We start from the raw sequence: 56,968 nt of genomic DNA on the forward strand, positions 1-56,968 counted from the left end.
GCCTGCGCACCCGACGGTAGGCGTCGAGCGTGCCGCGCCCCGCGGGGCTGTCCTCGAGCGTGGTGACGATCTTGCGCCTGACCCGGTGGGTCGGCGTGAGCCGCGCGCGGTCGCGCTCCTCGCGGGCCTCGCGCAGCTCCTCGTGGAGCCGCTCCTCCACCGCCCGCAGCCGCGCCGCCTCGACGAGCAGCGCGCTGATAACGTCGAGTGCCGGCGGCAGGAGCTGGTCGGCCGGCGCCGTGTCGGGGTCGGTGAACGTGCCGAGGTCGGGTCCGAGGAGGTCGTCGAGGGAGCCCTCGACGTCGTAGCCGCGCTCGGCGAGCACGTCGATCCAGTCCCGCGCGAGCTCGCGCGCCCAGGTGTGGTCGTCGGGCGACAGGCCGAGGCGGGCCGAGGCGACCCCCCGGGACAGGGTCTGGTGCGCCAGCGTCTCGCGCACCAGCGGGCGGTAGTCGGGCGGCGCGATGATGGAGGTCACCCGCTCGTTGATCGTGCGCAGGAGCGAGGTCTCCGGCACGCCGAGCGAGGGGTTCTCCCGCTCCGCGGTGAGGTCGAGCGGCAGGCCGTCGAGGCCGAAGGTCCGCGAGAAGCGGCGCCACAGCTCGCCGCGGTCCGAGCCCGGCGGTGGCAGCGTCACGAGGTGGACGCGCTCGGGCGGCAGCGACCCGCCCCACCGGTCGAGGATGTCCGGGACCTCCTGCACCGCCCAGAACCACGACCCGATCCGCGAGTCCCGCTCGGGATCGCGGATCGTGCGCAGGAACGCGGCGTATGTCACGTGGCTGCGGTGCTTGACGTTCTCCTGCCACTCGGCCGGGATCTGGCGCACCAGGTCACGGACCGACAGCACGAGGTGGACCTCGGCGTCGCCGAGGGAGGCGAGTGCGCGCTCGACCTGCGTCGGGGTCGCGCGGGCGAAGATCTCGTGGCTGATGATCGCGGTGCCGTGCCAGTCGCGGACCTGTGCGGCGAGGTGGTCCCACGCGCCGACGGCCTCGGTCTCGATGCCGCCCCACGGCAGCGTCATCAGGTCGAGCGCGGCGAGGAAGTGGGCGTCGAAGCGCTCGGCGGGGTAGAGGATGTCGTGCTCGCGCAGGACCTTCTGGTTGCGGAAGAGGACGTCCTGGAGGTAGGACGTGCCGGTCTTCGGGCAGCCCACGTGCAGCAGCACCCGCCTGCTCACCGCTCCACCTCGCTCTTCACCGTCCGGTCCGTGCGCCACGTCGGGTCGACCACCATGCTGATCGCCAGGTCGAGCACCCGGCGCTCGTCCGCGCCGGCGGCTGCGGCCGGCGCGGTGCGCGGCGCGAGGTCGGCGAGGTCGCCGACGACAGGGTAGCCAGCGCGGGTCAGGTCGCGGGCCATCCGGGCGGCCGAGGCGGCCACCCACCCGCGCTCGCGGACGGGCACGCCGACGGGGGCCGCGCCGGTGTCGGGAATCCGCCGTCGGAGCGTACGCATCAGCGCGGGCCGCTCGGCGGAGGGGACGCGGAGCCCGACGACGGCGGCGATCCGGCGGGCGAGCTCGGCCTGGTCGGCGCCCGGGACGCGGACGTCCGGCAGTCGGCGCACGCCGACCTGGTGCGGCAGGCGGGTGAGGTCGGTGACGACCCGGACGAACGGGCGGCGCCCGTGCCAGCGGTGCACCGAGTCGAGGAGGTCGACGCGTGCGGGCAGCTGGTCGCGCTCACGCCAGAACCGCAGCCAGTCCGCCCACGGCTTGCTGCCGTGCTCGAAGCAGCGCTGGGTCCACGTCCGGGCCAGGAGGTCGTCGAGCGGCGCGCCGACCGCGACGACGAACGGGCGGGGGCCGCCCTCGGGCCGGCCGAGGGCGAGCAGGTGCTCGCGCGCCGCGGTGGTGACGACGGGGTCGCCGACGAGACGGAAGCGACGCCGCCACGGCCGCGCCCAGGACGTACGCACGGGGTCGGGGCCCAGGGCGACGAGGTCGTCGGCGAGCAGCACGCTCGCCACCCGCAGCAGCTCGTGCGCACCCACCTCGGCGGGGTCGACCGGCCGCGGGCCGAACGGGGAGTACGGCAGCCCGACGAGCGGGAGGTCGGCCTTGCCGCGCCCGGCGGCGGATGCGGCCAGGACCCGGTCGGCGAGGCGGGTGCGCTCGCGGTCGCCTGCAGGGCCCGCACCCGACCGGGCGGCGAGGTTGACCCGGCGCAGCAGCTCGAGCTGCTGGGCTCCCGGCAGCGCGCGGCGAGCGGGGCGGTCCTTGCCCGACCCCGTGCCCGACCCCGTGCCCGACCCCGTCTCCGACCACGCGAGCCACGGGGTCGTGCCGCCCGCGCGCAGGTGGTCGACCCAGCCGTGGGCGAGCGCCGACGAACCGGTGGAGGAGCGGGCGGTCACCGGTCGCGCAGCCGGCGTGCGGCCGTCCGCAGGCGGTCGGCCACCGGTCCGCCCGATCCGTTGGCCTCGGCCGCCTCCCGGGTCATGACGGTCAGCGCGTCGAGCGCGGCGCTGAGCTCGAGCTTGGCCCGCACCCGGTCGGGGTTGCGCCACTCCTCACCCTCGGGCGGTCGCCGCGGCCGCAGGTCCTCGACGTCGCCGACGACGTCGACCCCACTGCCCTTGATCCACTCGATCCACCGCTCGCCCTGCTGCTCGGCGAAGTCGTAGCGCTCGGGGGGCAGGCGGACGGGCCATGCGTCGCGCGCCACCAGCACCTCCTGCGCGAGCTGCTCGCGGATGAGGTTGTCGTAGGCGGGCTCGCGGTGCGTGCCGAGCTCGAGGCGGCGGTTGAGCTTGCGCAGCAGGGAGGTCTCCGCGATCCCGAGCGAGCGGTTGTCGCGCTCGGAGTCGAGGGGCGCCCACAGCGGATCGATGCCGAACGCCCGGCAGAAGCGCAGCCACAGCTCGTCGCCGTCAGGGCCGCGGTCGTGGGGGACCGTGACCACGTGGATCCGCTCCGGCGGCAGCTTGGCCCCCCACGCGGAGAGCACCTCGGGCAGGTCGAGCGCCTGCCGGAAGAAGAACGACTTGCCGCCCTCGTAGCGGTTGATGAAGCGGTTGAAGCTCCACTTGCGGCCCTGCTTGATCGACTCCTGCCACGCGGCGGGCAGCTGGCGCGCGAGGTCGCGCGCGGAGTAGACGACGTGCACCTCGCTGCCGGCGAGGTCGTTCATCGCCTTGGCGATCTTGTCGGGCTTGGCCCCGGCGAGGATCTCGTGGCTGATCACGACGTTGCCGTCGGCGCGCCGCACCCTCCGGACCATCGCGTCCCAGGCGCCCCTGGCGTGCCCGGGGGCGCCGCCCCAGTCCTGGTCGAGCAGGTCGAGCGCAGCCCGGAAGTGGAACATGTCGGTCCGGCCGGGCCGGGTCGACGGGATGGTCACGCCGTGGCGAGCCAGCGCGGCCGTGTTGAGCCTCAGGCGGTCCTGGAGGTAGGTCGTCCCGGTCTTGGGCGCACCGATGTGCAGGTGGACGACACGGCTCATGGCGCTGATTGTGCCAGTCACCCGGCCAGGGCTCGTACGACGGCGCTCGGGCTCGGCCGACCCAGGTGGCCGGCCATCCACGTGCTCGTCGCGACGACCGCGCCGAGGTCGACGCCGTGCTCGATCCCGAGGCCGTCGAGCATCCAGACGAGGTCCTCGGTGGCGAGGTTGCCGGTGGCGGACTTCGCGTAGGGGCATCCGCCCAGGCCGCCGGCGCTCGCGTCGAACGTGGTGATCCCGGCCTGCAGCGCGGAGAACGTGTTGGCGAGGGCCTGGCCGTAGGTGTCGTGGAAGTGCATCGCGAGCCGGTCGGTGCCGACGCCCGCGTCGCCGAACGCGGCGACCAGCGCCCGTACGTGCCCCGCGGTGGCGACGCCGATCGTGTCGCCGAGGCTGAGCTGGCCCGCGCCGAGGTCGAGCAGCCGGGTGCCGGCGGTGACGACCTGGTCGACCGGCACCGCACCCTCCCACGGGTCCCCGAAGCACATGGAGACGTAGGCCCGCACGTCCATCCCCGCCTCGCGGGCGCGGGCGACGGTGGGCTCGAACATCGCGAACTGCTCGTCGAAGGTGCGGTTGAGGTTCTTCGTCGCGAATGTCTCCGTGGCGCTGCCGAAGATCGCGACGTGCTCGAGGCCGAGCTCGAGCGCGCGGTCGAGGCCGCGCTCGTTGGGCACCAGCACCGGGAGGTGCCGGCCCTCCTCACCGAGCGCGGTCATGAGCTCGGCGGCGTCCGCGAGCTGCGGCACCCAGCGGGGGTGCACGAAGCTGGTCGCCTCCACGACCGGCAGGCCGGCGGCGACGAGGCGGCGCACGAACTCGGCCTTCACCTCGACGGGCACGACCGTCTTCTCGTTCTGCAGGCCGTCGCGCGGACCGACCTCGTAGATCGTGACGCGGTCGGGCAGCCCGTCGACGCGCACGGTCATCGGGAGCTCACTCACCGGTGCCCTCCACCGTGAACAGGACCGCACCGAGCGTGACGAGGTCGCCGGTGGCGGCACCGACCGAGGTGACCGTGCCGGCGAACGGCGCCTTGAGCGCGAGCTCCATCTTCATCGCCTCCATCACGCCCAGCGTCTCACCCTCGGCCACGGCCTGGCCCTCGGTGACGTTCACCGCGAGGACCGTGCCGGGCATCGGCGCGACGAGGGTGCCGTCACCGGCGGCGGCCGCCGAGTCGGCGAAGGGATCGCGACGTTCGAGGACGAAGCGCTGGCCGCGGACGACGACCTCCGTGCCGCCCGGGCCCCGGCGCACGTACCCGTCGCCATGACCCAGCGACCCGACACGCTGCACGCCCTCGGTCGACCTCGGCGCGGCGAACCACCCCGCCGCGGAGAGATCGCGACCGAACTCCACGAGGGGGCCGGGCGCCCCACCGAGCCGGAAGCCGTCCGGCTGCCACGGCCCGGGCGGTGCGTCCCGGAGCACGGTCCGCAGCATGATGCCGGCCAGCGCACGGGCGTCGGCGTCGTCGGGGGCCGGCACCTCGTGCCGGTCGAGCCACGCCGTGTCGATCGTCGCGTCGCGGAACTCGTCGGACGCGACCAAGGTGCGGAGGAACCCCGTGTTGGTGGTGAGGCCGAGGATCGCCGTCCGGTCGAGCGCCTCGACCAGGCCCTCGCGGGCCGCGTCACGGTCGGTCCCCCAGACGATCACCTTGCCGAGCATCGGGTCGTAGGAGGCGGACACCTCCTGACCGGACTCCAGGGCGTGGTCGACGCGCACGAGCTCATCGTCGCCGACCGATGCGTCCGGCCAGACGACGTGCGACGCCACCCCGGCCTGCGGAAGGAAGCCGTGGAAGGAGTCCTCGGCGTAGACCCGCGCCTCGATGGCGTGGCCGTCGAGGGTGATGTCGGACTGGTCGACGCCGATCGGCTCGCCCGCCGCGACGCGCAGCTGCAGCTCGACGAGGTCGACGCGCTCGCCCCGCACCCGCACGACCTCCTCCGTGACCGGGTGCTCGACCTGGAGGCGGGTGTTCATCTCGAGGAAGTAGAACTCGCCGGTCGCGTTGTCGAGCAGGAACTCGACCGTGCCGGCGTTGGTGTAGCCGCACTGCTCCGCGAGGGCGACCGCCGCACCGGTGATCGCCGCACGCTGGTCGTCGCTGATCGTCGGTGCGGGCGCCTCCTCCAGGACCTTCTGGTGACGGCGCTGCGTGGAGCAGTCGCGCTCGAAGAAGTGCCGCACGGCGCCGTGGGCGTCGCCCATCACCTGCACCTCGATGTGGCGGCCGGACTCGACGTACTTCTCGATGAGCAGGGTGTCGTCGCCGAAGGAGCTGGCCGCCTCGCGCGCCGCGGCGGCCCTGGCCTCCGGGAGCTCGGCTGCCGAGCGGACGACCCGCATGCCCTTGCCGCCGCCGCCGGCCGCGGCCTTGACGAGCACGGGGTAGGCGAAGGACGCCGGGTCGTCGTCGAGGCCGTAGGAGGGCACGACCGGCACTCCGGCAGCGACCGCGACCTCGCGCGCCGCGTCCTTGCGGCCCATCGCGTCCATCACCTCGGCGGACGGGCCGACCAGGACGAGGCCGGCGTCGGCGAGCGCGCGGGCGAAGGGGGCGCGCTCGGAGAGGAAGCCGTACCCGGGGTGGACGCCCCAGCAGCCGTGCCGCACGGCCTCGCGGACCACCTCGTCGATGTCGAGGTAGGACGAGACCCGACCGGCCTCGTCGCAGGCGCGCACGTGCGGCGCGTCGGCGTCGGCGTCGGTGTGGATCGCCACCGTGGGGATGCCGAGGCGACGGCAGGTCCGCGCGACGCGGACCGCGATCTCGCCGCGGTTGGCGATGAGCAGTCTGTTCACGATGTCAGTCCGATCAGTCGGTTCCACCACTGCGTGCCTCACATCCGGAAGATGCCGTAGGACGGCTCGGGGATCGGGGTGTACGAGGTCGCCTCGAGCGCCATGCCGAGCACGCGACGGGTGTCGGCGGGGTCGATGATGCCGTCGTCCCACAGCCGCGCGGAGGCGTAGTAGGGCGACCCCTGGGTCTCGTACTGCTCGCGGATCGGCGCCTTGAACGCCTCGACCTGCTCGTCGGTCTCGAGGTCGTTGCGGACCGTGGCGAGCACCGAGGCCGCCTGCTCACCACCCATCACCGAGATCCGCGCGTTGGGCCACATCCAGAGGAACCGCGGGTCGTACGCCCGCCCGCACATACCGTAGTTGCCGGCGCCGAAGGAGCCGCCGATCACGACGGTGAACTTCGGGACGACGCTGCACGCGACGGCGGTGACGAGCTTGGCGCCGTCACGGGCGATGCCCCTGTTCTCGTACTCGCGCCCGACCATGAAGCCGGTGATGTTCTGCAGGAACACCAGTGGGATCTTGCGCTGGTTGCACAGCTCGATGAAGTGCGCGCCCTTGAGCGCCGACTCGCTGAACAGGATGCCGTTGTTGGCGACGATGCCGACCTCGCGGCCGAAGATCCGCGCGAACCCGCAGACCAGGGTGTCGCCGTAGAGCTTCTTGAACTCGTGGAACCGGCTGCCGTCGACCACGCGACGGATGACCTCGCGCACGTCGTAGGGCGTACGGGTGTCGGTGGGCACGACGTCGTAGATCGTCTCGGGTGCCTCGTGCGGCTCCTCGACCTCGGCGGACGGCGTACGCGCGGGGGTGGCGGCGGGCAGGGTGTCGACGATGGAGCGGACGATGGCCAGCGCGTGCGCGTCGTCCTCGGCGAGGTGGTCGACCACGCCGGACGTGCGGGCGTGGACGTCGCCGCCGCCGAGGTCCTCGGCACTGACGACCTCGCCGGTCGCCGCCTTCACCAGCGGCGGGCCACCGAGGAAGATCGTGCCCTGGTTGCGCACGATGACCGTCTCGTCCGACATCGCGGGCACGTAGGCCCCGCCGGCGGTGCACGAGCCCATCACGCTGGCGATCTGCGGGATGCCCCGGGCCGAGAGGTTCGCCTGGTTGAAGAAGATCCGGCCGAAGTGCTCGCGGTCGGGGAACACCTCGTCCTGCATCGGCAGGAACGCGCCGCCGGAGTCGACGAGGTAGATGCACGGCAGGTGGTTCTCCGCCGCAATCGTCTGCGCGCGCAGGTGCTTCTTGACCGTCATCGGGTAGTAGGTGCCGCCCTTGACGGTCGCGTCGTTGGCGACGACGACGCACGGACGCCCGGACACCATCCCGATCCCCGCCACGACCCCCGCCGACGGCACGGCGTGCTCGTCGGCGTCCCCGCCCGTGCCGGGTCCGTACATGCCGTGTGCCGCCAGCGGCGCCAGCTCGAGGAAGGGGCTGCCCGGGTCGAGGAGGCGGTCGATGCGGTCGCGGACCAGCAGCTTGCCGCGACCGGTGTGCTTCGCGCGCGCGGACTCCGACCCGCCCTGGCGCACCCGGGCCAGCCGGGCGCGCAGGTCGTCGACGAGCTCGCGCATGGTCGGGGAGGAACTCAGGGAGTCGGCCACCGGCTCAGGTTAGCGATCGTTAACCTCCGGTGTCCATCAGGCCGGGCTCGCGGGCGGAAACTCCGCGTGCAGCGTGGTCCCGCGACCGGGCTCGGACTGGAGCGTGAGCAAGCCGCCCGCTGCCGCCACCCGCGCCTCCATGCCGAGCAGGCCGCCGATCGCGACCTGCCGACGGTCGAAGCCGCTCCCGTCGTCGCTGACGGTGAAGGACAGGTGCGGGTGCCCCCGCAGCGTCACCAGCACCTCCGTGGCGCCGGAGTGCTTGGCCGCGTTGGTCAGGGCCTCGAGGATGCAGAAGTAGGCCGCCGTCTCGACCTGCCGGCTCGGCCGGTCGAACTCCGCGATGTCGAGCGTCACCGGCACCGTCGAGCGACGGGCGGTGGACTGCAGGGCGGCGACCAGCCCGCGCTCGGTGAGCAGCGGCGGGTAGATGCCGCGGGCGAGCTCACGGAGCTCGGTGACGACCTCACGGTTGTCGGAGGCGAGCTGGTCGAGCAGCTCCGCCGCACCGTCCTGGCGACCGGCGACCAGCTCCTTGCGAGCCCGCTCGATCGTCACGCTCATCGCGAGCAGGCGCTGCTGGGCGCCGTCGTGGAGGTCGCGCTCGATGCTGCGGCGGGCTGCGTCGGCGACCTCGACGATCCGCATCCGCGACTCGACGAGCTGGCTCGACTGCTCCTGCAGGCGGGTGTACGCCCCGCGCACGAGGAAGACGACGACGGCGACGCCCGGCGGCAGCGAGGCCGCGATGACGATGGCATTGATCCACCAGACGTCGTTGAGCGCCTCCGTACGACGCCACTCGCCGAGGGCGGCCACGCTCGCGCTGCCCGCGACGGCCACGATGCTCAGCGCGGTGATCCAGCGACGACCGAGGTAGGGGAAGCCGACGAGCAGCGGGACCATCGCCAGCAGGGCGGTCAGCGGAGTGAGGTTGGGCGTGGCCCACGTGCCGCCGACGGCGAAGAGCAGCGCGGAGAAGGTGAGCCCGATGATCGCCGCCGTGGCGCCGTACCTCCGGCACAGTGGCGGGGTGACCAGCATGATGACGATCGAGACGACCATGACGCCGAGGTCGATCTCGACCGCGGTGTGCTTGAAGCCGAGGAGGTAGACCGCGGCGAGCGCCAGGGTGGCGGTGGTGAGGGCGATGAGGTTGATGCGCATCAGCCAGCGCAGGGCCGGGTCGAGGGCGTCCCAGCCCGCCAGGGCGTTCCTCATCGTCGGGGCGACACCCCGCCGCCGACCCCCGCTTCGCTGAGGAACACCAGCGTCGCCGCCACCCGGCGGTGCACGGGGGCGTCGGAGGGCAGGTCGAGCTTGGTCAGGATCGAGTTGATGTGCTTCTCCACGGCCCGGTCGGTGATCACCAGCTCGCCCGCGATCGCGGAGTTGGTCATGCCGCGGGCGACCATCCCGAGGACCTCGAGCTCGCGCGGCGTGAGCCGGTCGAGCAGCGAGTCGTGGCGCCGGGTGCCCGTCGCGACCAGCGCGTCGACGACGATCTGGTCGATCACCGAGCCGCCGCCGGCGACCGTGCGCAGGGCCGCGACGAGCTCGTCGACGTCGGCCACCCGCTCCTTGAGCAGGTAGCCGCGACCGTCGCTCCCCTCGCGGACGAGGTCGAGGGCGTACTCGACGTCGGAGTACTGCGTGAGCGCGACCACGCCGAGGTCCGGGTGGGTGTGGCGCAGCTCGCCGGCCGCGCGGATGCCCTCGTCGGTGAAGTCGGGGGGCATCCGGATGTCGGTGAGCAGCACGTCGGGACGGTGCTCCTCGACCGCGGCGAGCAGCTCGGGCAGGCTCGTCGCGGTCGCGACCACCTCGATGTCGTCGTACCCCTCGAGCAGGGCGAGGACGCCGGCGCGGAGCAGGTCTCCGTCCTCGGCCAGGACTACTCGGATCGGCGGCATGCGCGCACTGTAGCCACGGATCCCGCGGCGCGTCGGTAGAGCAGGCACCACTCCCGTACGCCCAGCTCGGCCTCGGTTCACCGTCGATTCCGCAGCCACCGACCGCGTGCGCCGCGAGTCTTTGACCGATGGTGGTGCTACCACCACTGAATCCGCACGCCGCGTCGTCCAGACTCGACGTCGGAAATCGCTGCACTGGTCGTGGGGATCAGGTGGGCCGCCGCGGGGGTGCGGCCCACGTGCAGCACCACGAGGACCGGGGAGGCGCACGTGATTCCGCTGGCCGTCTGGGAGGCGCCGGAGCGTGAGATCTCGCTCCCGGCACCTCGAACGCCGCGGGGAGGGTTAGCAGGCACTAACCTCGAGCTCGTGACTCCCCGCCGTCAGCAGATCCTCGACATCGCGGCCGAGATGTTCGCCGCGCGGGGGTTCCACGGCGTGTCCGTCGCCGAGCTCGGCGCGGCGTGCGGCGTCTCCGGCCCGGCGCTCTACAAGCACTTCCAGTCCAAGGACGCGATGCTGGCCGAGATGCTGGTGTCGATCAGCGAGACCCTGCTGGCCGAGGGACGCAGCCGGGTCGCGAGCGCCGCCGGACCGCGCGAGGCCCTCGAGGCCCTGGTCGAGTGGCACATCCAGTTCGCCATCGAGCACCGCGCGCTGATCGTGGTCCAGGACCGTGACTGGAGCAGCCTCCCCGACGAGGCCCGCGAGCGCGTCCGCGCGCTGCAGCGCGCCTACGTCGACGTGTGGGCGACCCAGGTCCGCCTGCAGGACCCGACCCTGAGCCCGGAGGCCTCGCGCACCCGCGCCCACGTCCTGTTCGGGCTGCTCAACTCCACCCCGCACAGCGGTCGGCTGCCCGACCCGCAGATGCACGACGTGCTCCGCGACATGGCCCACGGCGCCCTCGGTCTCGCCTGAGATCCGGTCCCGCCGGCTCGCCCTCCTCACCCCGTCCCGCCCGATAGGGTGAGGCCATGAAGCTGAGCGCCACCCTCGAGAACGCCTTCAACGCCCAGATCACGCTGGAGTTCCAGGCATCGCTGGTCTACCGCCAGCTCGCCATCGAGCTCGAGATCATGGACCTCCCGGGCATGGCCGCCTGGCTGCGACACCAGGCGGACGAGGAGATCGTCCACGCCAACAAGTTCATCGACCACGTGGCCGACCGCGACAACCATCCCCGGATCGGTGCGACGTCCGCGCCGAGTCCGGCGATCACCTCCGTGCTGGACGCGTTCGAGGCAGCCCTCGCGCACGAGCAGAAGGTCTCCGCGTCGATCCGCGACCTCTACCGCCTCGCCGAGTCCGAGGGCGACCTGGACTCGCGTCCGCTCCTCAACTGGTTCCTCGAGGAGCAGATCGAGGAGGAGGCGACCGTCAGCGAGATCGTCGGGCGCGTGAAGCTCATCGACGACGACGGCCCCGGCCTGCTCCGCCTCGACGAGGAGCTCGGGATGCGTCCCGTCGCGACCACCGAGGCGCGCTGAGTCCCCTCTCGACCCACGCCGCCGGGGGTGCTCACCAGTCGCTGAACGGGTCCTCGCGACCGAGCAGCCGCGCCGCGCGCACGGCGGCGTCCTCGGCGACAGCGAGGTCGTCGAGGGTCTCCTCGTCCTGCCCGTCGTCGTCGGGACGTAGGTCGGGTGCGGGGCGGGTCAGTGCGTGCAGGTCGCGCAGCACCCGGTCGCGGGACAGGCCGCGCAGGTGGGTGAGCACGAACGGGTCGACCTGGATCAGCCACGCCAGCTGGGTCAGCACGGCGAGCGCGTGCGGGCACGGGTCGAGCCATGCCTCGCACGTGCAGGCCGAGCCCAGCTCGCCGCCGTACGGCAGCAGCTCGACGCCTGCCTCCTCCACCGCCTCGACGAAGGAGTGCGGGAGCTGCCCGGCGAGCAGCGCGCCGATGCGTCCGGACTCCGCCGCGACCAGCTCGGTGACCGCGGCGGCGTCGCCGTCGTCGAGGACCGGCACGCTGACCTCGACGGTGTAGGCGTCCTGGCCGTCGGTGACGGCTGCGACCGCCCCGCCCGCGGTGACGGTGATGGAGCCGACGGCGCCGGAGCGCGCGAGCGTACGCCCGGCGCGGAGGTCCTTCTCGCCGAACGCCGCCTCCTCCACCGCGCGCACCACGGCCTTGCTCCACCACGTGCCGGCACCACCGCCGCGCCGGGGCGGGAGGCGGGGGTGGGTGACGCTGCCCGTGCTCATCGCCGTGGCACGGGTCGGAGCGCGACGAGGTCGCGCAGCTCGTCGTCGGAGAGCTCGGTGAGGGCGGTCTCGCCGCGCGACAGGACCGAGTCGGCCAGCGAGCGCTTGCGGGTGAGCAGCTCGGCGATCTTCTCCTCGATGGTGCCCTGCGTGACGAAGCGGTGGACCTGCACCGGCCGGGTCTGGCCGATCCGGTAGGCGCGGTCGGTGGCCTGGTCCTCGACGGCAGGGTTCCACCAGCGGTCGAAGTGGATGACGTGGTCGGCGCGGGTCAGGTTGAGGCCGGTCCCGCCGGCCTTGAGGGAGAGCAGGAAGACCGGCGTCTCGCCGGCCTGGAAGCGGGCGACCATCTGCTCGCGCTGCCGCACGGGGGTGCCGCCGTGGAGGAGCTGGTGGGGCACGCCGGCGGCGCCGAGGTGGCGGACGAGCAGGTCGGCCATCGCGACGTACTGGGTGAAGACGAGTACCGCTCCGTCCTCGGCCATGACGGTGCCGACGAGCTCGTCGAGCAGCTCGAGCTTCTCCGACCGGCCCCGCAGCTTGGGGTTGGGCTGGCGCAGGAAGTGGGCCGGGTGGTTGCAGATCTGCTTGAGCCCGGTCAGCAGCTTGAGCACCAGGCCCCGGCGGGTGTCCTCGTCCGCCTCCTCGATGCGGCGCATCGACTCGCGCACCAGCGTCTCGTAGAGGACGGCCTGCTCACGGCTCAGGCCGAGGAGGTGGTCGGTCTCGGTCTTGGCCGGCAGCTCGGGCGCGATGCCGGGGTCGGACTTGCGGCGCCGCAGGAGGAAGGGGCCGATCAGGTCGGCGAACTGCCGGGCCTTGGTGGGCTCGAGGCCCGACTCGATCGGACCGGCCCAGACCTTGCGGAAGGCGTTGCGGCTGCCGAGCAGGCCCGGGATCGCCCAGTCGAGGATCGACCAGAGCTCGGTGAGGTCGTTCTCGACGGGGGTGCCGGTGAGGGCGATGCGGGCCGTGCTCGGGATCGTGCGGAGCGCGCGGGCCGCGGCGGAGCGGGAGTTCTTGATGTGCTGCGCCTCGTCGGCGACGACGACGTCCCACGGGACCTCGGCGAGGAGCGCGGCGTCGTTGCGCATCGTGCCGTAGGTCGTCAGCACGAAGCCGTCCTCCACGCCGTCGAGGTCGCGCGCGCTGCCGTGGTGGCGGCGCACGGCGACTCCCGGCGCGAAGCGGCGGATCTCGGCCTCCCAGTTGCCCAGCAACGAGGTCGGGCACACGACCAGGGTCGGGCCGCTCCCGCGGTGGAGGTGCAGCGCGATGACGGTGATCGTCTTGCCGAGCCCCATGTCGTCGGCCAGGCAGGCGCCGAGCCCGAGCGAGGTGAGCTCGGCCAGCCAGGTCAGTCCGCGCCGCTGGTAGTCGCGCAGCTCGGCCCGCAACGCGCCCGGCACCTCGACCAGGTCGCCGGTCACCGCGCCGCGGACCCGGTCGCGGACCGTGAGCAGGCTGGCCCCGACGACCGCCTCGTAGGGGGCGTCCTCGATGTCGACGACGCCGGTGAGCGTCGCCGCCAGCGCCTGCACCGGCGTCACCGTGCGGATGAGCCGCTTGCGGGCGCGCTTGATGACGGCCGAGTCGACCGCCACCCAGTTGTCGCGGAGCTTGATGATCGGGCTGGTCGTGCGGGCCAGCTCGTCCATCTCGTCCTCGGTCAGCTCCTCCCCGTGCAGGGAGAGTTGCCACTCGAAGCCGAAGAGCGCCTGCGGTCCGAAGAGCCCGTCCTTGAGCGCCTCCTCGCGCGGCGCCGTGGAGGCCCGCTGCCCGAGCTGGACGCGCTGGGTGACCTCGCGGTCGAGGTACTTCGGCCACATCACGGGATGGCCGGCCTCGGTGAGCGCGGCGGCGCCACCGTCGAGGAGCGAGAGGATCTCGTCGGAGTCGAGGGCGATCTCGTCGGGCACCCGGAGGTCGAGGAGCCGGTCGAGCACCGGCCACGCGTCCGCGGCCGAGCGCAGCGCGATCGCCGCGTGCGTACGGGCGCGCTCGCCGAACCCGTGCGCGGCGTCGGGACCGGACTCGGCCCACAGCTCGGAGGCGTCGGCGAGGTGGGCGGCGTTGTCGGCGGCGTGCACCTGGAGCACGAGGCGCACGCCCCCGGCGACGAGCTCCTCCTCGTCGGCCTCGACGCGGAAGGAGATCGAGACGAGGTGCGGGCGGTCGTCCTTGCCGCGCGCGCGGATCCGCGCGATCCGCTGCTGCAGCTGGTCGCTGAAGTCGTCGGGGGCGGCCGCGCGGGGTGCAGGCGTACGGCCGGCGTCGACCCGCTGCCGGGTGCGGCCGGGCGTGGTGCGCGGCATCGTGTCGACGACGGCGTCCAGGAGCCCGCGGACCATGCCCTCGGCCGTGGCCTCGTCGAAGCCCTCCCACGCCCGCGACCTGGCGAGCTCGCCGATCCGTCGCTCGTCGTCGACGTCGAGGCCGGCGACCTGCCAGTGCCGGCCCTCGGGGTCGGGGGCGAACCGGCCCGAGGCCACGAGCTGCAGCCCGAGCAGCGCCGCGCCGGCGAGCATCGCGACGGACGGGTGCACGTCGGGCTGGTCGCGGACCTTGCCGAGCACCGGCAGGGCGCCGCGGATCGGCATCACGATGGTGCGACGGTCGTCGGTGAACTCGATGGAGCCCTCCCGCGGCGGCTCGCCGACCAGCAGCCGGGCGGGACCGGTGACCGGGACAAGGCTCATGCAGGACCTCTCGGCAGGACGGGCAACAGGGACGCTAACGCCTCGGACCGACAACGAGTTCCCGCGTTGCTAGCGTCGTCGGCATGGAGACACGGAGCGACACACGGAGCGACATCGCCGCGCTGCTGGCCGCCCACCCCGTGATCGACGGTCACAACGACCTGTTGTGGGAGGCGCGCGAGCAGGTGGCGTACGACTTCTCCCGCCTCGACGTGGGTGCGGGCGGCACGCCGACGCACACCGACCTGCCGCGGATGCGCGCGGGCGGGATGGGGGCGCAGTTCTGGTCGGTCTACGTCCCGACCCGGATGACCGGTGACACCGCGGTGAGCGCGACGCTCGAGCAGGTCGACGCCGCGCGGATGCTCACCCGTCGCCACCCCGACGAGCTGGCGTGGGCCACGACGGCCGACGAGGTCGAGGAGGCCTGGGCGAGCGACCGCATCGCATCGCTGGCAGGTGCCGAGGGCGGGCACTCGATCGGCAGCTCGCTGGGCACGCTCCGCCAGCTGTACGCCCTGGGCGTGCGCTACCTGACCCTCACCCACAACGCGAACACCCCGTGGGCCGACTCCGCCACCGACACCCCTGCGGCGGGCGGGCTGACGGAGTTCGGGCGCGAGGTCGTCCGGGAGATGAACCGCACCGGGATGATGGTCGACCTCTCCCACGTCTCCCCCGCCACGATGCGCGCGGCCCTCGACGTCAGCGAGGCGCCGGTGATCTTCAGCCACAGCTCGGCGCGGGCGGTGACCGACAGCCCGCGCAACGTCCCCGACGACGTGCTCGCTTCGATGGCACGCGGCGGTGGCGTGTGCATGGTCACGTTCGTGCCGAAGTTCGTGAACGCCGCCTGCGCCGACGCGCACCGCACCCTGGTCGAGGCCGCGGCTGCCGACGGCGTGCGCGAGGCGGACGGGCCGGCGTTCGCGGCGCACGAGGCGCGCTGGGTCCAGGACCACCCCCACCCGACCGCGACCCTCGACGACGTCGTCGCCCACTGCGAGCACGTGCGCGAGGTCGCCGGCATCGACCACGTCGGGCTCGGCGGCGACTACGACGGCGTGGAGGCCCTGCCGACCGGTCTCGAGGACGTCTCGGCCTACCCGGCCCTGCTGTCCGCGCTCGCCGACCGCGGCTGGTCGACCGACGACCTGGCGCGGCTCACCTGCCGCAACACGCTGCGGGTGATGCGCGAGGTGGAGGCGGTCGCGCTCGACCTGCAGGCCGAGCGCGAGCCCAGCACCGCCCGGATCGAGGACCTCGACGGCACCCCCCGACCCGGGGCATGACGTGACCCAGGACACCGCAAAAACGATTGGGTCGTTGTCGGTGGCAACCAATAACCTCTTCGGGTGACCGACACCCAGATCCAGCCCGGCGACACCCAGCCGGAGTCTTCCGACAAGCTCGACAAGAGCGTCCTCATGGTGGCCGGCGTGGTCGTCCTCGGCGCCATCATGTCGATCCTCGACATCACCGTCGTCTCCGTCGCGCTCAACACCTTCCAGCAGGAGTTCGACGCGACCGCGGCCGAGGTCGCGTGGACCATGACGGGCTACACGCTCGCCCTCGCCAGCGTCATCCCGCTCACCGGGTGGGCCGCCGACCGCTTCGGCACCAAGCGCCTCTACCTGATCGCCGTCGCCCTCTTCACCGCCGGCTCCGTGCTGTGCGCGTCGGCGACCTCGCTCGAGCTGCTCGTGGTCTTCCGGGTGCTGCAGGGCCTCGGCGGCGGCATGCTGATGCCGCTGGGCATGACGATCCTGACCCGCGCGGCCGGGCCCGAGCGCATCGGTCGCGTGATGGCCGTCCTCGGCATCCCGATGCTGCTGGGCCCGATCTTCGGTCCGATCATCGGCGGCGCGCTCATCGAGAGCGCCTCGTGGCACTGGATCTTCCTGATCAACCTGCCGATCGGCATCGCGGCCATCGCCTACGCCTGGGTCGTGCTGCCCTCTGACGAGGTCGAGCCGTCCGAGAGCTTCGACTGGCTGGGCATGGTGCTCCTGTCCCCGGGTCTCGCCGCCTTCCTCTACGGCGTCAGCTCCATCCCGGAGGAGGGCACCGCGATGGCGGCCCGCGTCCTCGTCCCGGCGATCCTCGGTCTCGCCCTCATCGTGGCCTTCGTGCCGTGGGCCCTCGCGAAGCGCAACATCCACCCGCTGGTCGAGCTGCGCCTGTTCAAGAACCGCAACATGACGGTGGCCATCATCGCGATGAGCCTGTTCGCGATCGCGTTCTTCGGCGCCTCGCTGCTCTTCCCGCTGTACTTCATCCAGGTCCGCGGCGAGGGCACCCTCTTCACCGGCTGGCTGCTCGCCCCGCAGGGCGTCGGCGCGATGATCACCATGCCGATCGCCGGCATCCTGGCCGACAAGATCGGCCCCGGGAAGATCGTCCTCACCGGCGTCACCGTGATCACGGTGGGCATGGCGATGTTCACCCAGATCGGCGCCGACACCTCCTACGTCTACATCCTCGGTGCGCTCTTCATCATGGGCCTCGGCATGGGCGGCACGATGATGCCGATCATGACCGCGGCGCTCGCCACGCTCACCGCGCACAACGTGGCCCGGGGCTCGACCCTGCTCAACATCACCCAGCAGGTGGCGGCGTCCATCGGCACGGCGCTCTTCTCGGTGATCCTCACCAACGAGATCAAGGACTCGAAGTTCGTCGCCGCCGGTCAGGCGATCGAGGCCGCGGGCGACGACCAGACCGCGGTCGCTGCGGTTCTCGAGAGGTTCGGCATCTCGCCCGACCAGCTCGGCAACCTCGGCCAGCTCGTCGTCAACGACATGGCCGACGCCTTCGCGACGGTCTTCATCGTGGCGACGGTCCTGGTGGCCTGCTGCCTCATCCCGGCCGCGTTCCTGCCCCGCAGGAAGGTCGCGCAGGTCGACCCGACCGCGATGATGGGTCACTGAGCCACACCCGACCACGACGCCGACGACGGCCCGTCCTCCTCCGGGAGGGCGGGCCGTCGCCGTCACTGCGGGGCTGCAGGGCGCTACGGGTTGTTGGCCGAGGTGGCGCCCTTGCCGAGGTTGATGACCAGGTCGGTCGGCATGTCGATGCCGCTGCGGAAGACCTGCGCCAGGCCCTTGGTGCTCGCCTCGAGCGCCGGGGAGATGTCCTTGAGCAGGGCGGCCATCTTGTCGAGCGACTCCGAGAGCGCCTTCATGAACTTCCGGCAGCGCTCGAGCACCGACCGCGCCTTGTTGATGAGCGAGGTCAGCGCGGCCGGGGCCGCGATGCCGAGGGTCAGCGCCGACTGTGCGACGGCCCCGATGGCGTTGCCGACCAGGTCGGAGAAGAGGCCCTCGATGAAGGTGCGTACGCCTGCCAGCAGGCCGCCGGCGATCTCGATGCCGGAGGAGACGCCGTGGGCGACCTGGGAGAGGGCGGCGAAGACGTGCTCCATGCCCCCGGCCGCGGCGCGATAGGCGTCCATCGCCAGACCGGTGTAGCCGCCGGTGTCGGTGGCCACGAGGGAGCGGTAGTCGGGACCGATGCCGCCCATGTGGTCGCCGATGTTGCGCCACGACTCCGCGCCGGCGCGGATGACGCCGGGGTCGCCGAGCAGCTCGTCGAGCCAGTCCTGGATCGGGCCGCAGTGCTCGAGGATCCAGTTGACGACCATCGAGCAGGCGGTGCCGAGGGGGTTGAGGATCGCCCCGACGACGTCGAGGGCGGCGCTGACGCCGTTGATGGTCCCCTCGATCCAGTCGCCACGCGCGAAGGCGGACGCGGAGTCGGCGGCCCCGTCGATCATCTTCAGGCCGTTGGTGCCGTTGGAGAACGAGTCGAAGTTGGTCACCAGGCCCCGGTCGGTGTTGCCGGGGTCGACCACGAGGGCACTCATCGGATCCTCCTGCCGATCTCGTCGAAGTGCGCGCCGACGGTGTCGTCGATGAAGCTGAACGTGTCGGCCAGTCCCGTGACGGTCTCGGCGCAGTCGTCGAGCGCCCCCTCCATCGCCGCGGCGGCCACCTGGCCGGCCGTCTGGAGCGGGAACATCGCCGGCCCGACGAGGAGGGAGCCGATGCTGCCGAACATGCCGGAGGTGAAGCTGACCTGACCGGCGGCGGCCGTGGCCTCACCGGCCTTGCGGGAGAGGCTGCGCACGCGGTTGGCGTGGGCCCGCATCTCGCCGGGGTCCACGAAGATGTCGGTCATCGGTCGTCGTCCTCCTCGTAGCCGTAGCGGTCGCGGTAGGCCTGGGTGAACTGGGCCACCGACGGGGACCCGGCACCGTAGATCTCGGTGCCGATCTGCTCGACGTGGAAGCTCAGCCGACGCTGGGCCTGGCGGAGGGCCTCGAGCACGTCCGCGGCGACCTGCGACCCCGACAGCTCGCGCAGGTCGTCGGTGATGACGATGGACTGCACCTGGCCGGTGCCGTCGACGCTCACCCGGGCGACCTCGTCGGACGAGGTGCCCTCGACGGAGAGGTGCTCGCTGCGGGTGGCGAACTGCTGGGCCTGGTCGAGCTTGTCGAGGGCCGCGTCAGCCTGCGCGTCGATCGTGGCCAGCACGGCCTCGAGTCGCGACATGGACATGGGTGCTCCCGGGGTTGTGGGTGTACGACGGTCGGGGCGGCGGCCGGTCGACGACCCGGCCGGTGCCCCGCGCCCGTCGTCTTCCCGTCCCTATGCTTGCGAAACATGGAAGGCACCGAACTGCCCCAGCGTCATACCTTGGTCTACGTCCTGGTGGCCGCGGCTGTCGTCCTGGCCGTGCCGTGCGCGCGGATGGCGTGGCGTGCGCTCGGCCTGTCGGGCGGCGCGGCCGCCGGCGGCTGGGCGATGACGGTCGTGATGGTGGGGCTGCTCGTCGTGGTGCCGCTGCTGCTGGCGCGCAGCATCCAGACCCGTCACACCTACGTCTCGGACGAGGCGGTGACGGTCGTCAGGTCCGGTGGGGTCAGCCAGCGGATCGCCTTCGCCGACCTCACCGAGGTGAGGGTCCGCTTCTCGGGCCGCGGCGGCGACGCGCTGCGCAACGACCAGGTCTTCCTGCTCGGCCCGAACAGCTCCGGACGTGCCGGTGTGGTGGTGTCCCGGTTCCACGTCGACACGCTCCAGCCGCTCCTGCAGCGCCTGGCCGCCGAGGTCGAGCGCCGCCCCGGCCTGCTGGCCACCGACGTCGAGCGCAGCTACTTCCAGCACGCCTTGACCACCGCCCCCTGACGCTCGGCCGGCGGAGGCCCGGGTGCGAGGCCGGTGCGACCCGCGGCCCGCTCAGCCCTGGGTCGCGAGCGCGAGCGGCATCACGGCGCCCGCCCCGGCCGCGCGGATCGCGGCGGCGGCGACGGTGAGGGTCCAGCCGGTGGAGACCTGGTCGTCGACGAGGAGCACGGTGGCACCGGCCGGGACCTCGGCGTCGAGGCCGCCGCGACGGCGTACGGCAGCCACCCGCTGCGCCGAGTTGGACTGCCCGGCCCGGGGCGGGACGGACGCGTCGCGGATCGCCCAGGCGCCGACGATGGGGACCTGCATCACGCGCGAGAGGTTGTCGGCGAGGTCGCGGGTGAGGACGGGCCGGGTCGCGGACTCGACCACCACGATGGCGTCGGGTCGCGACGACCACTCCGAGGACCAGTCCTTCATCACGTCCATCACGGCCTGGGCGAGACCGGGCGGCACCGGGCCGTCGGGGGTGTCCTCGCGGAACAGCGCCCGCAGCGCCTGGCCGTGGCCGAGGTCGGTGAGCCGGGCGACGGTGCGGCCGGGCTCCGCCGGCTCCGAGATCTTGCCCTTGAGGTCGAGACCCAGGTTGGCGAGCGCCGTGGGCCACATCCGGCGCGGCTCGAGGACGACCCCGGGCCGCGACAGCCGCTCCCCGGCCTCGGCCACGGCGGCCTCGCTGACGGACGACGAGAGGGTCAGCCCGCCGCAGTTGTCGCAGCGGCCGCAGTCCGTCGCGTCGGGGTCGTCGAGCTGCTCGCGGAGGTAGCGCATCCGGCACTCGGTCGTGCGCAGGTAGCCCAGCATCGCCTGCTGCTCGCGCTCGCGGGCCTCCGCGACGCGGGCGTAGCGCTCGGCGTCGTAGGCCCAGGGGCGACCGGTCGCCACCCAGCCGCCCTGGACGCGCTGCACGGCACCGTCGACGTCGAGGACCTTGAGCATCGACTCCAGCCGGTTGCGGCCGAGCTCGACCCGGGTCTCGAGGGTCGCGGTCGACATCGGCCGGTCGGAGTCGCCGAGTGCCCCGAGCGTCTCGCGCACCTGCTCCTCGCGCGGGAAGCCGAGGGAGGCGAAGTAGGCCCAGATGTCGCGGTCCTCGACCTGCGGCAGGAGCACGACGGTCGCGTCGTCGGTGCCGCGGCCGGCGCGGCCGACCTGCTGGTAGTAGGCCACGGGGGACGACGGGGCCCCGAGGTTGATCACGAAGCCGAGGCTGGCGTCGAAGCCCATGCCGAGGGCGCTGGTCGCGACGAGCGCCTTGACCCGGCCGTCGACCAGGGCCTGCTCGAGCGCGTGGCGCTCGTCGGCCTCGGTCTGGCCGGAGTAGGCCGCGACCTCGAGCCCGCGGTCGCGGAGGTAGCCCGCGACCTCCTGCGTCGCCGCGACGGTCAGGCAGTAGACGATGCCCGACCCCGGCTGCTCGACGAGGTGGTCTGCGAGCCACGCCAGCCGCTGCTCCGGCGTCTTCAGCTGGACCACCCCGAGGCGCAGCGACTCCCGGTCGAGGGTGCCTCGCTGGACCAGGACCTCGGACCCCGCGGAGCCGTCGGCGTGCACGCCCAGCTGCTCGGCCACGTCGTCGGTCACGCGTGCGTTGGCGGTCGCGGTCGTCGCGAGGACCGGGATGCCGGTCGGGAGCTCGGCCAGGAGCGTCCGGAGGCGGCGGTAGTCGGGGCGGAAGTCGTGGCCCCAGTCGGAGATGCAGTGCGCCTCGTCGACCACGAGCAGACCGCAGGTGGCCGCCAGCCGCGGCAGCACCTCGTCGCGGAAGCCGGGGTTGTTGAGCCGCTCCGGGCTCACGAGGAGCACGTCGACCTCGCCGGCGTGGATCTGGTCATGGATCGGCTGCCACTGGTCGATGTTGGTCGAGTTGATCGTCACGGCCCGGATCCCGGCGCGCTCGGCCGCGGCGATCTGGTTGCGCATCAGCGCGAGGAGGGGGCTGACGATCACGGTCGGCCCGGCGCCGCCCTCGCGCAGCAGCTTGGTCGCCACGAAGTAGACCGCCGACTTGCCCCACCCGGTGCGCTGGACGACCAGCGCGCGACGGCGGTCCACCGCGAGCGCCTCGATGGCCGCCCACTGGTCCTCGCGCAGCCGGGCGTCGTCGCGACCCACCAGCGCGCGCAGGTGCCGCTCCGCCGCCTCGCGCGCGGAGAGGCGTACGTCGTCGGTCGCGCCGGTCGTTGTGCTCATGGGTCCTGTCTACCAACCGGCACCGACGTCCGTGCCGCCGCATCCACAGGGACGCGGCGGCACGGACGGCGGGTCAGCGATGCGTGGTCCGGGCGACGAACCGGTCGATGTCGACACCGGCCCTGCGGGCGGCCTTGCGGGCCGCGGGCGTGGTCAGGTCGGGGACGACGAAGAGCTCGGGCTCGATGCTGCGGTCGGCTGCAGCGTACTGCTGCTGCAGGGCGGCCTGCTCGCCGGCGGAGGCGTCGGCCGCGGCCACGACCTGCGGGGTGACCGCCAGGGCAGCTCCGGTGAGGAGCGGGCTCACGGTCGGGGTGTAGCCGGAGGCGTGGCCGACGACCTTGGGGTGGAAGCTCTCGCTGATCGGGTTGGAGAGGCCGTTGATCCACTCGGCGTCGTCGCAGACCGCGTGGCCGACGAAGGCATTGGTGGGGTTGGCGAAGGTGAACCCGGCGCTGGCCGCGGCCGTGGCGAGGCGGCCGTTGAGGAGGTCGGCCGTCTGGTTGAGCCGCGCCTCCTCGGCCGGGGAGAACCACGTGAAGGCGTTGCAGTCCTCGCCGTTGAAGATCCGCGGGTAGCCGACGACGACCACGCGGGCGTACGGCGCGCGGCTGCGGATGCTGGAGTAGAGCGTGCTCAGACGGGCGGGCAGCGTGGCGGAGATGAAGGACTGCGCGGTGTTGATCGCACCGTCGCAGTTGCTCATCCACCCCGGCTGCGCGCACTCGGTGAGCACGTCGGCGAAGCCCGCGTCGTTGCCGCCGACGGAGATCGAGACATAGCTCGTCGCGCTCGTCAGCGCCGAGAGCTGGGTGTTGGTGACGTCGGTGATCGTGGCGCCCGAGCACGCGCGGAAGTTGAGGGCGTAGCCCCGGGCCGCGGCGATCAGGCTGGGGTAGGCCGAGGTCGAACGCTGGCAGCTCGTGCCGTCGGCGACGTAGGAGCGGGTGCCGGTGCCCGAGGAGTAGGAGTCACCGAGGGCGACGTAGCCGGGGGCGGCGGCCTGGGCGGGCTGGAGCAGGAGCGGCGTGAGCAGCCCGGCGAGTGCGGTGCCGAGCACCGCGAGGCGTGACGTGCGATTCATCTGTGGTCCTCCGGGACAGGGGCCACCCGAGTGTGGCCCCGATCACAGTAGGGACACCCACCGACGCTCCACCAGACCGAACGGTCGGAAAGTCCCTAGATCCGCCGCAGCCGCGGGCCGGGGGGCACCAGGTCGGCGGCGTCGCGGAACGACTCGCCCACGAGCACCGGCACGACCTGGCTCACGTCGTGCTGCGCGGCGATCTCCACGTCGGCGACGAACCCGGCGTCGGTGAGCTCGCGGCCCGAGGCGCAGTGGAGCAGGTCGAACGGCAGCACCGTCGCCTGCCACGCGGCCATCGCCGTCCGCGCCTCCGGGCTGGCCTCCGCCTCGGCCTCCCGGTCGAGCGCCGCCAGCACCGCCCCGGCTCCCCACAGGTCCTCGACGGCGGGGCGGAGGGTGTCGTCGTGCCACCGCTCGCCGGCGGGGACGACCACCACGCTCGCGCCGTCGGCGACCTTGGGCGCCAGCCACCGAGCCACCGCGGTGGCGTTGCGCAGGCAGGCGCCGACGACCTGGGCGCCGGACTCGGCCAGCGCGAAGGCGATCGTCGAGCCGTTGGGCGAGGGCAGCACCAGCCGCTGTAGGCCCTCGACCTCGGCCAGGCTCGCGGGCGAGAGCGAGACGTGCCGGGCGTCGCCTCGCGACCGGGCCTCGAACCGCCCGATGGCCAGGGTCGCCCCGTGGCGCATCGCGTGCTCGGCCGCCCGCGCGTCGCGCCACCGGAACGGGAAGACCTCGACGCCGCGCTCGACGGCGACGCTCAGCGTGGTGGTGAAGGAGAGGACGTCGACCACGACCGCGTAGTCCGCGGGCACGGCTTCGGCACCCGTCGGCCCCCACTCCATGCGGAGCCGGTAGGTGGACTGGTCGTGGCCCGGCAGCGTCACGCGGTCATTCAACCGGCTCCACCGTCCCGATCACCAGATCCGGACGCGTCCCTCGGGCTCGAGCCAGAGGCCGTCGCCGGGCTGCGTCTCGAAGACCTCGTGGAACTCGTCGAGGTTGCGCACGATGTTGGCGCGGAACTCGGCCGGGCTGTGGGGGTCGATCGTGAGGTACTGCAGCTCCTGCTCCTTGCGGCGCTTGGTGCGCCACACGTGGCTCCAGTTGAGGAAGAGCGTGCGCCGGTCCTCGACGGAGGCGTCGCCGCCCTCGCTGATGACGTACGCCTTATGGGCGATGGTGAGCCCGCCGAGGTCGCCGATGTTCTCGCCGACGGTGAGGCTGCCGTTGACGTGCTCGCCGGGGAGGTTGCGCGGCTCGAAGGCGTCGTACTGCGCGACCAGCGCCTGCGACTTGGCCTCGAAGGCCGCCTTGTCGTCGGCGGTCCACCAGTCGTGGAGGTTGCCGTCGCCGTCGTACTGCGCGCCCTGGTCGTCGAAGCCGTGGCCGATCTCGTGGCCGATGACGGCACCGATCCCGCCGTAGTTCTCCGCCGGGTGGGCGTCGGGGCTGAAGAACGGCGGCTGCAGGATGGCGGCCGGGAAGCAGATCTCGTTGGTGCCCGGGTGGTAGTAGGCGTTCACGGTCTGGGGCAGCATCAGCCACTCGTCGCGGTCGACGGGCTGGCCCACCTTCTCGAGCTGGCGGTCGGTCTCGAACGCCGAGGCCGAGGCGACGTTGCCCATCAGGTCGTCGGCCGAGACCGTGAGGCTGGAGTAGTCGCGGAACTCCGCGGGGTAGCCGATCTTGGGGTAGAAGCGGTCGAGCTTGTCGTACGCCTTCTGCTTGGTGTCCTCGCCCATCCAGTCGAGCGCCTCGATCGAGCGGCGGTAGGCCGTGACGAGGTTGGCGACCAGCTCGTCCATCATCTGCTTGGACCTCGGCGGGAAGTGGCGCTCGACGTAGACGCGGCCCACGGCCTCGCCGATCGCGCCCTCGACGAAGTCGACGCCGCGCTTCCACCGCGCGCGGAGCTCGGGCGTGCCGTTGAGGGTGCGGCCGTAGAAGTCGAAGTTCGCCTCGACGAACGCGTCGGGCAGGTAGGGCGCCGAGCTGCGCACGATCCGGACGTGGAGGATGTCGCGCCAGGTCTCGATCGGCGTCTCGTCGAGCACCGTCGACAGGTGGGAGAAGAAGTCGGGCTGCATCACGATCGTGCGGCGCAGCATCTCCTCGGTGCCGCCGAGGCCCGTGACGTAGGTGACCCAGTCGAACGCCGGGCACAGCTCGAGGAGCTCCTCGAGGCTCTTGTGGTTGGTCGTCTTCTGGACGTCGCGGGTCTCAGCGGCCTCCCAGTGGCCCTCCGCCAGGCGCGTCTCGTACGCCAGCACGCGCGCGGCCGCGCCGGCCGGGTCGCCGTGCTCGCTGAGCGTCAGCAGGGTGGTGAGGTAGGCGAGGTACTTCTCGCGGATCTCGGCGAACTTGTCGTCGCGGTAGTAGGACTCGTCGGGCAGGCCGAGCCCGCCCTGGGCGAGGTAGACGATGTTGCGCGAGGCGTCGGCACGGTCGGGCGTGATGTAGGAGCCGAACAGGCCGGGCCCACCGACCCGCTCGAAGGCACCGAGGAAGGCGGCGAGGTCGACGAGGGTCTCGATGCGCCCCGCCTGGTCGAGGAGTCCGCGGATCGGGTCGAGGCCCTTCGCGGCGATGGTCTCGGTGTCCATGAAGGAGGCGTAGAGGTCGCCGATCTTGCGCTCGTCGGCGTCGAGCTCGTCGGTCGGACGGTCTGCCAGCCCGGTGATGATGTCGCGGACCTGCTGCTCGGCGGCGTCGGCGAGCGCGATGAAGGCGCCCCAGCTCGACTTGTCGGACGGGATCTCGGTCTCGTCGAGCCACCGGCCGTTGACGTGGCCGAACAGGTCGTCCTGAGGGCGGATGTCGGGGTTCATGCCCTCGCGGGCGGCATCGAGGATCGTCACGCGCACGACCCTAGCCCCGACGTCCTCAGCGCACGCGTACGACCGACTTGCCGAGGGTGCGGCGCTCGTCCATGTCGACGAGCGCCCGCCCGAAGTCGCCGAGGTCGTAGGTCGCGCCGATCGGCGGCCTGACCACGCCCGACTCGATCATCGGCGTGAGGCGGTGCCACTGCTTCTGCATGTAGCCGGGCCGGGTCATGGCGTACGCCCCCCAGCCCACGCCGCGCACGTCGGTGTTGCCGAGCAGCAGCCGGTTCACCTTGACCTGCGGGATGCCCTGGCCCGCGGCGAAGCCGACGACGAGCACGCGACCCTGCTCGGCGAGGCAGCGCAGGGAGTCGGTGAAGGCGTCGCCGCCGACGACGTCGAGCACGACGTCGACGCCGCGGCCCCCCGTCAGGTCCTTGACCGCGTCCCTGAAGTCCGGTCCGACGACGACGTCGTCGGCTCCCGCGGCCCGGGCGAACTCCGCCTTCTGCTCGGTGCTGACGACCGCGATGGTGCGGGCGCCGAGGCCCTTGGCGACCTGCAGCGTGGCCGTGCCGACGCCGCCGGCCGCGCCGTGCACGAGGACGGTCTCGCCCTCGCGGAGGCTGCCGCGCTCCTCGAGCGCGAACAGGGCGGTGAGGTAGTTCATCGGCAGCGCGGCACCCTCGTCGTACGACAGCGCGTCGGGCAGCGCGAACGTGAAGGTCACCGGGTTCGCCACCTGCTCGGCGGCACCTCCGTGGAGGTTCACGCCCGCGACGCGCTGGCCGACGGTGAAGCCGCTCGACTCCGGCGAGCCCGGGTCGAGCACCACCCCCGCGAAGTCGACGCCGAGGGTGAACGGCGGCTCCGGCTTGAACTGGTACTCCCCCCGGCTGAGCAGGAGGTCGGGGAAGGCGATGCCGACGCGGTGCACCTCGACCAGGACCACGTCGTGGCCCGGGGCGGGCGGGTCGACCTCGCGGACCTCGACGTCGGTGGGACCGGTGAGCGTGACGACCTGGACTGCCTTCATGGCGGGGAGCCTACGACCGGCTGGAGTCACCGGATGTCCGGGGACCGCCCTGCTTCGAGGTGGAGATCTCGACCTCGGAGCACGCATCTCGGGTGCGAAGCCTCAGCCGACCCGCTTCACCTCGGCCAGCTCGAAGTGCATCGGGTCGGTCCAGCGCCAGTCGCCGCCCCACGCGAAGCCCCAGGTCTTGAAGATCGCCACCACGTCGTGGTCCATCTCGCCGACGGTGCCGCGCTGGTTGCCCGGGACGTTGAGGTCGAGCGCGAGCCCGAAGGCGTGGTTGGACAGCGTCGTGGAGCCGGCGATGAAGCGCGGGTAGTAGCACCCGGCGTACTCGCCCGGGTCGATCTCGCCGGCCAGCCCGCGCTGCTGCACCTCGAGCAGCGCGGCGCGCAGCTGCGGGAAGAGGTCCTTGTGGCAGGTGACGGTGCCCAGGATCGGCACCGCCTCGGTGCGGATGTTGGCCGCCACCCAGGCGGGGTCCGGGCTGATCCGGCCGCCGCCGGCGACCTGGTAGCGGTAGGTGCCGACGAGGCTGCCGAGCGTGCCGCCGGTGGGGATCGCGGTGAGCCTGGCGTCCGGGTCGAGGCCGATGCGGGAGGCCACGTCGAGCATCTGGACCGACGCGTCCTTGCCGACGAGCGACTGGAGCTTCCTCCGGATCGTCGCGGGCGCGAAGCCGTCGGTGGAGATGAGCAGGCCGTTGTCGTCGGCCATCCCGATGTCCTCCGCCCACGCGGTGTTGACGACCATGTCGACGGTGGGGATCTGGGGGGTGTACGCCCCCACGTGCAGGGTGGGTGCGTCGTCGTCGGTCCCGAGACGGATCATCCCGGCCTCGTCGGCCAGGCGCCGGGCGACGGTGCGGTCGATCGCCAGCTCGCCGCCGGCGACGCGGTCCCACGCCTCCTGGAAGTCGGCCACGTCCGCCTGCGTGAAGTGGCGGTAGTCGCCCGGGTCGACGGACGCCACCGTGAGGACCCTGTTCTCCAGGCTGACCTGCCCGAGGCCGATCCGCTCCGTGTGCGCGACCTGCTCGAGGTCGTCGATCTCGTCCAGCAGGGCGTCGTCGATGGGCTCGTCCCACTGGACGAGGATGTCCGCGCTCCACAGGCGTCCGTCGCGCTTCCCCGGGGGTTCGACCGCGTGCGCGGGGTCCGCCACCGGCGCCGCCGACGGCTCGCCCGTCGCAGTGCCCGTGGCCGCGGCGGACGTCGGGGCGGGGTCCGGCGTCGGCTCGGCCGGGTCGCTGCACGCCGAGACCAGGCCGGCGAGCAGCACGAGGGCGACGACCCCCGCCGGCCCTGACCCCCGTCGTACGCGCATGCCGCTCAGGCTAGGCGTCCGATGACTGGACCCGGTGGGGGATCGTGATCCAGGAGATCAGCCCGCCCACCACGAGGAGCACGGCGCACGCGGTCATCGCGGAGCCGTACGCCGAGTCGAAGCGCGCCGGGTCGCGGTAGTCGTCGCCGGCGAGGCCGACCGCCATCGGCAGCGCGGCCACCGCCAGCAGCGACCCGGCCCGGGCGACGGCGTTGTTGATGCCGCTCGCGATCCCGGCCTCCTCGTCGGGCGCCGCGGCGAGGACGGTCGCCGTGAGCGGCGCGACCATGAGGGCGAGCCCGAGCCCGAAGACGGTGAGGCCGGGCGCGACGTCGCGCAGCCAGCTCACATCGGGCCCGACCGAGAGCAGCCACAGCGTGCCGCCGGCCATCACGATCGGGCCGAACGTCATGGGGATCCGCGGCCCGATGCGTTCGCCGAGGGCGCCGCCGCGGGCGGCGAGGAGCAGCATGCAGGCGGTGATCGGCAGCGTCGCGAGCCCGGCCTCGAGGGCGTTGTAGCCACCGACCGTCTGGAGCTGGAGGACCAGGAAGAAGAGGATCGCGCCGAGCGCGGCATAGACGAGCAGCGTCATCAGGTTGGCCGCGCTGAAGGTGCGGTCGGCGAAGAGCCCGAGGGGCACCATCGGACCGCGGGTGCGGCGCTCGACGACGACGAACGCCGCCGCAGCGACCACGCCCACCCCGGCCGCCCACCACGTGGCCGCGCCGCCGGCCTCGGTGAGCGCCCAGGTGGTGCCGGCCAGCGCCAGCGAGGCCAGCGCGGCACCGGGGACGTCGAACCGGGTGTGCGCCCGCGGGTCCCTGGTCTCCGGCACCCACGTCTGCGCCAGCCACACGGTCAGGGCGGCGAGCGGCAGGTTGATCAGGAAGATCCAGCGCCACGAGGCGTGGTCGACCAGCAGCCCGCCGACCAGCGGGCCCAGCGCGGCGGCGATGCCGCCCAGGCCGGACCACGCGCCGATGGCGCGACTGCGGTCCTCGGCGCGGAAGGCGCCCTGGATCATCGCCAGGCTGCCGGGGGTGAGGAGCGCGCCGCCGATGCCCTGCAGCACCCGCGCGGCGATCAGCACCTCGGCGTTGGGCGCGACGCCGCACAGCAGCGAGGCCAGCGCGAACCAGACCGTGCCGATGACGAAGACCCGCCTCCGACCCAGCCGGTCGCCGAGCGAGCCGCCGAGCAGGATGAGCGAGGCCAGCGAGAGGAAGTAGCCGTTGGTGATCCACTGCAGCTGCTCGAGCGAGGCACCGAGGTCGTCGCCCATCGACCGCAGCGCGACGTTGACGACCGTGCCGTCGAGCAGCGTCAGACCCGACCCCAGCGTCGCGGCGGCGACGACGCCCCGGGCGGTGGGCGTACCCCAGGCGACGCCGTTGGCCGCGCTGGCGGGCGTGCCGCTCACGACGCGTCCGCCCGGGACCCGCCGAGGACCTGCCCGGCCAGCCACGCGATGTCGGCGCCGGTCCTCGCCGGCGTGCCCGAGGGCTGCATGACGTGGCTCAGCACCACGCGGACGACCATGTCGATGGCGGGGTCGAGGCGGTCGGGGTCGATATCGGGTGCGTACGGCACCACCCGTGCGCTGACGACCTCCTTCGCGACACCCAGGAGCCCGGCGGCGTTGGTCGTCAGCAGGGGCAGCAGCTCGGTGTCGGCGCCGTGGGTGGCGCTGACCACCGCGTGCAGCAGGTCGTTGTCGCGGGCGTACGTCAGCACGTCGGTCACCGAGCGCTCGATGCCCCGGGTGAGGTCCTCGGGCTCGGCGTCGAAGGCGTGCTCGACGACCTGGAGGAAGCGGGCGAGCTCCTCGAGGATCATGGTCTCGGCGAGCGCGGGCTTGGAGCCGACCTCGTTGTAGACGGTCTGCCGGCTCACGCCGGCCGCGTCGGCCAGCCGCGCCATGGTCACCGCGGCCCACCCCGACGACGTCGTCATCTCCACCGCCGCCGCGACGATGCGGTCGCGGGTGGTGGGCATGGACAGAGTCTAGGCAGCCCGCTCGGGCTCGACGGGGACGAAGTCGACCTTCTCGCGCACGCCGCAGTCGGGGCAGCACCAGTCGTCGGGGATGTCGGACCAGGCGGTGCCCGCGGCGAACCCCTCGTGCTCGTCACCGGCCGCGACCTCGTAGACGTAGTCGCAGCTCGGGCAGCGGGCGGCGAGCACCTCGGCCGCGGGCTCGGGTGCGCCCGCCGCAGCAGTCGCCTCGTCGCTGCGGACCCGACCCGGCAGCGGGTAGCGACGGAGGTACGCCTCGCGCTTGCGAGGGCAGATGTTGGCGAGCGAGACGTCGCCACCGACGTGGTCGACCACGCGCTGGTCCATCACCCGGCGCCAGACGGCGGGGACGATCGCGAGGACGATCATCCCGGCGTACCCGGTCGGGAGCACCGGGCTCTCCTCGAAGTCGCGCAGCGTCTGGTAGCGCCGGGTCGGGTTGGCGTGGTGGTCGCTGTGGCGCTGCAGGTGGTAGAGCAGCACGTTGGTCGCGATGTTGTTGGAGTTCCAGCTGTGGCTGGGCAGGACGCGCTCGTAGCGCCGCCGCTCGCCCTCACCGACCTTCTGCCGCAGCATCCCGTAGTGCTCCATGTAGTTGACGACCTCGAGGAGCGAGAAGCCGACGACCGCCTGGACGAGCAGGTACGGCAGCACCTCGACGCCGAACGCGGCGAGCACCGCGACCCACAGCACGAGCGTCATCAACCAGGCGTTGAGCACGTCGTTGTCGAGGCGCCACGGGCCCTGTTTGCGGCGTGCGAGGCGGCGCTTCTCCAGGCGCCACGCGGACCGCAGCGACCCGACGACCGTCCGCGGCCAGAACGCGTAGAAGCTCTCCCCCAGCCGGGCGCTCGCCGGGTCCTCCGGGGTCGCGACACGTACGTGGTGGCCGCGGTTGTGCTCGATGTAGAAGTGGCCGTAGCCGACCTGGGCGAGCGCGATCTTGGAGAGCCACCGCTCGTTGGCCTCCTTCTTGTGGCCGAGCTCGTGGGCGGTGTTGATGCCGATCCCGCCGATGCAGCCGATGGAGACGGCCAGCCCGATCCTGTCGAGGGTCGACAGCGGCAGGTCGTCGAGCAGCCCGAACGCGTCCCACCCACCGACCACCGCCATCGCGCCGAGGAAGCCGGCGTACTGGATGGGCAGGAAGAGGTAGGTGATCCACCGGTAGTAGCGGTCCTGCTCCAGCGCCTCGATCACGTCGTCGGGCGGGTTCGCGCGGTCGAGACCGGCGACCAGGTCGATCGCCGGGACGATGCCCAGGATGACGATCGGGCCGACCCAGAACCACACGCTCCAGCCGGTCGCGAGGTAGCCCCCGAACGCGACGAACGCGAGGCTCGGCACCACCAGGCCGATGAGCCAGAGGTAGCGCTTGCGGTCCGTCCAGATCTCGGTCGTGCCCTCGGGCACCGTGCCGCTGGGGGCGAGTCGGGTGGGGTAGCCGGGCATCGTCCTGACCTCCTGCCGTGGGTTTACAAGACTGTAGGGTCTGTAAACCTTGCTTGACAAGAGATCCGGTTCTGTCAACGTCAGCGATCCCCGGTTGACCGGGGATCGCTGACGTTGTCGGCCTTTGCAACCCCTGACAACGTCAGGAACCCCCGGCTGACCGGGGATCGCTGATCAGTCGCGTCAGGCGTTCTCCTTGCGGAAGGTCGCGGTGCCCCACCAGACGGCGAGGGCGAAGAGGGCGAGCGCCCAGGTCGTGCCCCACATGACCCCGCTCGCCGCGAAGTCGCCGACGAAGGAGCTGCGGACCCCGTCGACGATCCAGCGGAAGGGCATGAAGTCGCTGATCCGCTCGAGCCAGGCCGGACCGAGGGTCATCGGCAGCATGATCCCGCTGAGGAGCAGGACCGGCATCATCACCATGTTGATGACCGGGGCCATCACGTCCTCGGACTTGGTGGTGAGCGCCAGCGCGTTGGACGCCGCCGCGCACGCGCCGCCGACCAGGACGGTGATGCCGACGCCGGCGACGACGCCGCCCCACGAGGGGCGCATGCCCATCGCGGTGCCGAGGCCGATGAGGATGAGCGCCTGCACGAGCAGCTGGAGGAGGTCGCGCATCAGTCGGCCGACGAGCAGGGCCGTACGCGAGGCCGGGGTGACGCGCTCGGCCTCGACGACGCCCTCGCGCCACTCGGCGATGAGACCGAACCCGGCGAAGAACGCCCCGAACATGCCGAGCTGCACGAGCAGGCCGGGCACGAGGAACGTGTAGCCGTTGGTCGCGCCGAACTGCGAGACCAGCGGCTTGAGCAGCGGACCGAAGAGCAGCAGGTAGAGGATCGGCTGCAGCGCGCCGATGATCACCCACGCGGGGTTGCGCAGGTTCATCCGCAGCTGGCGGCGGAAGACGATGAAGCTGTCACGGAAGAACGTGCTCATGCGGTGACCTCCTGGGTCGGACCGGTCGAAGCGGTCGAGTCGGTCGGGTCGGTGGAGTCGGTGGAGTCGGTGGCGTCGGCCTCCGACTCGGCGTCGCGGAGCGAGCGCCCGGTGAGGGTGAGGAAGACGTCGTCGAGGGTCGGGCGGTGCACCTCGATGGACTCGAGGGTGACGCCGGCGGCCTCGACGTCGCGCAGCAGCCCGGGGACCACGCGCCCCGCCCGCGCCACCCGGCCCGAGACGTGGGTGCCGGAGGTCTCCACGGACGCGGCGACGCTGGCGAGCTTCTCCGCCGCGAGGGTGACCTGGTCGGCCGACACCTCGAGGGTGACCAGGTCGCCGGACACCTGCGCCTTGAGGTTGTCGCTGGTGTCGGAGGCGACGATGCGCCCCTGGTCGATGATGACGATGCGGTCGGAGAGCGCGTCGGCCTCGTCGAGGTAGTGGGTGGTGAGAAAGACCGTCGCCCCGCGCTCGGTGCGCAGCCGGGCGATGTGCTCCCACAGGTTGGCGCGAGCCTGGGGGTCGAGACCCGTCGTGGGCTCGTCGAGGAAGACCAGCGTCGGGTCGTGGATCAGCCCCATCACGATGTCGAGGCGGCGCTTCTGCCCGCCCGACATGTTCTTCGGCATCCGCTCCCAGAGGCCGTCGAGCTGGAGCTGGGCGAAGAGCTCCTTGCCGCGGGACTCGACCTGTGTGCGGGACAGGCCGTAGAGCATCCCGTGGTCCATGACCTCCTCCCCCGCGCGGGCGCCCGAGGAGACGCCGCCCGCCTGGGAGACGTAGCCGATGGAGCGGCGTACCTGCTGCGACTCGCGCACTACGTCGTAGCCCGCGACGGTCGCCGTGCCGGCGTCGGGTCGCAGGAGCGTCGTCAGCATCCGCAGCGTCGTCGTCTTGCCGGCGCCGTTGGGGCCGAGGAAGCCGACGACCTCGCCCTCGGCCACGTCGAGGTCGACGCCGTCGACGGCGCGGACCTCCTTTTTCTCCTTCCCGACGCGCGTCTGGAAGGTCTGCACGAGTCCTCGCGCTGTGATCATGTGCCCACCCGTTCGTATGTTCAACCTTGAACACTCAGTCTGCGGTGTCGACTCGACGGCCGCAACCGGATTCTGGGGCGACCCACCGACAGTCCGTCGTCGGAGCGGGAGGTCAGGAGGGCTCGCGGCCCAGCAGCGCCCGGTAGCGCTCCCCGTCGACCGCCATCTGGCGACCGGGGTCGTCGGCGGGCGGCACCCACCGCCACGGCTCCCCGGCGAGGTCGAACTCGCCGCTGCGCAGCCGGCCGACCGTGTCGGCGAGCCACACCCGCTCCTCGCGCAGGGTCGCGAGCCAGAGCCGTACGCCGTGGACGGCGTGCGGGGGCGCCTCGTGCCCGCTGCCCGGGTCCCACGCCTCGAGCGCACGGTCCACCTCGTGGAGCCGCACCTCGAGGTGCCGCGTCGCGACGTCGCGGTCGAGCAGGGGCAGCATCCCGAACGCGGCGTGGAAGCCGACCGCGTTGAAGAGGGTGACCGTCTCGAGTCCCTCGCCGAGCAGCCGGGCGAGCTCGCCGCGGCCGGACTGGGTGATCTCGTAGACCGCCACGGTCCGGCCCTCGTCGTCGACGTCGTGGCGCACCACCTGGCCGAGCTTGACCAGGGTGCTGAGCCCGCCATAGATCGAGCCCGGTCCGAGGTTGGCCCACTCGTCGACGCGCCACGACACCAGCTCGCGGCGGATCTGGTAGCCGTTGACCGGTTCGAACATGGCCACGGCCCCCAGCAGCAGCATGCGCGTGGTGTGGACGGCCATGTCCGGATCGTAGGTGGTGCCCCGACCCGGCCGGCACGTCTCACCACCCTGTTACCGGCGTCACACCCCCTGCGCGTGGGCGATAGGTTGTGGGCCATGGATCACCCCTTCGGCATCGACTTCGGCGGCACCGGCATCAAGGGCGCGCCGGTGGACCTCGAGGTCGGCGACTTCGCCCACGACCGGGTCCGGATCGACACCCCCAGGCCGGCGACGCCGCAGGCCGTCGCGGACGTCTTCCAGCAGATCGTCGACTCGTTCCCCGCGTCCTCGACGCCGGTGGGCGTCACCGTGCCCGGCATCGTGCGGCACGGGGTGGTGCTGTCGGCCGCCAACATCGACAAGTCGTGGATCCGCGGCGACGCCGACGCGATCTTCACCGAGGCCCTCGGTCGCGAGGTGCACGTCGTCAACGACGCCGACGCGGCCGGCCTCGCCGAGGCGGAGTACGGCGCCGCCCGGGGCCGCAAGGGGCTGGTCATGGTGATCACCCTCGGCACGGGCATCGGCTCGGCGATGATCTACGACGGCATCCTCGTCCCCAACTCCGAGATGGGCCACCTCGAGCTCGGCGGCGCGGTCGCCGAGGTCACCACCGCCACCAGCGCACGCGAGCGCGAGGACCTCAGCTGGGCGGAGTGGTCGAAGCGGCTCACCGTCTACTTCCGCCACCTCGAGCGGCTCTTCACCCCCGACCTCTTCGTCATCGGCGGCGGGGTGAGCAAGTCGTGGGAGAAGTTCGGCCACCTCATCGAGGTCGAGACCGAGATGGTGCCCGCCACGCTCCAGAACCGCGCCGGCATCGTCGGCGCCGCACTCGTGGCCCACCGAAAGGCGGGCACCGAGGACTGAGGTCGCGACCGAGGGATGAGTCGAGCGGGCTCCCCGTCAGCGCCGGTCCACCCTGCGTCCCCGCCGTCGCCACCTGCACGTCACCCAGCACCGAAAGCCTGTTCGGGTCCACACCGGATCCCACCGAACAGGAACCCTCTGTGTCCTCTCACAGCACCGGCTGGCGCAGCGCGCTGGCCACCACCCTCACCGTCGCGGTCGCGGGCTCGTTGCTCGCCACCGTCCCCGGCGGCGCCGCCTCGGCGGCGGCACCGGCAGCGGCGGCGCTGCCCGTCGCGGACGTCCTCGACGTCGACTTCACCGACGGGACGGCAGACGACCGCGCCCGCGGCCTGACCCCCACCCTCTTCGGCGACCCGGAGATCGTCGCCGACGCCGCTCGCGCACGCACGGCGTACGCCCTCGACGGCGACGACGCGGCGCTCTACCCCATGACGGGGCAGTACGACGCGATGGCGGCGGCCTTCTCGGTCGAGTGCAGCTTCCGCTACGACGGCACGGCGCTGGCCGGCGGCGAGCAGGACTTCTGCGGCGCCAAGGAGGCCGGCGGCTTCGCGACGTACGTCAGTGGCGGCCGAGGCGGCTTCATGGCCCACATCGGCGGCGGCTACAAGAACGTGCGCTTCGACATGCAGGCCGGCACCTGGTACCACACGCTCGTCGTGTGGGACGGCGCCTCGCTCGTCCTCTACGTGAACGGCGAGCAGGTCGCCCGGACGGCCGCGGTCGGCGCCTTCAAGGCGCCGTCGGTCGGCGCGCAGAGCTTCGCGATCGGCGCCGACGCCCAGCCGAGCAACGGCGTCGGCTTCTTCGCCGCGTCCACCATCGACACCGCACGGGTCTACTCCTCCGCGCTGGGCGCCGAGGAGGCCGCCGCCCTGGCCACCGCCGCGGTCACGGACCCGGTCGCGCCGACCGCCGACGTCCTCGACGTGGACTTCGCCGACGGGACCGCGACCGACCGGGCGCAGGGCCTGCCCGTCACCGAGTGGAACGAGCCCGTCGTCCGCGAGGACGTGCCGCTCGGCCGGAACGTCGCGGCCTTCGACGGCAGCTCCGCCTTCCTCTACCCCTTGGCCGACAGCTACGACGCGCTGGTCGACGGCTTCGCGGTCGAGTGCACGTTCAAGTACGACGACGACCTCCCCGCCAGCGGCGAGGAGCGCGGCAACATCTGCGGCGCCAAGGAGGCGGGCGGCTTCTCGATCACGCTCTACGGCAGCAACCTGTCGTTCAACCCCCACATCGGCGGCTCCTACCGCAACCTCAACGTCCCGGTGGTCGCCGACCGGTGGTACCACGTCGTCGGCACCTGGGACGGCGAGGTCGCCAGCCTCTGGCTCGACGGCGTGCTGGCCAAGCAGGCACCGGCCACCGGCGCCCTCCTCCCGCCCCCCAACGCGACCGCCCGCAACCTCGTGGTCGGCGGTGACGCCACCACCAACAACCGGGCGAACCTCCTCGCCCCGGCCACCGTCGCGAACGCCCGGGTCTTCTCCGAGCCGGTGGAGCGCACCGACGTCCTCGCGCTGCGACGCGACGTGCTCGCCGACGGCCTGGCCACCGCTCCCGTCACGATCACCTCCTCCACCCCGGCGGCCGGGAGCCGGATCACCGGCCCCACGACGCTGTCGGTCGAGACGCCGATGGACGAGGCGGTCGGGCGTACGTCCGAGCTGCGCCTCGACGGCTCGCTGGTGCGGCCCGGTGACGAGGTCGGTCCCGGCCTCCGGTCCGGCGAGCACACCCTCACGCTGCGCGGCAACGACGTCTTCGGTCGCCCGATCGACCAGTCGGTGACCTTCACGTCGGCCACCATCCCGGTGGGCGGGGGCACCGAGACCGGCCAGGCCGGCGGCTCGGTCACCCTGTCGTCGGTGGCCACCAACCCGAGCGGCGGCGACGTGGAGACGACGTTCGTCCGCGCCGAGGCCAAGGTCGCCGAGGGCGGCTTCCAGGGCACGGTGACCCAGCTCCCGACAGCGCTCGAGTTCGACCACCAGCAGGCCGAGGAGCTCGACGAGCCGCTGCAGCCGGGCGACGACGTGCTGGTCACCAGCCCGAGCGCCACCGGCATCGCGTTCCAGCGCCACGACGTGGCCGTGAGCACCGCCGAGGGCCAGCGGGTCAGCTGGACCGGCACCGTCGACCCGACCCGCAGCGTCACCCTCCGCGCCTGGAACGGCGAGGCGTGGGAGGCCCTCGACACCGCCCGCGGCCTGACCGAGGGGACCGTCAGCCTCACCGGCGACGTACGTCCCCGTCACCACCACGACGGCGTCGTGCCGATCATGGTCACCGGCGAGGACCCCTTCGCCGACGACCTCCCCAACGAGGTGAGGCCCTCCTTCGAGGACCCGGCGGCCTACGACTTCTCCCTGGCGCACCTCACCGACACGCAGTACCTCTCCGAGGGCGCCGACGAGCCGGCCACCCAGGCCGAGCGCGACGTGTGGCGCAGGACCTACACCGACATCACCGAGTGGATCGTCGCCAACTCCGACCAGCGCAAGATCGCCTTCACCGCGCACACCGGCGACATCATGGAGAACTGGCACAACCTCACCGACGACCGTGCCAAGGCGGTCCGGGAGTACGAGGTCGCGTCGGCGGCGCAGCAGATCATCGACGACGCCGGCCTGGTCAACACGGTGCTCCCCGGCAACCACGACAACCAGTACGGCCAGGACAACGGGCCCGACGCGCTCTACAACGACTACTTCGGCCCCGAGCGCTACGCGTCGCTGTCCCGGTCCCCGCGCTGGACCGCCTCGCAGGCGTCGTACCAGCCCTGGAAGCCGGGCGACAACGCCAACAACTACGTCCTGTTCAGCGCGAGCGGCCTCGACTTCGTCGTCGTCAGCCTCGGCTTCGGCGTGACGCCGGAGGAGTCGGCGTGGGCGGACGGCGTGCTGAAGCAGTACGCCGACCGCAACGCGATCGTGCTCACCCACGCCTACATCGCGCCGAGCAGCAACCCGGACGGCCGCGGCGGCGGGATGTCGTACGACGGCATGAGCGTGCGCGGCTCGGTGGTCAAGCAGAACCCGAACGTCTTCCTCGTCCTCTCCGGCCACGAGCACGGCGTCAACATCGAGGTCCGCAAGAACCTCGGTCAGCCGGGCAACCACGTGGTCGAGCTGCTCGCCGACTACCAGTTCTACAAGGTGCGTGCCGGCCAGGTCGGCCTGGGCGGGGTCGGCACCAACACCCCGGACACCCCGCTCCAGATGGGGTCGTCCTTCTTCCGGCTGCTCCAGTTCGACGTGGACCGCTCGGAGATGAGCGTCGACACCTACTCCCCCTTCCTCGACGACTTCGGGGCGACGGAGTACGACGACCGCAACCGCTACGACGGCACCGAGGACGACTTCAGGATGCCGATCCAGCTGCAGCACCGGGCGACCAGCTTCGCCACGGACTCGCTGGTCGTGCTCGACCCGACCGACGACGTCATCGGCACCGACACCGCGCGGTCCGGCTGGCCGGCGGAGGTCACCTGGGACGGGCTGACCATCGGCGAGACGTACGCCTGGCAGGCCGTGAGCCGTGACGCGGCGAGCGGTGAGGAGCTGCCCGGACAGGTGTCGCAGCTGGCGCTGTTCACCGCCACGGCCGACGGTGTCGCGGACCGCGCGGCCCCGGTCATCACCCTCGGGGCCTCGGACAGCGTCGCCCACGGCGCGGCCTTCGACCCGCTCGCGGGCGTCACGGCCCGGGACGACCGCGACGGCGACCTCACCGGGCGCCTCTCCGTGCTGGGCACCGTCGACACCTCGCAGGCCGGGCGCTACCAGCTCGTCTACCTCGTCAGCGACAAGGCCGGCAACCAGTCGGTCGCGACCCGCCAGGTGAGCGTGCAGGCGGCCCCCGCACCGGTCAACGCCCGACGCCCCGGCATCAACGGCACCCCCGCCGTCGGGCAGGTCGTCACCGCCGACCAGGGCCGGTGGACGCAGGCTGACGGTGCCACCTTCGAGGTGCAGTGGCTGCGCGACGGCACGCCCATCCAGGGCGCCACGTCGGGTGAGTACGCCGTGGTCGCCGCCGACGCCGGCACCCGCCTCAGCGTCCGGGTGACCGCGCTGGCCACGGGTCGGTCCCCGGTGGTCGCCACGTCCGCCGAGGCCACGGTGGGCTCGGTCGCGGCCGACGCCGCGATGAAGCTGCGGAAGAAGGTGAAGCAGGGCAAGCGGGTCACCGCGACCGTCTCCTTCTCCGCACCGGGCACCGTCCCGACCGGCACGGTCGTGGTCAAGGTGCGCGGCCGCACGGTCGATGCCCTCCCGCTGCGTGCGGACGGCACGGTGAAGGTCAGGCTGCCGAAGCTCCGCGTCGGCCGGCACAAGGTCACCGCGGTGCTCCTGCCCGGTGACGGGTTCGAGCGCACCACGGTCAGCCGCACGATCCGCGTGCGCCGCTGACCTGACACACCAGGATCGGGCGGCTCCGGGCTCCGGCCGGGGCCGCCCGACCCGTGTCGCGGCTCAGGCGGTGACGCCCACGCTCCACGTGACGCCGAAGCGGTCCGTCAGCATCCCGAAGCCCGGGCTCCAGGCAGACGCGGCCAGCGGCTCGACGATGCTCGCGCCGACGGCGAGGGCGTCCCAGTAGCCCTGGGCCTCCTCGAGGGAACCCGCGCTGACCGAGACGAAGCACGCCTGGTCCGTCACGGTGGTGCCGTTCTCACGGTGGGTGGCGGTCCCGCCCGTGATCGTCCCCCCGGTCGCGCCGGGGACGTCGTACGCCATCACCCGGAAGCCGTTGTCCGACGCGGCGAGGCCGAAGACCACGCCGTCCGCGCCCGGCAGCTCGCGGGGCATCCCGAGGTCGGCGTACGTGGTGACGGCGGCGGTGCCCCCGAACACCGACGCGTAGTGCTCGAGCGCCGCACGAGCGTCGCCGCGGAAGTTGAGGTGGGTGGTCGTCTCGATGGTCATGTCTGCTCCTGTCATGCCGGGCCCGACTGGCCCGGCACGGCCCAGCATCACGGGTGTCCAGGACAGTTCCTGTCCGGCACTTCACCTACGCTGGGCTCGTGTCCACCACCGCCCGGCTGCTCCGCCTGCTGTCGCTGCTGCAGACCCGTCGCGACTGGCCCGGCGCCGTCCTCGCCGAGCGGCTCGGCGTCACCGACCGCACGGTGCGCCGCGACGTGGACCGCCTGCGCGAGCTGGGCTACCGCATCCAGGTCAGCATGGGCCCCGACGGCGGCTACCGCCTCGGGCCGGGCGACGAGCTGCCACCGCTGCTGCTCGACGACGACCAGACGATCGCCGTCGCCCTCGCGCTGCAGACCGCCCCCGCCAGCGGTGCCGGCATCGAGGAGGACGCGATCCGCGCGCTCGCCACGATCCGGCAGGTCATGCCGTCGCGGCTGCGGCACCGGCTCGACGCCCTCGAGGTCACCGCCGTGACCGCACGACCCGGCGACGGGACCCCGCCGCGCGTGTCGCCCGACGTCCTCGTGTCGCTCGCCGCCACCGTGCGCGCGCGAGAGGTGCTGCGCCTCGACTACGCCCGGCGCGACGGCACGCTCGACGACACGCCACCACGGCGGGTGGAGCCCCACCGCGTCGTCACGTCGTACGGCCGCTGGTACCTCCTCGCGTGGGACCTCGACCGCGAGGACTGGCGGTTGTTCAGCATCGACCGCGTGACGCCGCGCGTCCCCACCGGTCCGCGGTTCACGCCGCGCGAGGTCCCCGGAGGGCACGTCGGGGAGTTCGTCGCCGCGCGCTTCAAGGGCCGCGACGTCAACGCGTGGCCCTGCACCGGCGCCGTCGTCCTCGACCTCCCCGCCGGCGAGGTCCTTCCCTTCGCCGGCGACGGGACCGTCACCCCGGTCGACGACGGGCGGTGCCGCCTCGAGGCGGGGGCGTGGTCCTGGGGCGCCCTCGCGGCCGCGTTCGGCCGGTTCGAGGTCGCGATGGAGGTCGTCGGACCGCCCGAGCTGGCCGACGCCTTCGCCGTGCTGGCCGAGAGGTACGCCGTGGCCGCCGGCTCCTACGGGCCCTCCGCCTCCAGGACGCGCTCGAAGGCCGCCGCCGCGCCCCGGAGGTAGCGCTCGACGACCTCGCGCTCCTCGTCGGTGAAGGACGCGTCGTGGCGGTCCAGCGCGATGAACATGGGCACCAGGTGGCCGACGATCTCCTCCCGCCCCGAGCCGGTGATGTGGAGCTCGGTGCGCCGTCGGTCCACCTCGTGCGGGCGTCGCTCGACGTGGCCGCGCGCGACCAGGCGGTCGACGATGCCGGTGGCGGCCGCGGTCGAGACCTCGAGCCGGCGGGCGACCTCGGCAGGCCCGATCTGCTCACGGCTCAGGTGCTCGAGCGTCACGAGCTCGCTCTCGCTGAGCCCCGCACGCCGCGAGACGACGTGGTTGACCCGGCTGCCCGCGGCGACCAGGTCGCGGAGCGCGCGCAGCGTCGGCGGCAGCTCCTCCTGACCGCGCTCGGCCCACGGCGGCGACGTCGGACGGGCCTGGTCGCTCACACCGCACCGCCTCTCTCTCCTGCGGACCGCCGGGCCCGTGTTTGCGTGTGCGACCACTATACCGCTAACTTGATAAGTAACTTGGTTAGCAATCATCTTGCCTAGACATCTTTCTCGCCCGTGAACACCTGCCTTCCTCGAGGAGCACCCGTGCCCGCCCACCGCACCCCCGCACTCGCCCGCGTGATCACCGGCCGGCGTACGGCCTGGCTCGTCGCCCTCGTGCCGATCCTGCTGGCGCTCGCCGTGCTGGCCCTCGTCCCCGAGGGCGAGCGCGAGACCACGAGCACCGACGCCTCGCCCGTCGGCGCCGACAGCACCAGCGCGGCCCAGCTGCTCGACGAGCTGCCGGAGGACGAGGGCCAGGTGGCCATCGTGCTGTGGACGGCGGACGACGGCGAGCTCAGCCGGCAGGCGCAGGGTGAGCTCACGAAGCAGGCGGTCGGCCTGCTGTCCGACGCGGGCGGCGGTGGCGAGGCACCCGAGGGCGCCGGCGACGGTCCGCCCGGTGCGCAGGGAGAGGAGTCCCAGGGCGAGGAGGGTCAGGGAGACGAGGGGCAGGGCCGCCGGTCACCCCTCGTGGTGGCCGAGGACGGGACCGCGGCGTTCGTCGCCGTGCCCGTGCTGTCCTCCTCCAACACCGACAACATCGACAAGGTCGAGGACCTCCGCTCGACGCTGACGGACGACGTGCCCGACGGGGTCACCGTGCAGGTCACCGGCCCCGCGGGCATCCAGGCCGACATCGGCCAGGTCTTCGACGGCGCCGACTTCCGCCTCCTCGCCGCCACCGCCGCCGTGGTCGCGATCCTGCTGATCATCACCTACCGCAGTCCCGTGCTCTGGCTGGTCCCGCTCACCGTCGTGGGCATCGCCGACCGGCTCGCCGCCATCGTCGCCACCAACGTCCTGGAGGTGACCGGCGTCGCGTGGGACGAGTCGACGGTCGGCATCCTCAGCGTGCTCGTCTTCGGTGCGGGCACCGACTACGCCCTGCTCCTGATCTCCCGCTACCGCGACGAGCTCAAGACCACCGAGTCCCGCTTCGAGGCGATGGGCCACGCGCTGTCGCGCACGTTCGAGGCGGTGCTGTCGAGCTCGACGACGGTCGTCCTCGGCCTGCTGACGCTGCTCCTGTCGAGCATCCCGACCACCCGCGGCCTCGGACTGGCCTGCGCGGTCGGCGTGCTCATCGCGGCGACCTTCGCGCTCGTCGTCCTGCCCGCAGCACTCGTCGTCTTCGGCCGCTGGATCTTCTGGCCGCGCGTGCCGCGAGTCGGCGACACCGTGCTCGTCGACTCGAACTCGCTGTGGCACCGCGTCGGTGACGCCGTCGCGCGCCGGCCGCGTACGTTCGTCGTCGCCACCATCGCCGGCCTCGCCGTGCTGGCGAGCGGGACCGCGTCGATCACCACCGGCCTCCGCCCGGCCGACCAGTTCGTCCAGCGGCCCGAGGCCATCTCCGCCGCCGAGCGCCTCGGCGAGTCCTTCCCCGCCGGCACGAGCGACCCGATCCAGGTGGCGACGCGCGCCGACGCCGAGCAGGTCCTGAAGGCGGTGGAGGACGTCGACGGTGTCTCGTCCGCGCGCGTCACGACGAGCGCCGACGGCATCTCCCAGATCGACGCCGTCCCCGACGCCGAGCCCGGGAGCGAGGAGGCACAGGCCCTGGTGGGCTCGGTGCGCGACGCGGTCGACGGGTTCGACGACACCCACGTCGGCGGCGGCGACGCCGAGGCGGTGGACGCCGAGGAGTACGCCGAGCGCGACCGCCTCGTCATCCTGCCGCTGATCCTGCTGCTGGTGCTCGGGGCGCTGGTGGTCCTGCTGCGCTCGGTCGTCGCGCCGCTCCTGCTGGTCGCGACCGTGCTGGCGACGTACGCCGCCGCGATGGGTGCGTCGTGGTGGCTCTTCCAGACCGTCTTCGACTTCGCGGCGATGGACACCGGCGTGCCGCTGCTGGCGTTCCTGTTCCTCGTCGCCCTGGGCGTCGACTACAACATCTTCCTCGTCACCCGCGCCCGCGAGGAGGCGCGCGAGCACGGCACCCGCGCCGGCATGCTGCGCGCCCTGACCGCCACCGGCGGTGTGATCACCAGCGCCGGCATCCTGCTCGCCGCGGTCTTCGCCGTCCTCGGCGTGCTGCCGCTGGTGGTGCTCGCCCAGCTCGGCGCGATCATCTTCGTCGGCGTGCTGCTCGACACCCTCGTCGTACGCACGGTGCTGGTGCCCGCGCTCGCCCTGACGCTCGGGGAGAGGTTCTGGTGGCCGCGGAGGGTGACCGCCCGGGAGGGGTGAGCCCGGGGAGGCTCAGCCCTCGCGGCCGCTGATCGCGGCGGCGACCCGCTTCGTCACGTCCGGGTGGAAGACGCTCGGGATGATGAAGGAGGGGTGCAGCTCCTCGGGCTTGACCGTGTCGGCGATCGCCTGGGCGGCGCGCAGCAGCATGTCGACCGTGACCTCGGAGGCGCCGGCGTCGAGCAGGCCGCGGAAGACGCCGGGGAAGGCGAGCACGTTGTTGATCTGGTTGGGGTAGTCCGAGCGACCGGACGCCACGACCGCGGCGTGCTTGTCGGCCTCGGCCGGGTCGACCTCGGGGTCGGGGTTGGCGAGGGCGAAGACGACGGGCTTGGGCGCCATCGTCGGGATCCACTGCGGGTCGAGGATGCCGGGCGCGGAGACGCCGATGAAGACGTCGGCATCGACGAGCACGTCCTGCAGCGAGCCCGCCGCCTTGCGCGGGTTGGTGGCCGCGGCGAGCTCGGTGTGAGCCGTCGAGAGCGACGCGTCACCGCCGCAGAGGGCCCCGTCGCGGTCGACCACGACGACGTCCTCCGCGCCCGCGGCGAGCAGCAGCGTGACGATCGCGGTGCCGGCGGCCCCGGCGCCCGAGACGACGATGCGCACGTCGGTGAGCTGCTTGTCGACGCAGCGCAGCGCGTTGGTGAGCGCCGCGAGCACGACGATGGCCGTCCCGTGCTGGTCGTCGTGGAAGACCGGGATGTCGAGCGACTCGCGCAGCCGGGCCTCGATCTCGAAGCAGCGGGGAGCGGCGATGTCCTCGAGGTTGATGCCGCCGAAGCCGGGCGCGATCATCTCGACGGCCTTCACGATCTCGTCGGTGTCCTGGCTGGCCAGGCAGATCGGCCAGGCGTCGATGTCGGCGAACCGCTTGAACAGCGCCGCCTTGCCCTCCATCACCGGCATCGCGGCGCCCGGGCCGATGTTGCCCAGGCCGAGCACTGCGGAGCCGTCGGTGACGACGGCGACCGAGTTGCCCTTGATGGTCAGCTTGCGGACGTCCTCGGGATTGTCGTGGATCGCCATCGAGACCCGGCCCACACCCGGGGTGTAGGCCATGGACAGGTCGTCGCGGGTGCGCAGCGGGACCTTGGACTCCACCGAGATCTTGCCGCCGAGGTGCAGCAGGAACGTCCGGTCGCTGACCTTGTGGACCGTCACGCCCTCGACGCCGGAGACCGCGGTGACGAGCTCCTGGGAGTGCGTCGCGTCGGACGCCGAGCAGGTCACGTCGACCGTGAGCCGGTCGTGGCGCGACTCCGCGACGTCGATGGCGGTCACCACTCCGCCGTTGTGCGCGATGGTGGTCGCGACGGCGCCGACGACGCTGTGGTCCGGGGCGGTGTACAACCGCATGGTGATCGAGTACGACGACGCGGTTGCTGCCATGCCCTGACCCTCCCCCCGAGGACGGGTTACCGGCAAGTCCGATCGGGCTAGGCTCGGGTTGTGGACACAGAGTTCATCGACGCGTCGGACAGGAGTCGCTACGAGCTGCGCTCGGGCGACCAGCTCGTCGGCCTCATCGACTACCGCCTGCGCGACGACGCGATCGCGCTCGTGCACACCGAGGTGCTGCCCGACTTCAGCGGCCAGGGCCACGCCGCCACGCTGGCCCGCGCGGCGCTCGACGACGCCCGCGCGCGTTGCCTGCGCGTAGTGCCCTCGTGCCCCTACGTCGCCGCCTACATCGGCAAGCACCCGGAGTACGCCGACCTCGTCCGCTGACCGGCCCCACGTGTACGTCGCGCGGCGCGGGGAAGCCCTATAGTCGCCGCGGACGGCGCAGGGCTGTGACGAACCGGGGGTGGGCCATGGCCGAGGGGGCCAGCGAGGTCGAGCAGGCGGACTCGGCGATCGCACGACGCATCGGCTTCGTCGCGCGACCCGTGCGCGGGCTCGTCAACGCCCCGCACCTGCTGGTGCTCGTCGTCCTCGGGATCTGGGTCGCGTGCTCGCTGGTCTACGCCCTCATCGAGGGCAAGGGCCCGATCGAGGGTCTCTGGTGGGGCATCGTGACCGGGTCGACCGTGGGCTACGGCGACTTCTACCCGTCCTCCACCGCCGGTCGGGCCGTCGGCGCGGTCCTCATCGTGTCGATGCTCGTGCTGGTGCCGATCGCGATCGGACACGTGATCGCCAACCTCGTCTTCGACAAGGAGTCCCTCGCCGTCGCGACGGTCCTCGAGGACGTGCACGAGCGCATCGACCGCCTCGAGCACCTCACCCTCGCCTCCCTCGAGGCCCAGCACGGCCGCGAGTGGCTGGAGCAGCGGCTCGCCGAGCACGAGGCCGCCGACGCGGCCACCACCGACGTCGCCGAGCAGATGCTCGCGATGTTCACCCGGAAGAACGACCAGGACCTGCCCGGAGGCACCCCATGACCACCACGTCCCGCCGCCGCATGCGGTCGAGCAGCATCTCGCTGGGCATCACCGCGCTGATGGCCAGCAGCCTGACCGGCTGCTCGTCGAGCGCCGACTACGCCGCGGTGTGCGTCGACCCGCAGACCCAGGAGCGCGTCGACGACGACCAGTGCGACGACGACTCCGACTACAGCGGCGGCGGGTCCGGCTTCTTCTGGTACTACCTCGGCGCCAGCTCACGCATCCCCGCCGTCGGCACGACCGCCACCGGCGGCACGTGGAGCGGGAGCACCCTCAACGGCTCCGTGCAGCGCGGCGGCCTGCCCAGCACGGGCGGGTCGACCGTCAAGTCCGCCACCACCAAGGGCGGGTTCGGCGGCAGCTCGCGCGGGTTCGGCTGAGCAACGCCCGCACTCCCCGCCCTCCCCGCTCCCCCGCCCGACCCAGGAGAACCCCGTGACCGACCTGCTCGACGCCCTCCTCCACGCCGTCGCGTACGCCCTCGTCGGCGGCGCCATGCTCGTCGTGGCCTACTACGTCCTCGACCTCGCGACACCGGGACACCTCGGCACCCACCTGCGCGGCGTCGACGAGAACGGCAACGAGTCCGTGCACGCGCACTCCAAGGGCGCGGGCGTGGTGACCTCCGCGTGGCTGGTCTCCAACGCCGCCGTCCTCTTCACCGCGATCTGGACCAACGGCGAGACCTCGCTCGGCTGGGCGCTCGTGTGGACCGTGTGCTTCGGCGCCGTCGGCATCGCGCTCAACACGCTGATGTTCTTCGCCGTCGAGGCCATCACGCCGGGCGACCTGCGCCGGATCGTCACCGAGCCCGGCCCGGTGCGACCCCTGGCCCACGTCGCGGCCGCCGTCGCCCTCTCCGTCGGCGCCATCGTGTGCGCCAGCATCGCCTGAGCGGGCGGGCACCGCACGATGTGGCGCCACCGTTCGCGGGCGCGTGAGGGCTGGCGCGACACCGTCGTCGAGCAGGGTCTGGTCTTCCCCGTCACGACGATGCCCGACGGCTCCGAGCTGCCGTACTGGAACGAGGACGCCTGGTACGAGGTGACGATGGAGGAGGTGGAGGCCCTCGAGGCCGCCACCGAGGAGCTGTGGGCGATGTGCCTGCAGGCGGTCACCCACATGGCGACGTCGATGACCGACGAGCGGCTCGGGCTGCCGCCGGGGTCGCTGGGCGTCGTGCGCCGCTCGATCGAGGCCGGCGACCCGGCCCTCTACGCCCGCTTCGACCTGGCGTACGGCGCGGACGGGTCGATCAAGATGCTCGAGATCAACGGCGACACCCCGACCGGCCTCGTCGAGACCGGGATCATCCAGTGGAACTGGATGGAGGACGTGATGCCGGAGATGGACCAGTGGAACTCCGTCCACGACCGTCTCGTCGCGGGATGGCGCAAGCTCCGCCGCTCCGGCCACTTCGACGGCGACCGGATGCACTTCCTCTACGACCTCGGTGAGGAGGACTCCTACGACGGCGGCGAGATGGAGATGACCGTTCACTACCTGATGGACACCGCCGTCCAGGCCGGGTGGATGGCCCTCGCCCACCCGATGGCGGAGGTCGGGTGGAACCCCGACACCCGCGACTACCGTGACGTCCACGACGAGCCGCTGCGCAACGCGTTCAAGCTGTACGCCTGGGAGGAGATGCTCGCCGAGCCGTTCGGTCGGTACGTGGTCGACCAGCAGGAGTCGCGCCCGACGAGGTGGATCGAGCCCGCCTGGAAGGCGCTGCTCAGCACCAAGGCCCTCCTGCCCGTGCTGTGGGAGCTCTTCCCGCGCCACCGCCTGCTGCTGCCGGCGTACTTCGACGAGCCGCGCGACCTCGAGCGCTGGGTGGCCAAGCCGCTCCACGGGCGCGAGGGCGACAACATCCGCATCCACCTCGACGACCTGGTCGAGGACGTCGTCATGCCCGGCGGCTACGGCGCGGAGGGCTGGGTCTACCAGGGCTACACCGACCTGCCGAGCTTCGAGGGCAACCGCGTCGTGCTCGGGTCGTGGATCGTCGACGGCGAGGCCGCCGGGATGATCGTGCGCGAGTCCGACAACCTCGTCACCGACTACTTCTCGCGCGTCGTCCCCCACGTGATCAGCGACGGGCTGGCGCCGTCCGAGGCGCAGGTCGCGCAGTGGCTGGCCGAGCGGGTCGGGCCGGACGCCCCCAGCCTCTAGCGCACCACCGAGTCGGTGACCGTACGGCCCGCGCCGAGGAAGAAGATCCCCGGGATCGTCTCGAAGCCGTCGCTCGGGTTGTCGACGAGCTCGGAGCCGCGGATGGTGAGCGTGCCGCTGCGGTCGTTGGACACGAAGAAGATCGCGCCGCCGCCCTCGCGGGCTCGGTTGCCGGTGAGCGTGGAGTCCTCGAGGACGAGGTGGATGTCGTCGCCGTCCATGTAGATCGCGCCACCGGAGCCGCCGCCTGGCGTGCCGGGGCGGGCGGGGTTGGCGCCGCGGCCCACCGCACGGTTGCCGGTGAAGGTCGAGCCGGTGACCCGCCACGAGACACCGATGCTGCTCAGCGCCGACCCGTTGCTGCACCGACCACCGGTGAAGCTCGAGCGGCGGACGACGACGGGACGGTCGGCGTACTGGTCGAACACCCGCACGGCGGCCCCGCCGACGTCGGGGCCCGTACGAGCGCAGCGGTTGTCGACGAAGTGCGAGTCGACGATCCTCAGCCGGCCACCGCGGGCGAAGATCGCGCCTCCGCCCCCACCGCCCTCGTCGGACCCGACGGCCTCCGCGGACGCGTTGCCGCGCGCGAGGCGCATCCGCTTCACGACCAGCAGCGGCTCGGCCTGGTCGTTGCAGTGCGACGTCGTCCAGACCTGGGCCCTGTCGCACGTGTTCATGTAGAGGATGCGGCGCTGCCCCCGGCCGTCGAGCGTCACCGTGCCACCGCCGTCGAGGACCACCTTCGCCGAGGTGTTGACGACCTTGGCGGTCCGCTTCATCGCGATCGTCACCGGGTCCGGCCCGCAGTCGAAGGCGATCACCCCGCCCCGCGCCACCGCGCGCACGACCGCGCGGGAGGTGCACGACGCGGGGGTGCCGGTGCCGACGACCGTGTCGGCGCGCTGGACCCGCGGAGCCGCGTCACGCGCGGCCTCCGGCGCCGGCGACGGCCCCGCGGCCGCCGGAGCGGCCGACGCCACCACGGCTGCGACGAGCGCAGCGGCGACGGCGCCGGCCCGCGTCACGACCGGATCGCCTTCTCGATGTCGCCCGAGAGCTTCTCCGGCTCGGTCTGCGGTGCGTAGCGGTCGATGACCGTGCCGTCGCGGCCGACGAGGAACTTGGTGAAGTTCCACTTGATCTTGCTGCCGAGCAGGCCGCCCTTGGAGTCCTTGAGCCACTGGAAGAGCGGGTGCGCGTCGTCGCCGTTGACGTCGACCTTGGAGAAGAGGGGGAACGTGACGCCGAAGTTGCGCTCGCAGAAGTCGGAGATCTCAGCCTCGTCGCCCGGCTCCTGCCCGCCGAACTGGTCGCACGGGAACCCGAGCACGACCAGGCCCTCGTCGGCGTAGGTGTCCTGGAGCTGCTGGAGGCCCTTGTACTGCCCGGTGAACCCGCACTGCGAGGCGGTGTTCACGACGAGGACGACCTTGCCGTCGTAGGCGGAGAGGTCGGTGTCGGTCCCGTCGATCGCCTTCGCCGAGAAGTCGGAGAGAGTAGTCATGCTCCCGAGTCTGCCACCACGCCCGCACCCCGCGACTCCCCGAACGCGCCGTCGAAGACCCACTCCGAGAGTGGCCGGCGCACCCGGTCGCGGTGGTCGCGCGCAGCGGTGCGCTCGTCGACCTCGGCGGGGTCCCCGGGAGCACCGATCGCGATGCCCGTGAGCAGCTGGTGCGTGGGCGGCACGCGCAGCGCGGCCGCGAGCGCGTCGTGGTCGAAGCCGGCGAACTGGTGGGCCAGCAGGCCCATCGCCGTGGCCTGCAGGGTGAGGTGGGCCGCCGCCTGACCGACGTCGTGGAGCGCGTAGTCGCTGTACGCCGGTGCGTCCGGCTCGTCGCCCGTCCGCATGTGGGCGGCGGTGAGGAAGACGACGGAGGCGCGCGGGACCCAGCCGGAGTTGCCGCGGCTCAGCGTCGCGACGAGGCGCTCGTGGTTGGCCGTGCCGGGGCGGCACACGAAGAACATCCACGGCTGGCTGTTGCCCGCGCTCGGCGCCCACTGGGCGGCGTGCAGCAGGGTCGTCACCTCGTCGTCGGAGAGCCGGTGCGCGGGGTCGTACACGCTCGCGCTCCAGCGCGACCGCATGGGCTCGGCGAGCCCCTCGGCCTCCGGCTGCGGCGCTTGCGGGCGGGAGTCGGACGGCACCCGGCGAGTATGACGCCCGCTCACGCGTCGAGCGCGTCGAGGTCGCGCAGCGCCGACTCCCAGCGCTCGCGACGCTCGGCGTCGGTCTGCTCCCACCACGCGGTCCCGCGCTCGCCGAGGCCGACCTTGGCCAGCTGCGTGCGGTGCCGCGTCGCCCGCAGCTCGGCGTCCGACGTGGCCGTACGCACACCGGACCGGCCGCGGCCCAGGTGCGACTTCAGTCGCTCGAGGGCGTCGGCCGGGATCGCCGGGTCGGTACGCCGCCAGCGACGGCCGTCGACCACCAGCCACTTCTCCTCGTCGCTCGCGCTGTCGCTCGGCTCTGCCATGCACCCAGTGTCGCTTGACACTGGTCACCTCGCGATGTGCAATATATCGCAACCACCACCCCAGGAGATCCCGTGATCCTCGAGCAGTTCGAGCGCTACCCGCTCACCTTCGGCCCCTCGCCCCTCCAGCACCTGAAGCGGCTCACCGCGCACCTCGCCGACCTCGGCGGCGGCGCCCAGGTGTGGGCCAAGCGCGAGGACGTCAGCAGCGGACTGGCCTACGGCGGCAACAAGGTCCGCAAGCTCGAGTACATCGTCCCGGACGCGCTCGCCTCGGGCGCCGACACGCTCGTCTCCATCGGCGGCTTCCAGTCCAACCACACCCGCCAGGTCGCCGCGGTCGCCGCGCACCTGGGCATGAGGTGCCGGCTCGTGCAGGAGAAGTGGGTGCCGTGGGACGACCCCACCAACACCCAGGTCGGCAACATCCTGCTGAGCCGGATGATGGGCGCCGACTCGCGCCTCGACCCGGCCGGCTTCGACATCGGCATCCGCGACTCGTGGAAGGACGCGCTCCGCGAGGTCGAGGAGGCCGGCGGCACGCCGTACGCCATCCCGGCCGGTGCCAGCGAGCACCGCCTCGGCGGCCTCGGCTTCGCCAACTGGGCCTTCGAGGTCGCCGAGCAGGAGAAGTCCCTCGGCATCACCTTCGACACGATCGTCGTCTGCACGGTCACCGGCTCCACCCACGCCGGGATGATCGCCGGCTTCGCCGCCCTCGAGGACCTCACCGGCGTGCGCCGCCGCGTGATCGGCATCGACGCCAGCGCCACGATCGACAAGACCCGCGACCAGGTCGAGCGCATCGCGCGCCACACCGCCGACCTCATCGAGCTCGGACGCGAGCTGCGCGACGACGAGATCACGGTCCTCGAGGGGTGGGCGGGCGAGCTCTACGGCCTGCCGGTCGAGTCCACGATGGAGGCCATGGCCCTCGGTGCCCAGCTCGAGGCGATGATCACCGACCCCGTCTACGAGGGGAAGTCGCTCGCCGGCCTGATCGACCTGGTGACGTCCGCCGACATCCCCCGCGACTCCCACGTGCTCTACGCCCACCTCGGTGGCCAGCCGGCGATCAACGCCTACCACTCCCTGTGGCCCGCGCAGTGAGCCCGGACCCGGCGACGTTGCGCGAGGTCGCCCGCCGGGTGCTGTGGCTCTCCGCCGCGATCGTCGACGCCGCCAACCGCGGCCGACCCAACAGCAGCGGCGTCAAGGTCGGTGGCCACCAGTCGTCGTCGGCCTCGATGGTCGACGTCATGGTGGCGCTCTGGTTCCACTCGCTGCGCCACACCGACCGCGTCTCGGTGAAGCCGCACGCCTCGCCGGTCCTCCACGCGATCAACTACCTCCTCGGCGACCTCGACGAGTCCTACCTGACGACCCTGCGGGCGAGGGGCGGCCTCCAGAGCTACCCCAGCCGGCTCAAGGACCCTGACACGGTGGACTTCTCGACCGGCTCGGTCGGCATCGGGGCGACGGCCGCGCTGTGGGCCGCGATCGCGCACCGCTACACCCGCTCGCACTTCGCCGAGACGCCCGAGGCCGGCCGGTTCGTCAGCCTGCTCGGGGACGCCGAGCTCGACGAGGGCGCGATCTGGGAGGCCGTGGCGGACCCGCAGGTCGCCTCGCTCGGCGAGCTCCTGTGGGTCGTCGACCTCAACCGGCAGTCGCTGGACCGCGTCGTCCCCGACATCCAGATCGACCGGCTCCGGGGCATGTTCACCGCAGCCGGCTGGCAGGTCGTCACCTTGAAGTGGGGACGCTTCGTGTCCGGGCTCTTCGAGCGGCCGGGCGGCGCTGACCTGCGCCGCCGGCTGGAGGAGATGCCCAACGAGGAGTACCAGCGGATGCTCCGCGTGCCCGAGGACGAGGTCGCCGGCCGCGTCCTGGCCGGCTCCCCCTCACCGGAGCTGCGCGACCTGGTCACCGCCCTGCCGGCACGCGACCTCGCCGCCGCCGTGCGCGACCTCGGCGGGCACGACCTGCCGCTGCTCGTCGACACCTTCGACGACGTCGACGACCACCGGCCCACCGTCGTGCTCGCCTACACGATCAAGGGCCGCGGCCTCGCCACCGAGGGACACCCCAACAACCACTCGGCGCTGCTGACCGAGCACCAGATGGAGCTGCTCGCCGCGGCGTGCGGCGTCGACGCGGACGACCCGTGGGCGACGTTCGAGCCCGGTACGGCGGCGGCCGACCTCTGCGCCCGGCGCGCCGAGTCGCTGCGCCGACCGGCTCCGACCCCGCAGCAGCCCCTCGAGGTGCCGGCGTCGCTCGGCCGCCCGCACCGCAAGCCCGTCTCGACCCAGGCGGCGCTCGGGCGGCTGCTGTCCGACCTGCCCCGCGACGCGCCCGGGCTCGCCGCCCGCCTCGTCACCTGCAGCCCCGACGTCGCGTCCTCGACCAACCTCGGCGGGTGGATCAACAAGACCGGCGTATGGTCGGTCAAGGAGCGTCGCGACTGGTTCGCCGACGACCGCGAGCGCGTGCTGCGATGGTCCGAGAGCGAGTCCGGGCAGCACATCGAGCTCGGCATCGCCGAGGTCAACCTCGTCGGACTGCTCGGCGAGCTCGGCACGACCTGGTCGCGCTGGGGCCAGCGCCTCGTCCCGGTCGCCACCATCTACGACCCCTTCGTCAGCCGCGCGCTCGAGCCCTGGTCGTACGGCATCTACGCCGGCGGCCAGTCGATCCTCGTCGGCACGCCCTCGGGCGTCACGCTGGCGCCGGAGGGCGGGGCCCACCAGTCGATCACCACGCCGTCGATCGGGCTCGAGCAGCCGGGCTGCGTGGCCTGGGAGCCGGCCTTCGCGCAGGACCTCGAGTGGACCTTCCTCCACGCCGCCGCGCAGGTGGGCGTCCCCGGGGGCACGTCGGCGTACTTCCGCCTCTCCACCCGTCCCCTGGACCCGACCCTCGCCGCCCTGCCGGGGGACCCGGCATTGCTCGAGCGACGCCGACGGCAGGCGGTCGCCGGCGGCTACCGCCTGTCCACTCATGCGGCCTTCGACGACGAGGTGACCCTCGTGGGCGTCGGCGCCCTCATGCCCGAGGTGGTCGAGGCCGCCCGCGTGCTCGGGGAGCAGGGCGTGACCGCGGGCGTCGTGTGCCTGACCAGCCCGGACCTCGTCTTCCGGTCCTTCCAGCAGCGCGGACGTCGCGCGCCCTCCTCGGGTGGCGACGCGCTGGCGGGCAGCATCGTCGACGAGCTGTTCCCCGAGCGCGCCCCGGCGCCGCTCGTGACCGTCCAGGACGGTCACCCCCACACGCTGGCGTTCCTCGCCGCGGTCCGGGGGGACCGGGTGCGCTGCCTCGGGGTGAGCGAGTTCGGCCAGTCCAGCGACCTCGCGTCGGCGTACGAGCTGCACGGCATCGACGTGGCCTCGATCGTCGACGCCGCCCTCGGCCTCACCGGCCGGTAGGCGGGTCGGCGGGCCGCACCAGCGCGGCGGCGATCCACGACTGCGTCATCAGCACCTCGACCCCCGACCCGGTCGAGTACGACTCCACGCGGGCCACCCACGCCTCCCAGCCCCGGCGATCGGAGCGCCGCCACGCGAGCAGGACGCCCGGGGCCGGGGCGGACCACCGGCCGGTCAGGTCCACCCAGACGTGGAACGGCGGCTGGCGCGGCACCGGCCGATGATAGAACACCTGTTCGAATGACGCGCCGCGGGAACGACGAAGGCCCCGGGTCCGGGGACCCAGGGCCTTGTCACACGTACGTGCGCGAGGGGGGAGTTGAACCCCCACGTCCTTTCGGACACACGGACCTGAACCGTGCGCGTCTGCCTATTCCGCCACTCGCGCGAGAAGCGGGCTCAGGCTACCCCAACGCCCACCGACGCTCCCAATCGGCCGTACGGCGGGGCGGCACCGTCGCGCGCGGGCGCCCGGCCGGTACGCTCGCAGGCACCGGCCGGGCGGTGTGTGAAGCCTGCCCACCACGACGATGCGACCCGATCCCAGTCCCAGCGCGACGAGAGGAGGCCCGATGCCGAACCCCCTGCAACGCTTCGAGCAGCGGCTCGAGTCGGTCATCTCAGGGGTCTTCGCCCGGGCCTTCCGCAGTGCCGTGCAGCCCGTCGAGATCGCGGCGGCGCTCCAGCGCGAGTGCGACAACAACGCGCAGGTGCTCAGCCGCCAGCGCCGCCTGGTCCCCAACGACTTCCACGTCGAGCTGTCCGCCACCGACCTCGAGCGCATCGTCGGCCTCGGCCGTGCCCTCGAGCAGGACCTCGTCGACCAGCTGCAGGACCACGCCGACGCCCAGGGCTACGTCTTCACCGGACCGATCTCGATCGCGTTCGAGTCGGCCGACGACCTGACCACCGGCCGCTTCCGGATCCGCAGCAAGGCGCAGGCCAGCGTCACCGACAACGACATGCGCACCCGTACGCGCTCCTCGCACGCCACCCTCGAGGTCAACGGCACGCGCCACCCGCTGCGCCCGCCGGGCCTCGTCGTCGGTCGCGGCACCGAGGCGGACCTGCGGATCAACGACCCCGGCGTGAGCCGGCGCCACCTCGAGCTCGAGGTGAGCATCGACGGCGTCGAGGCGGTCGACCTCGGCTCCACCAACGGGATCATGGTCGACGGCTCCAAGGTGGCGCGCGCCCGGCTGCGCGACGGCTCCACGATCCGCATCGGCCACACCGACATGACGGTCCGCATCGACGGCGGCCGCGACGAGGCCGGGGGCTGGAATGTCTGAGCTGACCCTCTTCCTGATCCGCGTCGCGTTCCTCGCCATCCTCTGGATCTTCGTGCTGTCGGCCATCTCGGTCATCCGCTCGGACATGTTCGGCGCCCGGGTGCCGGAGACCGCCCGTGGCAACGCGCCCGCACCGTCGGGACGCAAGTCCAACGGCAAGCCGCGGAAGCCGCGCCGCGGGGCGCCCACGCACCTGCTCGTCGTGGAGGGCGAGAACCCCGGCGTCCGGGCCGAGCTCGCCGACGCGCCGCTCCTCATCGGGCGCGGCAGCGACGCCGCGATCAAGCTCGACGACGACTACGTCTCGACGCGCCACGCCCGCGTGGCGGCGAGCGGCGACGAGTGGTTCGTCGAGGACCTCGGCTCGACCAACGGCACCTACGTGGGCCCGGTCCGCATCACGCAGCCCACCACCATCGGCATCGGGGTCCAGGTCCGCGTCGGCAAGACGATCCTGGAGCTGCGGAAGTGATGTACCTCCACTACTCCGCGATCTCCGACGTCGGGCGGGTGCGCCGGGAGAACCAGGACAGCGGCTACGCCGGTCCGTGGCTCCTGACGGTGTGCGACGGCGTCGGCGGGGCGGTCCGCGGCGACCTCGCCTCCAGCACCGCCGTGCAGGCGCTGCGCAAGCTCGACCAGCAGCCCGACGAGGACATCCTCGGCCAGCTCGCCGGCGGCGTGCACCGCGCCGACGACCGGATCGCCGAGCTCGTCGAGGAGGACCCCAACCTCAACGGCACCTCGACGACCGCGACGGTCGCGCTCTTCGACGGCACCCGCTTCGGGGTCGGCCACATCGGCGACAGCCGGGCCTACCTCTACCGCCGAGGCGAGCTGCGGCAGCTGACCCACGACCACACCTTCGTGCAGTCGCTGATCGACGAGGGCCGGATCACCGAGGAGCAGTCGCGGACCCACCCGCACCGCAACCTCATCCTCAAGGCCCTCGACGGCATCCGGCACGAGGAGCCCGACCTC

General features: G+C 72.5%; 52 protein-coding genes and 1 tRNA gene (2 of these 53 running past the window's edge). 19 read left to right on the plus strand and 34 right to left on the minus strand.

All coding sequences use genetic code 11. The annotated features are described in order from the left end of the window. The 8 genes in view from F4692_RS06875 to F4692_RS06910 are tightly spaced (at most 38 nt apart) and all read right to left on the minus strand, a layout consistent with a single transcriptional unit that may run on beyond the window. Positions 1-1,183 carry the 5' portion of a hypothetical protein gene (locus tag F4692_RS06875; protein WP_179618824.1) on the minus strand. It extends 8 nt beyond the left edge of the window, so 1,183 of the gene's 1,191 nt are visible here — the first part of the coding sequence; it begins with the start codon at positions 1,181-1,183; the stop codon falls past the left edge of the window. Next, positions 1,180-2,361, minus strand: a complete 1,182-nt coding sequence (locus F4692_RS06880; RefSeq protein ID WP_179618825.1) for a hypothetical protein — start codon at positions 2,359-2,361, stop codon at positions 1,180-1,182. Before F4692_RS06880 ends, F4692_RS06875 begins: the two co-directional genes overlap by 4 nt. Further along, positions 2,358-3,449 (minus strand): hypothetical protein, encoded by a 1,092-nt coding sequence (locus tag F4692_RS06885; RefSeq protein ID WP_179618826.1) that lies wholly within the window; start codon positions 3,447-3,449, stop codon positions 2,358-2,360. The genes F4692_RS06880 and F4692_RS06885 overlap by 4 nt, the downstream gene beginning before the upstream one ends. A gap of 17 nt (positions 3,450-3,466) precedes the next feature. Continuing rightward, positions 3,467-4,393 carry a hydroxymethylglutaryl-CoA lyase gene (locus tag F4692_RS06890; protein ID WP_475116775.1) on the minus strand — a complete coding sequence of 309 codons (927 nt, stop codon included), beginning with the start codon at positions 4,391-4,393 and terminating at the stop codon, positions 3,467-3,469. Then, a complete protein-coding gene (locus F4692_RS06895; protein WP_308645185.1) occupies positions 4,386-6,263 on the minus strand; it encodes an acetyl/propionyl/methylcrotonyl-CoA carboxylase subunit alpha in 1,878 nt (625 codons plus the stop codon). The genes F4692_RS06890 and F4692_RS06895 overlap by 8 nt, the downstream gene beginning before the upstream one ends. Before the next feature lie 38 nt (positions 6,264-6,301). Then, complete coding sequence (locus tag F4692_RS06900; RefSeq protein WP_475116779.1) at positions 6,302-7,882, minus strand: carboxyl transferase domain-containing protein; 1,581 nt, start codon at positions 7,880-7,882, stop codon at positions 6,302-6,304. 36 nt (positions 7,883-7,918) lie between these two features. Beyond that, complete coding sequence (locus F4692_RS06905; protein ID WP_179618827.1) at positions 7,919-9,103, minus strand: sensor histidine kinase; 1,185 nt, start codon at positions 9,101-9,103, stop codon at positions 7,919-7,921. Further along, positions 9,100-9,795: a response regulator transcription factor gene (locus F4692_RS06910; protein WP_179618828.1), complete on the minus strand. Its 696-nt coding sequence runs from the start codon at positions 9,793-9,795 to the stop codon at positions 9,100-9,102. The genes F4692_RS06905 and F4692_RS06910 overlap by 4 nt, the downstream gene beginning before the upstream one ends. Positions 9,796-10,164: 369 nt before the next feature. Between F4692_RS06910 and F4692_RS06915 the strand changes: the two genes are divergently transcribed. Then, positions 10,165-10,716: an SACE_7040 family transcriptional regulator gene (locus tag F4692_RS06915; protein WP_308645186.1), complete on the plus strand. Its 552-nt coding sequence runs from the start codon at positions 10,165-10,167 to the stop codon at positions 10,714-10,716. Between the two features lie 56 nt (positions 10,717-10,772). Beyond that, positions 10,773-11,285, plus strand: a complete 513-nt coding sequence (locus F4692_RS06920; protein WP_179618829.1) for a ferritin — start codon at positions 10,773-10,775, stop codon at positions 11,283-11,285. Between the two features lie 31 nt (positions 11,286-11,316). Here F4692_RS06920 and F4692_RS06925 read toward each other — a convergent pair whose 3' ends face one another. Further along, positions 11,317-12,006, minus strand: coding sequence for an SWIM zinc finger family protein (locus F4692_RS06925; protein ID WP_179618830.1), 690 nt, complete (start codon positions 12,004-12,006; stop codon positions 11,317-11,319). Next, a complete protein-coding gene (locus F4692_RS06930) occupies positions 12,003-14,705 on the minus strand; it encodes an SNF2-related protein (RefSeq protein WP_179618831.1) in 2,703 nt (900 codons plus the stop codon). Before F4692_RS06930 ends, F4692_RS06925 begins: the two co-directional genes overlap by 4 nt. 83 nt (positions 14,706-14,788) lie before the next feature. Here F4692_RS06930 and F4692_RS06935 point away from each other — a divergent pair, with 83 nt between their 5' ends. Further along, complete coding sequence (locus F4692_RS06935) at positions 14,789-15,997, plus strand: dipeptidase (protein ID WP_179618832.1); 1,209 nt, start codon at positions 14,789-14,791, stop codon at positions 15,995-15,997. A 63-nt stretch (positions 15,998-16,060) separates the two neighbouring features. Further along, entirely contained in the window at positions 16,061-17,635 is a 1,575-nt protein-coding gene (locus tag F4692_RS06940) for a DHA2 family efflux MFS transporter permease subunit (protein ID WP_308645187.1), read from the plus strand. Positions 17,636-17,718: 83 nt separating this feature from the next. Here F4692_RS06940 and F4692_RS06945 read toward each other — a convergent pair whose 3' ends face one another. Genes F4692_RS06945 through F4692_RS06955 form a run of 3 tightly spaced genes read right to left on the minus strand, consistent with a single transcriptional unit; the run spans position 17,719 to position 19,264 of the window. Beyond that, on the minus strand, positions 17,719-18,573 hold the full coding sequence (locus F4692_RS06945) for a hypothetical protein (RefSeq protein ID WP_179618833.1): 855 nt from the start codon (positions 18,571-18,573) through the stop codon (positions 17,719-17,721). Continuing rightward, positions 18,570-18,887: a type VII secretion target gene (locus tag F4692_RS06950; RefSeq protein WP_179618834.1), complete on the minus strand. Its 318-nt coding sequence runs from the start codon at positions 18,885-18,887 to the stop codon at positions 18,570-18,572. Before F4692_RS06950 ends, F4692_RS06945 begins: the two co-directional genes overlap by 4 nt. After that, positions 18,884-19,264, minus strand: coding sequence for a YbaB/EbfC family nucleoid-associated protein (locus tag F4692_RS06955; RefSeq protein WP_179618835.1), 381 nt, complete (start codon positions 19,262-19,264; stop codon positions 18,884-18,886). The genes F4692_RS06950 and F4692_RS06955 overlap by 4 nt, the downstream gene beginning before the upstream one ends. 111 nt (positions 19,265-19,375) lie before the next feature. On the opposite strand from F4692_RS06955, the gene F4692_RS06960 reads away from it, so the two are divergent. After that, a complete protein-coding gene (locus F4692_RS06960) occupies positions 19,376-19,900 on the plus strand; it encodes a hypothetical protein (RefSeq protein WP_179618836.1) in 525 nt (174 codons plus the stop codon). Positions 19,901-19,951: 51 nt separating this feature from the next. Here F4692_RS06960 and F4692_RS06965 read toward each other — a convergent pair whose 3' ends face one another. The 12 genes from F4692_RS06965 to F4692_RS07020 all read right to left on the minus strand — a co-directional run bounded on the left by F4692_RS06965 (position 19,952) and on the right by F4692_RS07020 (position 34,577). Continuing rightward, positions 19,952-22,093 carry a RecQ family ATP-dependent DNA helicase gene (locus F4692_RS06965; RefSeq protein WP_179618837.1) on the minus strand — a complete coding sequence of 714 codons (2,142 nt, stop codon included), beginning with the start codon at positions 22,091-22,093 and terminating at the stop codon, positions 19,952-19,954. A gap of 73 nt (positions 22,094-22,166) precedes the next feature. Further along, positions 22,167-23,177, minus strand: a complete 1,011-nt coding sequence (locus F4692_RS06970; RefSeq protein WP_179618838.1) for an SGNH/GDSL hydrolase family protein — start codon at positions 23,175-23,177, stop codon at positions 22,167-22,169. Positions 23,178-23,272: 95 nt separating this feature from the next. Continuing rightward, positions 23,273-24,067 (minus strand): 2-phosphosulfolactate phosphatase, encoded by a 795-nt coding sequence (locus F4692_RS06975; RefSeq protein ID WP_308645188.1) that lies wholly within the window; start codon positions 24,065-24,067, stop codon positions 23,273-23,275. Between the two features lie 30 nt (positions 24,068-24,097). After that, entirely contained in the window at positions 24,098-26,041 is a 1,944-nt protein-coding gene (locus F4692_RS06980; protein WP_308645189.1) for a M13 family metallopeptidase, read from the minus strand. 25 nt (positions 26,042-26,066) lie between these two features. Beyond that, a complete protein-coding gene (locus F4692_RS06985; protein WP_179618839.1) occupies positions 26,067-27,044 on the minus strand; it encodes an NADPH:quinone oxidoreductase family protein in 978 nt (325 codons plus the stop codon). 102 nt (positions 27,045-27,146) lie between these two features. Further along, on the minus strand, positions 27,147-28,370 hold the full coding sequence (locus F4692_RS06990; protein ID WP_179618840.1) for a M15 family metallopeptidase: 1,224 nt from the start codon (positions 28,368-28,370) through the stop codon (positions 27,147-27,149). 10 nt (positions 28,371-28,380) lie between these two features. Beyond that, complete coding sequence (locus F4692_RS06995) at positions 28,381-29,793, minus strand: MFS transporter (protein WP_179618841.1); 1,413 nt, start codon at positions 29,791-29,793, stop codon at positions 28,381-28,383. Continuing rightward, complete coding sequence (locus tag F4692_RS07000; RefSeq protein WP_179618842.1) at positions 29,790-30,368, minus strand: TetR/AcrR family transcriptional regulator; 579 nt, start codon at positions 30,366-30,368, stop codon at positions 29,790-29,792. The genes F4692_RS06995 and F4692_RS07000 overlap by 4 nt, the downstream gene beginning before the upstream one ends. Positions 30,369-30,377: 9 nt before the next feature. Next, positions 30,378-31,841, minus strand: a complete 1,464-nt coding sequence (locus F4692_RS21040) for a fatty acid desaturase (RefSeq protein WP_179618843.1) — start codon at positions 31,839-31,841, stop codon at positions 30,378-30,380. 183 nt (positions 31,842-32,024) lie between these two features. Then, positions 32,025-32,783 carry an ABC transporter permease gene (locus F4692_RS07010; RefSeq protein WP_179618844.1) on the minus strand — a complete coding sequence of 253 codons (759 nt, stop codon included), beginning with the start codon at positions 32,781-32,783 and terminating at the stop codon, positions 32,025-32,027. Next, entirely contained in the window at positions 32,780-33,823 is a 1,044-nt protein-coding gene (locus tag F4692_RS07015) for an ATP-binding cassette domain-containing protein (RefSeq protein ID WP_179618845.1), read from the minus strand. Before F4692_RS07015 ends, F4692_RS07010 begins: the two co-directional genes overlap by 4 nt. A gap of 112 nt (positions 33,824-33,935) precedes the next feature. Continuing rightward, entirely contained in the window at positions 33,936-34,577 is a 642-nt protein-coding gene (locus tag F4692_RS07020; protein ID WP_257029524.1) for a PadR family transcriptional regulator, read from the minus strand. A gap of 96 nt (positions 34,578-34,673) precedes the next feature. On the opposite strand from F4692_RS07020, the gene ppgK reads away from it, so the two are divergent. Then, complete coding sequence (gene ppgK, locus F4692_RS07025; RefSeq protein WP_179618846.1) at positions 34,674-35,429, plus strand: polyphosphate--glucose phosphotransferase; 756 nt, start codon at positions 34,674-34,676, stop codon at positions 35,427-35,429. 140 nt (positions 35,430-35,569) lie between these two features. After that, a complete protein-coding gene (locus F4692_RS07030) occupies positions 35,570-39,853 on the plus strand; it encodes a LamG-like jellyroll fold domain-containing protein (protein WP_179618847.1) in 4,284 nt (1,427 codons plus the stop codon). Between the two features lie 63 nt (positions 39,854-39,916). Here F4692_RS07030 and F4692_RS07035 read toward each other — a convergent pair whose 3' ends face one another. After that, a complete protein-coding gene (locus tag F4692_RS07035; RefSeq protein ID WP_179618848.1) occupies positions 39,917-40,369 on the minus strand; it encodes a VOC family protein in 453 nt (150 codons plus the stop codon). A 98-nt stretch (positions 40,370-40,467) separates the two neighbouring features. On the opposite strand from F4692_RS07035, the gene F4692_RS07040 reads away from it, so the two are divergent. Beyond that, positions 40,468-41,493, plus strand: coding sequence for a helix-turn-helix transcriptional regulator (locus F4692_RS07040; RefSeq protein WP_179618849.1), 1,026 nt, complete (start codon positions 40,468-40,470; stop codon positions 41,491-41,493). Here the strand turns inward: F4692_RS07040 and F4692_RS07045 are convergent. Then, positions 41,436-41,924: a MarR family winged helix-turn-helix transcriptional regulator gene (locus F4692_RS07045; protein WP_308645190.1), complete on the minus strand. Its 489-nt coding sequence runs from the start codon at positions 41,922-41,924 to the stop codon at positions 41,436-41,438. The genes F4692_RS07040 and F4692_RS07045 overlap by 58 nt on opposite strands. A 150-nt stretch (positions 41,925-42,074) precedes the next feature. On the opposite strand from F4692_RS07045, the gene F4692_RS07050 reads away from it, so the two are divergent. After that, positions 42,075-44,222, plus strand: coding sequence for an MMPL family transporter (locus F4692_RS07050; protein ID WP_308645191.1), 2,148 nt, complete (start codon positions 42,075-42,077; stop codon positions 44,220-44,222). Positions 44,223-44,234: 12 nt separating this feature from the next. Here the strand turns inward: F4692_RS07050 and F4692_RS07055 are convergent, their stop codons facing one another. Next, positions 44,235-45,614 (minus strand): NAD-dependent malic enzyme, encoded by a 1,380-nt coding sequence (locus tag F4692_RS07055; protein WP_179618851.1) that lies wholly within the window; start codon positions 45,612-45,614, stop codon positions 44,235-44,237. Between the two features lie 60 nt (positions 45,615-45,674). Between F4692_RS07055 and F4692_RS07060 the strand changes: the two genes are divergently transcribed. From F4692_RS07060 to F4692_RS07080, 5 genes are all read left to right on the plus strand, one after another. Next, positions 45,675-45,953, plus strand: coding sequence for a GNAT family N-acetyltransferase (locus F4692_RS07060; protein WP_179618852.1), 279 nt, complete (start codon positions 45,675-45,677; stop codon positions 45,951-45,953). 86 nt (positions 45,954-46,039) lie between these two features. Beyond that, complete coding sequence (locus tag F4692_RS20685) at positions 46,040-46,609, plus strand: potassium channel family protein (RefSeq protein ID WP_218858173.1); 570 nt, start codon at positions 46,040-46,042, stop codon at positions 46,607-46,609. Continuing rightward, a complete protein-coding gene (locus F4692_RS07070) occupies positions 46,606-46,992 on the plus strand; it encodes a hypothetical protein (RefSeq protein WP_179618853.1) in 387 nt (128 codons plus the stop codon). The genes F4692_RS20685 and F4692_RS07070 overlap by 4 nt, the downstream gene beginning before the upstream one ends. Positions 46,993-47,047: 55 nt before the next feature. Beyond that, a complete protein-coding gene (locus F4692_RS07075; protein WP_179618854.1) occupies positions 47,048-47,506 on the plus strand; it encodes a DUF350 domain-containing protein in 459 nt (152 codons plus the stop codon). 18 nt (positions 47,507-47,524) lie between these two features. After that, entirely contained in the window at positions 47,525-48,787 is a 1,263-nt protein-coding gene (locus F4692_RS07080; RefSeq protein WP_179618855.1) for a glutathionylspermidine synthase family protein, read from the plus strand. On the opposite strand, the gene F4692_RS07085 is transcribed toward F4692_RS07080, so the two are convergent. From F4692_RS07085 to F4692_RS07100, 4 genes are read right to left on the minus strand one after another with little or no spacing between them, the layout of a single operon-like run. Next, the gene (locus F4692_RS07085; RefSeq protein ID WP_179618856.1) at positions 48,784-49,815 is read right to left on the minus strand and encodes a hypothetical protein; all 1,032 of its coding nucleotides are present in this window, start codon (positions 49,813-49,815) and stop codon (positions 48,784-48,786) included. The genes F4692_RS07080 and F4692_RS07085 overlap by 4 nt on opposite strands. Then, a complete protein-coding gene (locus F4692_RS07090; RefSeq protein ID WP_179618857.1) occupies positions 49,812-50,294 on the minus strand; it encodes a glutathione peroxidase in 483 nt (160 codons plus the stop codon). The genes F4692_RS07085 and F4692_RS07090 overlap by 4 nt, the downstream gene beginning before the upstream one ends. Further along, positions 50,291-50,938, minus strand: a complete 648-nt coding sequence (locus F4692_RS07095) for a nitroreductase family protein (protein WP_308645192.1) — start codon at positions 50,936-50,938, stop codon at positions 50,291-50,293. The genes F4692_RS07090 and F4692_RS07095 overlap by 4 nt, the downstream gene beginning before the upstream one ends. Positions 50,939-50,958: 20 nt before the next feature. Continuing rightward, on the minus strand, positions 50,959-51,267 hold the full coding sequence (locus F4692_RS07100) for a biopolymer transporter Tol (protein WP_179618858.1): 309 nt from the start codon (positions 51,265-51,267) through the stop codon (positions 50,959-50,961). A 72-nt stretch (positions 51,268-51,339) separates the two neighbouring features. On the opposite strand from F4692_RS07100, the gene F4692_RS07105 reads away from it, so the two are divergent. Both F4692_RS07105 and F4692_RS07110 read left to right on the plus strand, forming a co-directional pair. Further along, on the plus strand, positions 51,340-52,377 hold the full coding sequence (locus F4692_RS07105; RefSeq protein WP_179618859.1) for a 1-aminocyclopropane-1-carboxylate deaminase: 1,038 nt from the start codon (positions 51,340-51,342) through the stop codon (positions 52,375-52,377). Further along, positions 52,362-54,695: a transketolase-like TK C-terminal-containing protein gene (locus F4692_RS07110; protein ID WP_179618860.1), complete on the plus strand. Its 2,334-nt coding sequence runs from the start codon at positions 52,362-52,364 to the stop codon at positions 54,693-54,695. Before F4692_RS07105 ends, F4692_RS07110 begins: the two co-directional genes overlap by 16 nt. Here the strand turns inward: F4692_RS07110 and F4692_RS07115 are convergent. After that, on the minus strand, positions 54,682-54,909 hold the full coding sequence (locus F4692_RS07115) for a hypothetical protein (protein ID WP_179618861.1): 228 nt from the start codon (positions 54,907-54,909) through the stop codon (positions 54,682-54,684). The two genes, F4692_RS07110 and F4692_RS07115, sit on opposite strands and share 14 nt — an antisense overlap. Positions 54,910-54,999: 90 nt before the next feature. After that, positions 55,000-55,083: transfer RNA gene (locus F4692_RS07120), tRNA-Leu, on the minus strand. A gap of 184 nt (positions 55,084-55,267) precedes the next feature. Here F4692_RS07120 and F4692_RS07125 point away from each other — a divergent pair. The 3 genes in view from F4692_RS07125 to F4692_RS07135 are tightly spaced (each overlapping or abutting the next) and all read left to right on the plus strand, a layout consistent with a single transcriptional unit that may run on beyond the window. Continuing rightward, positions 55,268-55,987: an FhaA domain-containing protein gene (locus tag F4692_RS07125; RefSeq protein WP_179618862.1), complete on the plus strand. Its 720-nt coding sequence runs from the start codon at positions 55,268-55,270 to the stop codon at positions 55,985-55,987. After that, the gene (locus tag F4692_RS07130; RefSeq protein WP_179618863.1) at positions 55,980-56,459 is read left to right on the plus strand and encodes an FHA domain-containing protein FhaB/FipA; all 480 of its coding nucleotides are present in this window, start codon (positions 55,980-55,982) and stop codon (positions 56,457-56,459) included. Before F4692_RS07125 ends, F4692_RS07130 begins: the two co-directional genes overlap by 8 nt. Then, positions 56,459-56,968: the 5' portion of a PP2C family protein-serine/threonine phosphatase gene (locus F4692_RS07135; RefSeq protein ID WP_179618864.1), read on the plus strand. The gene runs 732 nt beyond the window's last position; 510 of the gene's 1,242 nt are visible here — the first part of the coding sequence; its start codon is at positions 56,459-56,461; its stop codon lies beyond the right edge, outside the window. Before F4692_RS07130 ends, F4692_RS07135 begins: the two co-directional genes overlap by 1 nt.

The organism is Nocardioides cavernae (genome assembly GCF_013410035.1).
Lineage (GTDB): Bacteria > Actinomycetota > Actinomycetes > Propionibacteriales > Nocardioidaceae > Nocardioides > Nocardioides cavernae_A.

Bases quoted from the DNA above. Each gene is read 5' to 3' on its own strand.
- F4692_RS06885 (WP_179618826.1), bottom strand. From the start codon at position 3,449: ATGAGCCGTGTCGTCCACCTGCACATCGGTGCGCCCAAGACCGGGACG.
- F4692_RS06905 (WP_179618827.1), bottom strand. From the start codon at position 9,103: ATGAGGAACGCCCTGGCGGGCTGGGACGCCCTCGACCCGGCCCTGCGC.
- F4692_RS06910 (WP_179618828.1), bottom strand. From the start codon at position 9,795: ATGCCGCCGATCCGAGTAGTCCTGGCCGAGGACGGAGACCTGCTCCGC.
- F4692_RS06920 (WP_179618829.1), top strand. From the start codon at position 10,773: ATGAAGCTGAGCGCCACCCTCGAGAACGCCTTCAACGCCCAGATCACG.
- F4692_RS06925 (WP_179618830.1), bottom strand. From the start codon at position 12,006: ATGAGCACGGGCAGCGTCACCCACCCCCGCCTCCCGCCCCGGCGCGGC.
- F4692_RS06930 (WP_179618831.1), bottom strand. From the start codon at position 14,705: ATGAGCCTTGTCCCGGTCACCGGTCCCGCCCGGCTGCTGGTCGGCGAG.
- F4692_RS06935 (WP_179618832.1), top strand. From the start codon at position 14,789: ATGGAGACACGGAGCGACACACGGAGCGACATCGCCGCGCTGCTGGCC.
- F4692_RS06945 (WP_179618833.1), bottom strand. From the start codon at position 18,573: ATGAGTGCCCTCGTGGTCGACCCCGGCAACACCGACCGGGGCCTGGTG.
- F4692_RS06950 (WP_179618834.1), bottom strand. From the start codon at position 18,887: ATGACCGACATCTTCGTGGACCCCGGCGAGATGCGGGCCCACGCCAAC.
- F4692_RS06955 (WP_179618835.1), bottom strand. From the start codon at position 19,264: ATGTCGCGACTCGAGGCCGTGCTGGCCACGATCGACGCGCAGGCTGAC.
- F4692_RS06960 (WP_179618836.1), top strand. From the start codon at position 19,376: ATGGAAGGCACCGAACTGCCCCAGCGTCATACCTTGGTCTACGTCCTG.
- F4692_RS06965 (WP_179618837.1), bottom strand. From the start codon at position 22,093: ATGAGCACAACGACCGGCGCGACCGACGACGTACGCCTCTCCGCGCGC.
- F4692_RS06970 (WP_179618838.1), bottom strand. From the start codon at position 23,177: ATGAATCGCACGTCACGCCTCGCGGTGCTCGGCACCGCACTCGCCGGG.
- F4692_RS06985 (WP_179618839.1), bottom strand. From the start codon at position 27,044: ATGAAGGCAGTCCAGGTCGTCACGCTCACCGGTCCCACCGACGTCGAG.
- F4692_RS06990 (WP_179618840.1), bottom strand. From the start codon at position 28,370: ATGCGCGTACGACGGGGGTCAGGGCCGGCGGGGGTCGTCGCCCTCGTG.
- F4692_RS07000 (WP_179618842.1), bottom strand. From the start codon at position 30,368: ATGCCCACCACCCGCGACCGCATCGTCGCGGCGGCGGTGGAGATGACG.
- F4692_RS21040 (WP_179618843.1), bottom strand. From the start codon at position 31,841: ATGCCCGGCTACCCCACCCGACTCGCCCCCAGCGGCACGGTGCCCGAG.
- F4692_RS07010 (WP_179618844.1), bottom strand. From the start codon at position 32,783: ATGAGCACGTTCTTCCGTGACAGCTTCATCGTCTTCCGCCGCCAGCTG.
- F4692_RS07015 (WP_179618845.1), bottom strand. From the start codon at position 33,823: ATGATCACAGCGCGAGGACTCGTGCAGACCTTCCAGACGCGCGTCGGG.
- F4692_RS07020 (WP_257029524.1), bottom strand. From the start codon at position 34,577: ATGGCCGTCCACACCACGCGCATGCTGCTGCTGGGGGCCGTGGCCATG.
- ppgK (WP_179618846.1), top strand. From the start codon at position 34,674: ATGGATCACCCCTTCGGCATCGACTTCGGCGGCACCGGCATCAAGGGC.
- F4692_RS07035 (WP_179618848.1), bottom strand. From the start codon at position 40,369: ATGACCATCGAGACGACCACCCACCTCAACTTCCGCGGCGACGCTCGT.
- F4692_RS07055 (WP_179618851.1), bottom strand. From the start codon at position 45,614: ATGGCAGCAACCGCGTCGTCGTACTCGATCACCATGCGGTTGTACACC.
- F4692_RS20685 (WP_218858173.1), top strand. From the start codon at position 46,040: ATGGCCGAGGGGGCCAGCGAGGTCGAGCAGGCGGACTCGGCGATCGCA.
- F4692_RS07070 (WP_179618853.1), top strand. From the start codon at position 46,606: ATGACCACCACGTCCCGCCGCCGCATGCGGTCGAGCAGCATCTCGCTG.
- F4692_RS07080 (WP_179618855.1), top strand. From the start codon at position 47,525: ATGTGGCGCCACCGTTCGCGGGCGCGTGAGGGCTGGCGCGACACCGTC.
- F4692_RS07090 (WP_179618857.1), bottom strand. From the start codon at position 50,294: ATGACTACTCTCTCCGACTTCTCGGCGAAGGCGATCGACGGGACCGAC.
- F4692_RS07100 (WP_179618858.1), bottom strand. From the start codon at position 51,267: ATGGCAGAGCCGAGCGACAGCGCGAGCGACGAGGAGAAGTGGCTGGTG.
- F4692_RS07125 (WP_179618862.1), top strand. From the start codon at position 55,268: ATGCCGAACCCCCTGCAACGCTTCGAGCAGCGGCTCGAGTCGGTCATC.
- F4692_RS07130 (WP_179618863.1), top strand. From the start codon at position 55,980: ATGTCTGAGCTGACCCTCTTCCTGATCCGCGTCGCGTTCCTCGCCATC.